Annotated in this window: 43 protein-coding genes and 2 pseudogenes (2 of these 45 cut by a window edge); 35 read left to right on the top strand and 10 right to left on the bottom strand. The window is 40.8% G+C overall.

Annotation, left to right across the window (positions count from 1 at the left end; all coding sequences use genetic code 11):
- The 25 genes and pseudogenes from HPS55_RS04470 to HPS55_RS04350 all read left to right on the top strand — a co-directional run.
- Positions 1 to 1,086 carry the final stretch of a hypothetical protein gene (locus HPS55_RS04470; protein ID WP_172176165.1) on the top strand. The gene continues 1,497 nt to the left of window position 1, outside the view, so 1,086 of the gene's 2,583 nt are visible here — the last part of the coding sequence; the start codon falls outside the window, past its left edge; its stop codon occupies positions 1,084 to 1,086.
- Between the two features lie 428 nt (positions 1,087 to 1,514).
- Entirely contained in the window at positions 1,515 to 3,416 is a 1,902-nt protein-coding gene (gene glmS / locus HPS55_RS04465; protein ID WP_172324714.1) for a glutamine--fructose-6-phosphate transaminase (isomerizing), read from the top strand.
- Between the two features lie 124 nt (positions 3,417 to 3,540).
- Positions 3,541 to 4,467 (top strand): DUF2971 domain-containing protein, encoded by a 927-nt coding sequence (locus HPS55_RS04460; protein WP_172176161.1) that lies wholly within the window; start codon positions 3,541 to 3,543, stop codon positions 4,465 to 4,467.
- Positions 4,468 to 4,873: 406 nt separating this feature from the next.
- Positions 4,874 to 5,917, top strand: coding sequence for a hypothetical protein (locus HPS55_RS04455; RefSeq protein ID WP_172176159.1), 1,044 nt, complete (start codon positions 4,874 to 4,876; stop codon positions 5,915 to 5,917).
- Positions 5,841 to 6,149, top strand: coding sequence for a hypothetical protein (locus HPS55_RS04450; protein ID WP_172176157.1), 309 nt, complete (start codon positions 5,841 to 5,843; stop codon positions 6,147 to 6,149). Before HPS55_RS04455 ends, HPS55_RS04450 begins: the two co-directional genes overlap by 77 nt.
- Before the next feature lie 129 nt (positions 6,150 to 6,278).
- Positions 6,279 to 7,826: an MATE family efflux transporter gene (locus HPS55_RS04445; RefSeq protein ID WP_172176155.1), complete on the top strand. Its 1,548-nt coding sequence runs from the start codon at positions 6,279 to 6,281 to the stop codon at positions 7,824 to 7,826.
- A gap of 330 nt (positions 7,827 to 8,156) precedes the next feature.
- Positions 8,157 to 9,038 (top strand): glycosyltransferase family 2 protein, encoded by an 882-nt coding sequence (locus HPS55_RS04440; RefSeq protein WP_172176153.1) that lies wholly within the window; start codon positions 8,157 to 8,159, stop codon positions 9,036 to 9,038.
- Between the two features lie 1,110 nt (positions 9,039 to 10,148).
- A complete protein-coding gene (locus HPS55_RS04435) occupies positions 10,149 to 10,430 on the top strand; it encodes an acyltransferase (RefSeq protein WP_172324712.1) in 282 nt (93 codons plus the stop codon).
- Positions 10,431 to 10,543: 113 nt separating this feature from the next.
- A pseudogene (locus tag HPS55_RS04430) lies at positions 10,544 to 11,335 on the top strand (IS5 family transposase); the annotation flags it as partial.
- 52 nt (positions 11,336 to 11,387) lie between these two features.
- Positions 11,388 to 12,260: a hypothetical protein gene (locus tag HPS55_RS04425; protein WP_172176151.1), complete on the top strand. Its 873-nt coding sequence runs from the start codon at positions 11,388 to 11,390 to the stop codon at positions 12,258 to 12,260.
- A gap of 7 nt (positions 12,261 to 12,267) precedes the next feature.
- Positions 12,268 to 13,473: a glycosyltransferase gene (locus tag HPS55_RS04420; RefSeq protein WP_172176150.1), complete on the top strand. Its 1,206-nt coding sequence runs from the start codon at positions 12,268 to 12,270 to the stop codon at positions 13,471 to 13,473.
- 2 nt (positions 13,474 to 13,475) lie between these two features.
- On the top strand, positions 13,476 to 14,438 hold the full coding sequence (locus HPS55_RS04415; protein WP_172176149.1) for a glycosyltransferase family 2 protein: 963 nt from the start codon (positions 13,476 to 13,478) through the stop codon (positions 14,436 to 14,438).
- A gap of 3 nt (positions 14,439 to 14,441) precedes the next feature.
- Positions 14,442 to 15,245: a glycosyltransferase family 2 protein gene (locus tag HPS55_RS04410; protein WP_172323477.1), complete on the top strand. Its 804-nt coding sequence runs from the start codon at positions 14,442 to 14,444 to the stop codon at positions 15,243 to 15,245.
- Between the two features lie 30 nt (positions 15,246 to 15,275).
- A pseudogene (locus tag HPS55_RS14360) lies at positions 15,276 to 15,642 on the top strand (glycosyltransferase family A protein).
- 238 nt (positions 15,643 to 15,880) lie between these two features.
- Positions 15,881 to 17,029: a Coenzyme F420 hydrogenase/dehydrogenase, beta subunit C-terminal domain gene (locus tag HPS55_RS04400; RefSeq protein WP_172176146.1), complete on the top strand. Its 1,149-nt coding sequence runs from the start codon at positions 15,881 to 15,883 to the stop codon at positions 17,027 to 17,029.
- A complete protein-coding gene (locus tag HPS55_RS04395; protein WP_172176145.1) occupies positions 17,029 to 17,673 on the top strand; it encodes a polysaccharide pyruvyl transferase family protein in 645 nt (214 codons plus the stop codon). Before HPS55_RS04400 ends, HPS55_RS04395 begins: the two co-directional genes overlap by 1 nt.
- The gene (locus HPS55_RS04390; RefSeq protein ID WP_172176143.1) at positions 17,627 to 18,085 is read left to right on the top strand and encodes a polysaccharide pyruvyl transferase family protein; all 459 of its coding nucleotides are present in this window, start codon (positions 17,627 to 17,629) and stop codon (positions 18,083 to 18,085) included. Before HPS55_RS04395 ends, HPS55_RS04390 begins: the two co-directional genes overlap by 47 nt.
- A 115-nt stretch (positions 18,086 to 18,200) precedes the next feature.
- Positions 18,201 to 19,289, top strand: a complete 1,089-nt coding sequence (locus HPS55_RS04385) for an O-antigen ligase family protein (protein ID WP_172176141.1) — start codon at positions 18,201 to 18,203, stop codon at positions 19,287 to 19,289.
- Positions 19,286 to 20,461 carry a glycosyltransferase family 4 protein gene (locus HPS55_RS04380; RefSeq protein WP_172176140.1) on the top strand — a complete coding sequence of 392 codons (1,176 nt, stop codon included), beginning with the start codon at positions 19,286 to 19,288 and terminating at the stop codon, positions 20,459 to 20,461. The genes HPS55_RS04385 and HPS55_RS04380 overlap by 4 nt, the downstream gene beginning before the upstream one ends.
- Positions 20,461 to 21,474: an acyltransferase family protein gene (locus HPS55_RS04375; protein WP_172176138.1), complete on the top strand. Its 1,014-nt coding sequence runs from the start codon at positions 20,461 to 20,463 to the stop codon at positions 21,472 to 21,474. Before HPS55_RS04380 ends, HPS55_RS04375 begins: the two co-directional genes overlap by 1 nt.
- Before the next feature lie 11 nt (positions 21,475 to 21,485).
- Positions 21,486 to 22,295, top strand: coding sequence for a glycosyltransferase (locus HPS55_RS04370; RefSeq protein WP_172176136.1), 810 nt, complete (start codon positions 21,486 to 21,488; stop codon positions 22,293 to 22,295).
- A complete protein-coding gene (locus HPS55_RS04365; RefSeq protein ID WP_172324710.1) occupies positions 22,277 to 23,317 on the top strand; it encodes an acyltransferase family protein in 1,041 nt (346 codons plus the stop codon). Before HPS55_RS04370 ends, HPS55_RS04365 begins: the two co-directional genes overlap by 19 nt.
- Positions 23,318 to 23,323: 6 nt before the next feature.
- The gene (locus tag HPS55_RS04360; protein ID WP_172176134.1) at positions 23,324 to 24,340 is read left to right on the top strand and encodes a glycosyltransferase family 2 protein; all 1,017 of its coding nucleotides are present in this window, start codon (positions 23,324 to 23,326) and stop codon (positions 24,338 to 24,340) included.
- Between the two features lie 231 nt (positions 24,341 to 24,571).
- A complete protein-coding gene (locus tag HPS55_RS04355) occupies positions 24,572 to 25,747 on the top strand; it encodes a glycosyltransferase family 4 protein (RefSeq protein ID WP_253947649.1) in 1,176 nt (391 codons plus the stop codon).
- Between the two features lie 93 nt (positions 25,748 to 25,840).
- On the top strand, positions 25,841 to 26,617 hold the full coding sequence (locus tag HPS55_RS04350) for a WecB/TagA/CpsF family glycosyltransferase (protein ID WP_172176132.1): 777 nt from the start codon (positions 25,841 to 25,843) through the stop codon (positions 26,615 to 26,617).
- A gap of 251 nt (positions 26,618 to 26,868) precedes the next feature.
- On the opposite strand, the gene HPS55_RS04345 is transcribed toward HPS55_RS04350, so the two are convergent.
- Together HPS55_RS04345 and HPS55_RS04340 are read right to left on the bottom strand one after the other, a co-directional pair.
- Complete coding sequence (locus tag HPS55_RS04345) at positions 26,869 to 27,714, bottom strand: response regulator (protein ID WP_172176130.1); 846 nt, start codon at positions 27,712 to 27,714, stop codon at positions 26,869 to 26,871.
- Between the two features lie 194 nt (positions 27,715 to 27,908).
- Complete coding sequence (locus tag HPS55_RS04340; RefSeq protein ID WP_172176129.1) at positions 27,909 to 29,204, bottom strand: hypothetical protein; 1,296 nt, start codon at positions 29,202 to 29,204, stop codon at positions 27,909 to 27,911.
- Between the two features lie 214 nt (positions 29,205 to 29,418).
- On the opposite strand from HPS55_RS04340, the gene dnaK reads away from it, so the two are divergent.
- Positions 29,419 to 31,335 (top strand): molecular chaperone DnaK, encoded by a 1,917-nt coding sequence (gene dnaK / locus HPS55_RS04335; protein WP_172176128.1) that lies wholly within the window; start codon positions 29,419 to 29,421, stop codon positions 31,333 to 31,335.
- 97 nt (positions 31,336 to 31,432) lie between these two features.
- Here dnaK and HPS55_RS04330 read toward each other — a convergent pair whose 3' ends face one another.
- From HPS55_RS04330 to HPS55_RS04300, 8 genes are all read right to left on the bottom strand, one after another.
- A complete protein-coding gene (locus HPS55_RS04330) occupies positions 31,433 to 32,293 on the bottom strand; it encodes a DUF7281 domain-containing protein (RefSeq protein ID WP_172176127.1) in 861 nt (286 codons plus the stop codon).
- A gap of 26 nt (positions 32,294 to 32,319) precedes the next feature.
- Positions 32,320 to 35,967 (bottom strand): ATP-binding protein, encoded by a 3,648-nt coding sequence (locus HPS55_RS04325; protein WP_172323469.1) that lies wholly within the window; start codon positions 35,965 to 35,967, stop codon positions 32,320 to 32,322.
- Positions 35,964 to 36,506 (bottom strand): condensin complex protein MksE, encoded by a 543-nt coding sequence (locus tag HPS55_RS04320; RefSeq protein WP_172176125.1) that lies wholly within the window; start codon positions 36,504 to 36,506, stop codon positions 35,964 to 35,966. Before HPS55_RS04320 ends, HPS55_RS04325 begins: the two co-directional genes overlap by 4 nt.
- 2 nt (positions 36,507 to 36,508) lie before the next feature.
- Positions 36,509 to 37,723, bottom strand: coding sequence for a hypothetical protein (locus HPS55_RS04315; RefSeq protein ID WP_172176124.1), 1,215 nt, complete (start codon positions 37,721 to 37,723; stop codon positions 36,509 to 36,511).
- Positions 37,724 to 37,763: 40 nt separating this feature from the next.
- Positions 37,764 to 40,775: a type III restriction-modification system endonuclease gene (locus HPS55_RS04310; RefSeq protein WP_172176123.1), complete on the bottom strand. Its 3,012-nt coding sequence runs from the start codon at positions 40,773 to 40,775 to the stop codon at positions 37,764 to 37,766.
- Between the two features lie 135 nt (positions 40,776 to 40,910).
- Positions 40,911 to 41,525 carry a hypothetical protein gene (locus tag HPS55_RS14320; protein WP_336525469.1) on the bottom strand — a complete coding sequence of 205 codons (615 nt, stop codon included), beginning with the start codon at positions 41,523 to 41,525 and terminating at the stop codon, positions 40,911 to 40,913.
- Positions 41,526 to 41,566: 41 nt separating this feature from the next.
- Entirely contained in the window at positions 41,567 to 42,817 is a 1,251-nt protein-coding gene (locus HPS55_RS14190; RefSeq protein WP_285816171.1) for a site-specific DNA-methyltransferase, read from the bottom strand.
- Between the two features lie 695 nt (positions 42,818 to 43,512).
- A complete protein-coding gene (locus HPS55_RS04300) occupies positions 43,513 to 48,387 on the bottom strand; it encodes a RecQ family ATP-dependent DNA helicase (RefSeq protein ID WP_172176122.1) in 4,875 nt (1,624 codons plus the stop codon).
- Positions 48,388 to 49,211: 824 nt separating this feature from the next.
- Here HPS55_RS04300 and HPS55_RS04295 point away from each other — a divergent pair.
- From HPS55_RS04295 to HPS55_RS04255, 9 genes are all read left to right on the top strand, one after another.
- Positions 49,212 to 50,645, top strand: coding sequence for a sialate O-acetylesterase (locus tag HPS55_RS04295; RefSeq protein ID WP_253945815.1), 1,434 nt, complete (start codon positions 49,212 to 49,214; stop codon positions 50,643 to 50,645).
- Positions 50,646 to 50,779: 134 nt separating this feature from the next.
- Positions 50,780 to 51,952, top strand: coding sequence for an SEL1-like repeat protein (locus HPS55_RS04290; protein ID WP_172176121.1), 1,173 nt, complete (start codon positions 50,780 to 50,782; stop codon positions 51,950 to 51,952).
- Complete coding sequence (locus HPS55_RS04285; RefSeq protein ID WP_172176119.1) at positions 51,949 to 52,701, top strand: hypothetical protein; 753 nt, start codon at positions 51,949 to 51,951, stop codon at positions 52,699 to 52,701. Before HPS55_RS04290 ends, HPS55_RS04285 begins: the two co-directional genes overlap by 4 nt.
- 4 nt (positions 52,702 to 52,705) lie before the next feature.
- Positions 52,706 to 53,791: an SEL1-like repeat protein gene (locus HPS55_RS04280; protein WP_172176117.1), complete on the top strand. Its 1,086-nt coding sequence runs from the start codon at positions 52,706 to 52,708 to the stop codon at positions 53,789 to 53,791.
- A gap of 85 nt (positions 53,792 to 53,876) precedes the next feature.
- Positions 53,877 to 54,665: a helix-turn-helix transcriptional regulator gene (locus HPS55_RS04275; protein WP_172176115.1), complete on the top strand. Its 789-nt coding sequence runs from the start codon at positions 53,877 to 53,879 to the stop codon at positions 54,663 to 54,665.
- A 54-nt stretch (positions 54,666 to 54,719) separates the two neighbouring features.
- Complete coding sequence (locus tag HPS55_RS04270; RefSeq protein ID WP_172176113.1) at positions 54,720 to 55,337, top strand: CatA-like O-acetyltransferase, family 2; 618 nt, start codon at positions 54,720 to 54,722, stop codon at positions 55,335 to 55,337.
- A 501-nt stretch (positions 55,338 to 55,838) separates the two neighbouring features.
- A complete protein-coding gene (locus HPS55_RS04265; protein WP_172176111.1) occupies positions 55,839 to 56,720 on the top strand; it encodes a hypothetical protein in 882 nt (293 codons plus the stop codon).
- Entirely contained in the window at positions 56,720 to 57,421 is a 702-nt protein-coding gene (locus HPS55_RS04260) for an HAD family hydrolase (protein ID WP_253947648.1), read from the top strand. The genes HPS55_RS04265 and HPS55_RS04260 overlap by 1 nt, the downstream gene beginning before the upstream one ends.
- A gap of 50 nt (positions 57,422 to 57,471) precedes the next feature.
- On the top strand, positions 57,472 to 57,671 hold the start of the coding sequence (locus HPS55_RS04255) for an inositol-3-phosphate synthase (RefSeq protein WP_172176109.1). It continues 1,129 nt past the right edge of the window; the window shows 200 of its 1,329 coding nt (coding positions 1-200); its start codon is at positions 57,472 to 57,474; its stop codon lies off the right edge, out of view.

Genomic DNA, 57,671 nt, shown 5'->3' with positions numbered 1-57,671 from the left:
AAATCACCTTTAGATGAGAATTGTTATCATACGGATGATAGGAAAATGCACGCCTTAGGAAGTTCTTCCAGATGGCGGGAATATAAGTCGGTGACGGCATTAATAGGAAATCCAAACAGTTTCAAGCGCTTTCTTGCCATAGCCCGTACTTTCAGAGCTTCAAAGCATAAAGAGCATACGTTGGTGATTCTTTTTGACAAGGAAGAAGACGAAATGCGTCGACAATTCATTTGTCCGGGATTCAATACATATGAGGCGGATTTTCTGCCGTGCTTGGAACTTATGGACTTGAGTGAGCAGGATAAGCTTGATGAATTGAATTCTAATAATAAAGACAAACGTGAAAATGTATACCCAAAATATCCAATCAATAACCGGCGTTGTTCTACTTGTTCTTACAAATGTAAATTGAAAGAATGTTGTCTTCGATGCTACAAATATATACATTTTCTTAATGTAAGGATGGGGTGTATATCGGCAGATGAGTTATATTCAGTGTTGAAACAGCAAATAAACGTTCCTTATTTTGATGGTATAAATCAAAAGAAAGTAAGCAGGATTGTTATAGATGATTTACAAAAGATAGATTATAGTTTCCCGCTTTTGAAAGATGAACATCTTTTTTTGACAGCTTTAGTAACGTTGTGTCGAGAGAATGATGTGGAGTTGCAAATATTATGTGATAAGAAAGCCGGATTGACAAAAGAACTTTGTTCATTGGCAGACAATGTTGTCTGTATAAATAGGGATAAGGCAGATACAAATAGTATAGTATTGTATTTGGAACGTTTTGCTGAGCATATCTCTCCAAGTGAGATAATACAATATAATATTGACAACATCTCAGAACTATTTAAGTGCGATGGTGCCGATATACGATTGGATGCTATTGTAAGGGAAGAAAAAGATGAAATAAAAGAAATAGAAACAAATATTTCTAATACACCCGGACAAGGGGATACAAAAGCCGATTCTATGAGTAATGAAACAGAATGTTTTAAAGCTTGTATAAAATTTAAATGTATTGGCTCTATGAAAGACTATTGGCGTATGAAAATAGATATTGGCAATACAAGGCAAGTATAGAGAAAGGTGAATATGTTATATAATAGTAAGTCTTAATTGTGGTGCTTGCTGTTGGGTTATGTATTGTTCTTTGTAGATATTTTAGAAATGTTTTTTATACAAAGATTGTAAGAAGTTGGAGACCGTAGATAGTAAAATAACAGAGATGTTGTATGCCGTGTACTAAAGAAGAAAGTTTTATTGTCATGGGCGATAATGCGGCATGCCGCATTCCTTGTATGGAGTCGCAAATCAATACTCCGCACATGAAAGTCTACTATACAGTAACAAAATAAATATCAGATTATCAACTTTTTTAAGACTTCCTTATCCCGAACTGATATTTTTTCATGTCGTTTTCACTTTTGAGAAATGGGATGTACGTTGATAATATAGTCTGATATTTTTATTCATATTTTATTAAGTTAGGATATACGTAATAAAAAGTTATGTGTGGAATAGTAGGATATATCGGCATTCGTGAGGCCTATCCGATATTGATGGATGGCCTTCACCGCCTTGAGTACCGAGGTTACGACAGTGCCGGTGTTGCCCTTGTTTCGGATAGTGGCAACCTTAATGTATACAAATCCAAGGGTAATGTTTCTGATTTGGAGTCAGTCGTGTCAGACAAGGACTGTGTCGGAACCGTCGGTATCGCACATACCCGTTGGGCTACTCACGGAGTACCGTCGGAAGCCAACAGTCATCCCCATATCAGTGGGTCTGGCGACATAACGCTTGTTCATAACGGTATAATCGAGAATTATGCCACGCTAAAAGAACAACTCATAGAGAAAGGATATACATTTAAGAGCGAAACGGATACGGAGGTTCTGGTTCAACTTATTCAGTACACAAAAGATTCTGTTCCGGATTGTAATCTTGCAATGGCAGTGCGGCTTGCCTTGAAAAAGATCATCGGGGCATACGCCATCTCCGTCATCGACCGTAGAGAACCGGACCGTCTTGTGTGTGCCCGCAAGTCGTCTCCGCTTGCCATCGGTGTTACTGAGGGTAACAAGGAGATATTCATCGCCAGCGATGCCTCTCCGATAGCAGCATATACCAAGCATATAATATATCTCAACGACGGTGAGATAGCCGTTTGTGAGCGTGGCATGGACGTACAGGTATTCAACCTTGACAATGAGAAGATAAGTCCTGAGGTCAAGGAAGTTGATATTGACCTGAACATGCTTAGCAAGGACAGTTTCGAGCATTTCATGCTCAAGGAGATATTCGACCAGCCCAATGTATTGAGGGACTGCATGCGCGGCCGCATTGTCAATGCGCCTTATTCCCGTCCGTGGTCACCGCATTGGCATGGTGACAAATGCGACAGTCTGAGCGTTATCCTTAGCGCTGTCACACTCCATAGGCGCGAGCTTCTGCGTGCCCGACGAATCATCATCGTAAGCTGCGGCACATCGTGGCATGCTGGTTTGATCGGCAAGCAGCTGATAGAGCATTTCTGCAAGGTTCCTGTCGAGGTGGCTTATGCGAGCGAGTTCCGCTATTCGGACTCAGTAATCGAACCCGACGATGTTGTCATGGCGATATCGCAGAGCGGTGAGACAGCCGACACGATGGCAGCCATGGAGATGGCCAAGGCTAATAAGGCACTTGTCTTCGGTATCGTCAATACCGTTGGTTCCAGCATATCGCGTATCAGTGACACAGGAATCTATATCCATGTCGGTCCCGAGATAGGTGTGGCCTCCACTAAGGCATTCACGGGTCAGGTGACAGTCTTGGTGATGCTCGCCCTCGCTCTCGGCATGGCCAAAGGCACGGTGTCGCAGGAAGAATACAGCGAGGTGTTGCATGAGCTAGTCATGATACCAGATAAGATTCAGAAAGTGCTGGAACAGAATGACAAGATAAAGAACATCGCGCGCAGATATACTTATTCTAAGAATTTCCTGTATCTCGGTCGAGGTTATAATTATCCCGTAGCTTTGGAAGGAGCATTGAAACTGAAGGAGATTTCATACATACATGCTGAGGGCTATCCAGCCGCTGAAATGAAGCACGGGCCTATAGCCCTGATAGACAGCGAAATGCCTGTGGTGTTCCTTGCCACACATCATCAGCTTTATCAGAAAATCGTTTCCAATATGCAGGAAGTGATAAGTCGTAAAGGCAGAATTTTGGCAATTGTGACCGAAGGTGACGAACAGGTAAAGGCAATGGTTGATGAAACCATTGAGGTACCGCCAACACTGGCATGTCTTGCCCCGTTGCTAAGTGTCATTCCGCTTCAGCTTCTGAGCTATCATGTTGCTGTTGCGAAGGGTCTGAATGTTGACCAGCCGAGGAATCTTGCGAAGAGCGTGACGGTGGAGTAGGTTTATTTTAGTAAATCTTTATCATCCATATTTTTATAGAAAATGGTAGATAAATAATGTATTAGAATTATAAACTGATTTTTTGAGAATCAAAAGTATAAACATTACCTATAAAAATTTATTTATGAGTACAAGATATCAATACATGTCTTTTGATAAAGCGCGATATATTTTACGTAACAAATGTTTGCCGTTAAGTCATTTTTCACGTTATAATGATCCTTATGAATGCTCAATAGAAGGTGTATATTATGAAGAATTGAAAAATATAGTTACATCTGGTGATTATGGGAAAATTCAAAATATAGTAACAAAAGTGATTGAGGATAAATCTTGTGGAAAAGTAAACATAAATAATGCAGCGATTGGGGCTATTGCAACATCTGTAGTTAATTCAGGTTTAGCTTTGACATCTCCTATTTCCCTCATTGGTGCATTGGTTTTATTAGGGGGGTCAATGAAATTAACTTCAAAATTTTTGAATAAAGCAGATAGTCAGACTGTCAATAAGATCGAGAAATATATGAAAAAGTTTCTTCTTTTGTCTGCGGAAACGTATACATCTTGCTTTTCGACTACTAATGATAATCTCCTTATGTGGAGTCACTATGCAGATTCACACAAAGGTGTTGTAATTGGTTTTAGAATTAATCAAAAGCCGTTTAAAGACAATCCTCCTTTGCGTATGAAATATAGTCAACAAAGGTTTATACTGGACGAACAAAGAATATGTGACAATGATATATGGGAAGATATTAAGTCTACATTATTAACTAAAAGTGATAAGTGGAAATATGAAAATGAATGCCGTTTTATTTTTGATGGGCAGAAAAATAAGGATTTAATCATTTGGTATGACCATAATGACAATCCTGTTATCAAATTATCAAATGAAGCTATAGATTGTGTATATATTGGAGCACGTGTTTCATCTGGAAATGAAAAGATGATAAAAAATATAATTGAAACACAATATTCTAATGAAATAATTACCAAGAAAGCTAAACTTTGCCATACAGGTTTTGGAATAGAGTTTTTGGAAAGTTGTTAAGTGTCCCAAAGATTTTTTGTAGATCATATATCTTATTTCGGCCATTTCTGTAAAATTACATGCCAAAATAGAACGCTTTTGTAAATCTATTGTATAGTGATATAGTGTTTTATCTATTCATACGTTTGGAAGACTTATATGTATAAATCTTAATTTATTATAATGTATTTGTAAGAATCGGCTTACCATCAATGTGTAGCAGTTATGCGACAGCTGTACGTTTTCTATTGGATGTTGCATCGGGCATCGTATTAAAAGCACATATTAAAGGATTATCTGTCTTTTGACTAGTAATTACAGAATGAGCTCATTCTGCGCCTTAATTTCATAGGTTAAATTTGGATGTTAATTTAAAGAATTTCACTCCATAAAAGAGAACAATTTTAAAGCATATTAAGTACGTTCCATGAGGAAAGTATTACACATATTATTAGGGATTTATGGTTTTATTGCAAACCTCATTACCTACATAACAGGCATTGACAATGTTTTGAATATATTGAATAAATATTTGCCTTTCTTTTCACCCTATTTAATCATTGTAATAAATATATTGCTACTTATTTTGTTAATATTTTATTGTCCTATTTTGTTGACAATTTATGTAACTCTATCGCGCAGAAAAAAAATAGGAACACACAATATAGAATGTAGTCCGTTAAATTTCTTTGTTTATAGATTGCTTAATAAAAATGGTAAGCTATTGAAATTGGTGCATTGCAAACTATATCACCACTCCTATAAATTGAAAAATGAAATAAGAAAAGGGCTTATTCTTAATAGGGAACAATTACAAGAGAGAATTGGAGATCTTCTAAACTTAACAGGTCCATCGTTAAAAGACGTTTTCAATTTGACATTATCCATAAATATAAAGCTTTTATCATATTCATCGGACAATAAATCATTTCTTACCCCCTATGTTCAAGTTCAACGAGAAAGTATTAAGAGGGATGTGAGCAAAGAACGAAATCTTAACCATAAATATATTGTTTTGCCTGACAAAGATGCTGATCAAAAAAGGGCTTTTTTAGATGCAAAGCATTATCATGAGCATAACGAGGAAAGAATATACCAGGTAAATAGCATTTTTAATTATTTATTTAATTCGAATACTCGGTATTGGATGTCAAACGACTTATCCAAGGATGAAGCAGATGAAATATTCTTTACATCGAGTGAGAACTATCCAAGACATTACAAATCAATGGCTGTTTTCAAAATTGTACCACCTTTTAAAAAAGAGGCTATACCGGAAGGACTTCTTATATTCGATACAGAAAACACTGGATGTTTTGTAGAAGAAGAATGTGCTCAACTGATGGGATTGATAGCCCATCTATTATATGAAATATTTTTAGAATATAAAATATATGAACAAAAAGAGGAAACAGAAAGAGAAAAAAACATCTATTACAAAAGAAAGAAAAAAACTCTTAGACATTTATAAAGAAAAAGTGCCGTTAGTAATTTCGGGAGTGGCCTTATCTCAAAGAAATCAGTCAATATTTCATGAAGCATTGTCTTCAGGAATAAAGTCCTATAATACATATTACAAAGAAGGTTTCTTTAAAATATCCATGGGAAAAGGTCTCACTTTCGTGAGTAATCTTCTATTAAAGTCTGGATTCTCTCAACTTCATGATTTAGGAGAAGATATTAAAAGATCTGGAAAGTTATAAATGAAAACATATGAATAGATGTCTTTTGAGGATGCCTACAGCATATTCAATATTTGTTATAAATTGTTTTTGTGATAAATAATTTAGTAGAATAGGTTATCTCACACTATCATTATCATAAAATAGAAGATGTCGGAAGAATCACAGAAGACCCAACGAATAGCAAAAAACACCTTTATCCTATATGTAAGAATGCTGTTTACGGTTTTTATAAGCCTCTATACAGCAAGATTAGTGTTAGATAAGTTAGGTGCAGAAGACTATGGTATTTACAATGTTGTTGGTGGAGTAGTTGCGATGATGTGGATGCTTAATGGAGCCTTACAATCCTCTACCACCCGTAATATAACAATTGAATTGGGTTGTGAAAATTTTGAAAAATTAAATAAGGTATTTGGGAATGCTCTCTCTATCCACGGTCTGTTGTCATTTGTCATTTTGTTGATTGGAGAGACAATAGGTTTGTGGTTTGTATGTAATCAGTTGAATATACCGTCTGATAGAATAATTGCTGCTCAATGGATTTATCAAACATCAATATTAAGTATGGTGATATCAGTAATGAGCGTACCTTTTAATGCTGCCATTGTAGCTTATGAGAAGATGTCTGTCTATTCATACATTTCTATATTGGATGTTGTTTTAAAATTGGTGGTAGTTTTTGCCTTAGATTTGGGATCAACAGACAGACTTGTTATGTATTCCGTTTTGATGTTTGCAACGCAGTTTGTTGTTCAAGGGTGTTACATTATATACGGCTTGGTCAAATTGCCCGAGATAACATTTCACTTCTTGTATGACAAAAAGATATTTACGAGTATGTTTGCTTTTGCCGGTTGGAATTTGATAGGGTCAGGATCTGCTCTTGTAATGACGACCGGACATAGTATTATTTTGAACCAATTCTTTGGTCCTCTTGTAAATGCTGCAAAAGGTATTGCTAATACAGTGCTTAGCAAAGTAGGTTCTTTGAGTAATAGTTTTCAGATGGCTTTGAATCCCCAGATATATAAGTCTTATGCAACCGGGAACATGGAATATATGCATAAACTTATCTTTGCAAGTTCGAAGTTTTCATATTTCTTGATCTTTATAATATCCTTGCCAATCATAATTGAGGCAGATAATATACTTGGCTTTTGGTTAAAAGAGGTGCCAAAGTATACTATTGGTTTTGTGAGATTACTATTATTGACAACAGCTGTTAATGCGTTGTGCAACCCACAGGTGATTGCAGCCCAAGCTACAGGCAACATCAAGAAGTTTCAAATGGTAGAGTCTTTTACCTTATTGTCAATACTTCCTTTTACTTGGATGGTATTGAAGTTTGGCTTGGAACCTTTGTCTGCGTTTTATATTTATTTAGTTATACATATAGTGGCAGTGCTGGCTCGGGCAATTATGCTTCGCAAAATGATTAATCTGTCTTTGAAAACATATTTAAGGTATGTTATATTTCCAATAATTATAGTTACTGTTGGGACAACTCTTGTCGGTTTTGTATTGCATGAGTTGGTGAAGCCGGCATATTTTATAACTTCACTACTTGTTTGTTCTGTTTTATCTATTATTACTGTTCTTTCTGTATTCTTTATTGGCTTACAGAAAAATGAGCAAAATTTGGTAAAAGAAAAAATAGCATTCGTGATAGCCAAGATGTTAAATATAAGCAAATAGAAAAAATGAATGTATTGTCGTATTGAATTATTAAAACATAAACTGAAAATAATGAAAACTATAAGAATGAAAACATGGTAATCAGATGTTCCAATATGCTTTTGCAAGAGCACTCCAATTGAAATTAGGTGGATAAAATGATATTTGATTTTACTTGTATGTGTATAAATTCTTCAAATGGTTCTATTAGAGCAGACAATGACATTAAGTAAGTCATAAAGATTAATTTATACGGCTTACTTATGAAGACAAAATGGTAATGACACCAAGGGTATGGCGCAACGAAAAACAGCTAGTGAGAGATATTTATAAACAAAATTGGATTTTAATATGACAAATGAACTAATTTCTATTATAATTCCTCTGTACAATAAGGAAAAAGCGATAAGTCAGACCTTGATGTCTGTACTCAACCAAACATATAATAACCTTGAAATTATAATAGCAGATGATGGTTCAACAGACAATAGTGCTTCTATAGTAAAAAAGATCGCTTCGGAATATGGACGAATCAAATATTTTCATAAAAAGAATGGAGGTGTGAGTTCTGCACGAAATTTTGGTCTTTCAAAAGCGTCTGGAGAATGGATTGTATTTTTGGATGCAGACGATGAAATGATGCCAAATAACTTAGAAGTTCTCATTGGATTAACCGAAAAATACAATGTCAATATAGCATCTTCAAATATTTGTGTCAAGGAAGAAGATGGTAATATTCGTAATATAGATTTACGAATAACTCATGAGATGCTTTTTCATAATTTTATAAAGGCTCTTATTGGGAATAAGGCAATTTTTGCAAGTGGAGCTTGCATATATAAAAGAAGTCTATTGGGTACGAAGCCATACAACGAGAATTTGTCTAGATATGAGGATGCAGATTTTGAACTAAAGTTGTTTGTCAAAAGTGCTGTTGCCATGACACCTAAGGTTTCTTTTATACACCATGGAGAGTTTGCGGAATTGAGTAAAATACCTAATAATAAAAAAGAGAAAGATTTTATTTTTAATATAGATTTCGCTCATAAAACATTTTGGCAGAAAATCAAGATGGGACAATATATAAATGAGGGAAGTCGCACATATACAGATGGGGTGAATTCTATGAAAGCGAGATATGGATTATCATATTATTGGAAATATGCTTATCTCATAATAAGAAAATGGCTTGGGGTTGAATATAAATTAAAACAACTATTAGGATTTGTATGATGTCTAATTCAATACTTAGAATAAGAGTTCTTGCAACTTTGATTATTGTGGCATATCATTGTGCTTGCCCATATTTATATGTGGCAATGGACAGGATATGTTGGTGATGCTAAAGAGGCTAAAGTTGTAGTGGATTTGGTATTCTTACAAATATTAAGTAATACGATGCTTCTTACATTCTTTATGATTTCAGTATGTTGTTTTACACCTACAAGGAACATTATTCTGATAGACAAAGACAAAAGACTTTTTGTAAGAAGTTTGACCTGCTATTAGGTAAAAGAAAGTTGGTTATTGCTAATTGGTATATTAGCATATATGTTATATATCGTAAGTGGAAAGTTTGGGACTGAAACAAATGAAATAGTGGAATATTTACTTGATTATTACACTTTCTTTATTGGGGGTGTAAATTATATTGCTTGTTGCGCAAAAGACCGATTGTTATATCCTTGGCATGTTTATGGCTGTTTACAGTAATTGCAGGCATTCAATCCTTCTACATATTTTTCTTTAATCTCATGTTAATATCATTAATGAATCAGAAGTCAAGAGTGGCATATTATTAAGTATCAACAGATGTTTGTTTACAATATACCTTTTGCTTCATTATGTTGTCATTTTTTCATTGTTTTATGTAGCCCAATACATAGTCTTTATGTGAATCATGCCGTATTGGCTTGTTTTTCAATGTTCATCATGTCATTGGGAATATCATGAATTGTTACATAAAACAGGATATCAGATATATCTAACAAAATTTATGTTAAAAATGAGGACAAGAAAAGAAACCGAGTTTTATATCAAGGCGGATGCCATAATGAACAAGGTTGCTTGGCATCGTTCGTGGTTTGGTCGGATCTTCTACCCTTCCAAACTTCGACAATATATGATTACACTTAGAAAGTTAGAGTTTTATGCTACCCCCCCTATAAGAAAAGTCCTTTTTGGTATTTTGCATATTTGTTTTACAAGATACGCTATGACCGTTTAGGATATAAGTTAGGATTTGAAATACCTCTATATACTCTTGGGTATGGATGTCGTATACCTCATCATGGCAGTATCGTTTTGAATGGAGCTACTAAAATTGGAAATTATTGCTGCCTTATGAATCTGACAACATTTGCGGATGGTGATTTTAAAGAAGTAGGTAATAATGTATATATTGCGACAAATGTTGTAGTGGCACATCGCGTAAGGATATCGGATGGTTGTAAAATATCTGCATGTAGTTTCGTAAATAAAAGCTTTGATACAAAAAATATGCTTATAGGAGGTGTTCCGGCTAAAACTTTGAAAGCATGCGAACCATGGACGGAAGAATGTAAAGAAGATGTTGAATTGTGTGAGAATTTAAGAATAAAAATGGGATTAGAATATCTCATATAAATATGAAGTTGTTTAAACTTATTTTGAGATGTTAATGATTCATTAAAATACAGCGCATTCCTCAAAGGACGCACTTATATTATAGTTACCACACAGTATAATATATTGTACCAATGACGGAATACGCTGTACTCGACAAAGATACAATAAAATCTGAAATTATGCCACATCTTTCTGTTGCAAAGAAGGGATTTATCCCCAAATTCGATCTTGTGGAGATTGTCAACGCCATTCTCTACAAGTTGAAAAGCGGTTGCCAGTGGCGGCTTCTTCCAATGGGCCATCTCTTCAGCGGTGAAATTCCGAGCTGGAACACAGTATTCCATCATTACCGCAAATGGAGTGCTAAGGATGAATGGCAGGCTGTATATTCCTGGATTCTCAACAAGGGGAAGATATGCCTTGATCTGTCGCTTTCCCATATTGACGGGTCCCATACTCCTGCATATCGTGGCGGTGAGAAGGTTGAGTATCAGGGCAGGAAGAAGAGAAGCACGACAAATGCCCTCTTCTTTACCGACAATCAGGGAATACCGTTGGCGATGTCCGAACCTCAGTCCGGCAATCATGCCGACCTCTATGATATAGAGAACAGAATAGATGAGATAGTCGGGCAGCTCAAGGCCTCCGACATTCCGGTGGATGGTCTTTTCTGCGATCTCGATGCCGGCTTCGATGGCAAGGAACTCAGACGAGCCCTTGATTATCATGGAATCATATCCAATGTCTGCCCGAATCCGAGAAACGGAAGGGAAAAGACAGAGGAAAGGCTTTTCGATGAGAAAATGTATAGGGAAAGATGGAAAATAGAAAGAACCAATGCATGGATGGATGGTTTCAAAGCGGTTCTGACCCGCTTCGACACCACCGTTTCCAGCTGGAAAGGATGGAATTTCCTTGCCTTTATTGATAAAAAATTCACAAATCAACTTAGTTTAAACAATTTCAATAGAAAATATGGATGTAGTTATTTGTTTGTCAGCAAAAGACCATCATATTGTAAAGACGAATATAAAATGTATTCGCAAATATCTTCAATCTGATGAAGAATATATATATATAATTAGTAATGTAAAGAATAAAATTTTCTTCTCAAAGAAATGGCTGACAAGGCATCACGTTATTTTCATAGACGAAGACCGTATGGTTGAAGGGCTCTCTATGCAAGCCGTGCGTTCCGTCATGGAAAAGCATTTCACTTGTCAAAAATATCCCAGTTGGTATTTGCAGCAATTCTTGAAAATGGGATTTGCATTGAGCAGATATGCAACTATGCAATATTTGATTTGGGACTCGGACACAATACCCTTGCATCAGCTTTCTTATTACGAAAACGGGAGGTATCTTTTTACAGTTAAAGATGAAAACCATACACCATATTTTGATACGACTGAACGGCTTCTTGGTTTTCGTCGTTTGGCTGGATTTTCGTTTATAGCCGAACATATGCCGATAGACGTGGATGTGATGAAAGAACTTATACATGCAATAGCTTGTTCGGATGTTGATGGAGATCTTTGGTTTGAGAAAATTATAAACGCCACCAGTGGAAAAGATCAGCAGGCATTCAGTGAATTTGAGACATACGGAAATTACTGTATGGCACATCATCCGGTCATATTTAAGTCACGGTGTTTGAGAACATTACGTGAAGCTGGCTTACTTTTTGGTCGTGCTGTAAGGAAAGGTGACTTGAAAAGACTTGCCATGATGAATTTTGACACAGCGTCATTTGAAATTCGTCATAAGCCACGTTTTCCGCAAATAATATTCTATTGGTTGGATAGGATACAACTTGCATTAATGCGCAGGCTAAAATTTGTAAATTAAAACAATAATGAATATCGTATATATACACTCTTCATATAAACCCAATGATCTTATCGGTCAATGGTTCGTTGCAACAAAGGAAATGGTTGAAAGGCATGGCGGAAAGGCTTATTTTGCTATTAAATATGTAAAGGGAAAAGCACTTCAAGAGCATGACATTGTTGTCGGTGACACTATTTCCTGTGGTATTCATAGCCGCATGTTCGACTATTTTGGATTGCAGGATATGTTTTCATGGTTTGCGACCAAACGATTTTTAAGTAAACTGGATGAGATACATCCAGATGTCATTCATTTACATGTTACTAATGACTGGTTCCTTAATATGGGATTGCTATGCAAGTATATCAACAAGCACAATATAAAGGCAGTTTGGACATTTCACGATGCTCGTGTAATGACGGGGAATTGTCCTTATCCTAACTACATTGGGTGTAAAGAATGGCAGAAAGAGTGTAGCGGAAAAAACTGTAAGAATACTTTTATAGTACCTTCATGTAGATATCTTTACCTTGTCGGTTTAACGCATAAGTACCGGAAAAGTACAATAGGAAGCCTTAAGGACCTCACTATAGCGACTCCCTCAAAATGGATGAGTTCGTTAGTTGCAAAGTCGTATCTTAAGGATAAGCCATGTGTTGTCATAAACAATGGCATCAATTTGGATATGTTTCATCCTGTTAAGCAGGATGTGAGACAGAAATATGGTATTGCTAAAGATAAAATCATACTTCTTTCTGTAGGAAATCCTATTTGGGAGCTTAAAGGTCGTGCATATCTTCATCGTTTGTTTAATGAACTTCCTGACAAATACTATTTTATTTGGATAGGATGCATAGACCGTGATGTGGAAAAGTATAAAGACAATAAGCGGATCTTGGCTTTTCCAAGAGTAGACAGAGAGGAGTTGTTGCAATTTTATACTGCTGCGGATTTGTTCGTTAATCCGACATTAGCTGATAATTTTCCTACGGTAAATTTGGAATGTCAGGCTTGTGGAACACCTGTTGTGGCTTTTGATTCGGATGGAACAAAAGAGACTGTTGCTCCAAATGCCGGTATGGTTGTTCCGAGAAAAGACTACGAAGCTTTGCGTGATGCCATATTAAATTTTTTATTTGTTGATGCAGGGACAAAAAGCAGGATTTTCGCTTTGCAGTTTGACCAAAAGGATGTTATGCCAAAGTATTTCGAGCTATATAAATCTAAATAGTTATGGATGTTTCTTTTATCATACCATGTTACAATGCAGCTAAGACATTGCAGTCAACAGTGGCAAGTATAGAGAAAACATGTTCGGTTCCATATGAGATTATTATCGTGGACGATGGTAGTACGGATGAAACAGAGTATGTGACTATGGAAATAATCAGGCTGAATAATGCAGTGAGACTTTATAGCCAATGCAACAAAGGAGTCAATGCGGCCCGCAAGCTTGGCTGGAGTAAGTCAAGCGGAGAGTATGTCTGTTTTGTTGATGCTGATGATGAATTGGTGTTAAATGATAATGTTTTAGGTTGGCTTTCAGGGAAATATGACATTATAAAAGCAGGAGGATGGTATTCGAAGAACTGTCAACGTGTTGATTACGGTAATGGTTACATAGGCGAAGTGTCAGATGTTGTCTCTGCATACACGTTGGTATTAGAGGGTAAATTGCTCCCTTATATACATAGTGCTTTTTTCCGAAAAAGGGCTATTACGGAAGAATGCTTTGACATCAATCCTCGTTTTAAGATAGGCGAAGACTTGCTTTTTAACATCAAGGTAATGAGCTCATGTCGTAAGTTTGTAAGTATTGCAGAAAGGTTTTATGTCTATTCAATGAATGAAGAGTCTGCTATGCATACAAAAATATGGGGATTTAACTATATCAGGGATTTCAATGATGAAATGGAAAATTTGATACTTCCATATTGTCCAGAACTGAAAGACAAGCTAACTCTACATCGTTTTATTGATTATACGTCAACATTGTTGTTTCCAGAAGTAAAAATGAAACAACAATATTACATGGAGATAATACTTCTATTGAAAGAAAATCTTTGGCTGAAAGGGCTATCACCAAAGAAAAATGTTATATTCATTGAGAATTGGAGTTTTTACGGCGTGTATGTGAGGTTGTTCCATTTGCTGCAAAGATTGCGTGGAAGAAAAATACGAATGGTAATAGATTAGTGCGTGAAGACAATATCAATTATAACAGTAAACTACAATAATTGTCAAGGGTTAGAGCGAACGGTTAATAGCGTTGCCCGACAAACTTATACAGACGTGGAATATATTGTTGTTGATGGTGGGTCAACAGACAAGAGTGTAGATATAATCAAACAGAATGAAAACATCATATCATTTTGGGTTAGTGAGAAAGATAATGGCATCTATAATGCTATGAACAAAGGTGTATCCTTTTCGCATGGTGAATATCTGTTGTTTCTAAATTCCGGTGATTATTTTGCAGATAAAGATGTTTTATCAAATATCTTTGAAAACGGATTGGATTTAAATGAAGAATTGCTGATAGGCAGGCAGCGGTTTATCGACATTAAAAATAAAACAAAAGGAATTTCTCCAAAACTACATATTAGCGAGATTAATATGGAATTTTTTCTCAGTTCCACACTTCCGCATCAAGCTACATTCATAAAACGCAACTTGTTTGACAGATGTGGCGGATACAATGAACATTATATAGTCTGTGCAGATTGGGTGTTTTGGATAAAATCTGTGATTGAGAAAAAATGCTCTATTAGAATATTGCCTTTAACCGTGTCATATATGGAAAATGGTGGTGTGTCTTCGGATATGGATAAATGTCATAAAGACATGTCAAGATTCTTGGAAACGTGTTTAAATAATGGAACTTTAAAATGGAGTGACATTTTCAATAGTGCAATGAAATCTCGTTCATTAGATTTTTGTAATCGATTTTTTGTGTCGAGACTATGTAATAAGTTATTCATAAAGATCGGGAAAAGATTATGAAGTTGTCTATTATAATACCAATTTATAATCGTGAAAAGACATTTGCAAGATTGTTTGGATAGCATTTTGGCCATGCAAATGAAAGACTATGAGGTACTATTGATTGATGATGGTAGTTCTGACGGTTCTTGTGATATATGTAAGGCATATGAACAATTGGATTCTCGTTTTCATTACTACTATTAAGGATAATGGAGGTGTCAGTAGTGCTCGGAATATGGGAATTTTTAAGAGTGTCGGTATTTGGGTTACATTTGTTGATTCGGATGATTATGTAATGCCAGGCTATTGGAGTTGTTTGTGTGATTCCGTAACATATCAGTACGATTTACTGATTACAGGAGTAACAACCGGTAAAGTATTTATGGGGATACACAGGAGGGGGTATAGGAAATAGACGAATAGTAAATGAATATTTTAGTGAAAGTTTTATAGGCAACCCTGTGTATTTGGTAACTAATAAGTGCTTTCTTCGTAAAGTACTCAAAGACGAAAACATCTGGTTTGAAAACGGAATAAGTTTAGGAGAAGACCAAATGTTTGTGTGTCAATACTTGCAATATGTAAGTTGTTAAAGCGAAGCTGGACTCGTTTTGTAAAGCGTTCATTAAAAATGTTGATAAAAAGATCTTAAAATGCCAATAATCATAAAAGATAAAAAAATGTGTTGTGGTTGCACTGCTTGCCAACAGATTTGTCCGAAAAATTGCATAGAAATGGTTCGTGACAATGAAGGTTTCCTTTATCCTAAAATAAATAGAAACAACTGTATATATTGTGGATTGTGCGAAAGGGCTTGTCCGGAAATAAGTCCTTTTGATATAGTTTCCCCCATTGATTGCTACGCTGCTAAAAGTAGTGATGAGACAATAAGGAAAGAAAGTTCCTCGGGGGGGATGTTCACTCTCATTGCAGAATATGTCCTATCTCAAAATGGCGTTGTTTTTGGTGCAAGGTTTGATGAGAATTGGCAGGTTGTAATGGATTATACGGAGAATAAGGATGGACTCAAAAAGTTTCGTGGTTCTAAATATGTGCAATGTAGCATAGGAGATTCTTATGCTCAAGCGAGAGATTTTCTTAAATCCGGCAGAAAAGTGTTATATACAGGCTCGTCATGTCAGATAGCAGGCTTAAGAAGGTATTTGGGGCACAATTATGACAATTTATTGTTGGTTGACTATTTATGTCATGGTGCACCCAGTCCGTTCTTATGGGAGAAGTATTTGGAAGAAATTTCGCAACATAATGTTTCTTCCTTGACTAATATATCTTTTCGCAGCAAAAAGAGAGGTTGGAAGAATTTCGGCATTGTCATAGAAGTTGGAAAACATATAATAGTGGATTCCGCTTTTTTTAATAATATCTACATGAAGGCTTTCCTTTCCGATATGTCTTTAAGACCATCCTGTTACCATTGTCTGGCAAGAAACGGACGTTCAGGTTCAGATTTAACAATAGGAGATCATTGGGCTATAAGGAATATAAATACCTTATTTGATGATGATGATGGAGTCAGTCTAGTATTGTTAAATACAGACAAGGGGTATAAAACTTTCAAGAGGATAAACACAGAATCTATACAAACTGACTTTGAAAAATCAAAAAAATATAATGGGGCTTTCTATAAAGCGACGGAGGAACATCTGCATAGAAAGCGATTTTTCAGAAAATTGCAATATAGGGATGATGTCTGTTCTTTAATAAATGAAGAATTGGAAATAACTATGTTTGACCACATACAAAAGAATGTCAAAAAGTTGTTGGATTTAATCGTAAAATAATGAATATCGGAATACTTACATTGCCATTGCATACAAATTATGGTGGTGTTTTGCAGGCTTTTGCCTTGTATTATACTTTACAAAGTTATGGGCATAATGTGTCTCTGATAGATGGAAAAATGTATGAAGTGACATCTTGTAGGGAAAAAATATCGGTAGCCAGATGGCAATTTTTTAAGATGTTGGGCTTATACAAGGAAAACCATCCTCAATTGCAGTTGAGAGAAAAAATGAAGATAATCATACCTTTTATACAAAAACTCATACCTCAACAAGTTCCTTTGCAGAATGTGCATCAGGACACTTTTGATGCTATTGTCGTAGGAAGTGACCAAGTATGGAGAGGACTTTATAGTGATCAACTTGTGTTTTTTCTTGATTTTGCAAAGGGATGGAATATAAAAAGAATAGCATATGCGGCATCTTTTGGCGTGGATGACTGGAAACCTTCTTGTAATGTTGCAGAATATTGTAAGTCTTTGTTAAAAGATTTTGATTATGTTTCAACGAGAGAAAAAAATGGCATTAAAATATGTAAGGACATCTTGGAGTGTAAGGCGGAATGGGTTATAGACCCGACAATGCTTTTAGAATCTCATGTATATAGGGATATTGCTTGTAGGGGGGGGAGTCGATGTAAATGAAAAGGAACCGTATTTGCTCGCCTATTTGCTTGACAATGATACGGAAAAGCATTATCAAGTAGAAGAAATAGCTTGCAAATACAACCTGAAAATTATAAATATTGGGATCTCAGAAACTGGTCAAAAGGTTTTGTCCATAGAAAATTGGTTGAAATTGATAGAAAAAAGTAGTTATGTGACAACGGATAGTTTTCACGGAACTGTATTTTCCATACTTTTCAACAAACCTTTTTATGTCTTAGGTAATAATAGTAGAGGAAACTCTAGGTTTAATAGTCTTTTGGAATTTACCGGTCTAATGGATAGAGTTAAAGACAATTCTATAGATACCATAGATTGGCAAATTGTGAATGAGAAAGTTAGTGTGGAAAGAAAACGTTGTTGTGGAATTTTAAAAGAAAAGATACAATAAAGTTATGTTGTCTTATATAAAGAGTGAGCTAAGACCGCTAAAAAAACAGAAACTGTTTTTGGCATTGGTCATTGTCTGTATCTTACGCAAGACTCTTTTTAATAGAGCGAGAGATATGGATGCATATTCATCAGTAGATGCCAATGCCTCTGTCGCTATCCTTATGACCATGATTTTGGGAGCCTTAATGCTTACAAAAATGGGAAAGATTAAGCAAGAGATTAAAAGATGCTCTCCTTTTCTTTTTTATTACTATTTTGCAGCAATAAGTGTTTTATGGGCTGGAATGCAGTCTCTTGCTATTGCCGGATATAAAGCTGTAGAAGTGATTGTCGGTTTTTTTTCAGTTATGTATATAATGCATTGTCTAAAAACAACAAGGGAGCGTTTTACTTTTATCTTGGTCAGCCTTACATTCTGCAATGTGATATATCTCATCATGTTTTTAAGATCAGGTTTGGGGCATGACAATGCGTTTCCTTTATTGGCAATTACAGAAATGCTTTTATTATTGGGATGTGTACGGTATAATATCCTTCAATTAAAACAAGTGAAGCACCATTTTGTGGTTTCAGCCTTGACAATTGTATTTGGAACATCGACTGCCAGTTGGATGTCACTTATTATCGGGCTTTTCTTTTTCTTTAGTACAAGCCGGAAAGGAATTAATTTAGGGTTGGCATTGATAGTTGCTGTGTTGTTTTATGGGGCTTATCAATTATGGGGTGATGTCATTTACAGTATAGTATTTGGTAATAAGAGTAAGGAAATGATAGAGTCTGGTTCAGGGAGGCGTGAACTTTGGACAGCTTATATCAAAGGTTGGTTGGAAAGTCCGGTTATTGGTCATGGTTTTATTGTTGGTGAGAAAGGTGCTATAGCTGCAAAGTATATTGCTTTTGCGACAAATACAGCCCACAACATGATGATTTCTGTTTTGGTGAACACAGGATTGGTTGGATTGTTTATATGGCTGTATTTTCTTTGGAAACAGTGTCTGATTTGTTGGAGTTATTCTTTGAAAAAGAATTCTTATGCTTTGACATGTTTTCCTGCTATAATTGCGATGTTTGTCAATGCAAATAGTTTTCCAGTCATAGGGTCTGAATGGTCTCCGGTGTCTCCGCCAATATATGCTTTGATTATTTTCATCTTTGTTTATATCAAGCAAGATGTTATCACAAATAAAAGTTTAGCTAGATGAAAGTATTATATTGTAATCCTGTTTTTTTTGAATATCGTTTGCCTTTTTATAAGGAACTTGTGCGGTTGTTTGAAGGTGATTTTTATGTGATGTACTCTCCTGTGCGTTATAGGATATGTAAGAAAGAGAATTTTTGCAAACAGATAAAGGTAGAACTTGGAGATAATGCCATAGAGTTGGCGACAGATCATGTGTTTGATACGAATTCTAAGAAATGGGATGTGATGCCTGACATAGAAAAAGGAAAACGCATACCATTTACTTATGGTCTATTTAGGGCTGTCAACAAAATAAAGCCCGACGTGCTGATTACTGAGGGATATTTCCAATGGACTCCATTGGTGCTTCTTTATGGATTGATTCATCATATTCCTGTATATCTTGGATATGAGCGTACACTACATACCGAACGTAATACCGGAAAAATTAAGACTTGGCAGAGAAAACTTTTTAATAGTTTTTTTGCCGGCTTCTTGGCAAATGGTTCAGAGACCCGTAAGTATCTTGAATCTATCGGTGTACCATCTGATAGAATTCATATCGGAGGCATGAGTGCGGATGCGGGATTCCTGCGCAAAGGTATAGATTCAATGATGGAAAACGAGAAGCGATCATTAAAGAGTAAGTATGTACCTGATGGTAAAGGATTGCTTTATTTGTTTGTCGGACAAATTGCAGAACGTAAGGGTATAAGATATCTGTTGGAAGCATGGCAAAAGCATATTATAACCAATCCTTTGGATGTCTTGCTATTGGTAGGATATGGTAATCAATTTAAAGAGTTCAGAAATAACTTTGGTTCTAATAACACTATTATTTTCACGGGGCGGGTAGGCTATGATGATATATATAAATACTATGCCATTGCCGACGTTTTTGTTCTGCCGACCATAGAAGACAACTGGAGTCTAGTGATACCGGAGGCTATGGCATGTGGGTTGCCGGTTGCGACTTCTATTTATAACGGCTGTCATCCGGAATTAGTAAAGAAAGGTGTGAATGGCATAACTTTCGATACATTCAAGGAAGAAAGCATAGTGGAGGCTTTAGACTATTTTCATCACCAAGACCTAAAAAGAATGGGGCAGAAATCAGTAGAAATAGAGCGAATTTATAATACAGAGCATTGTGCGTATCGTGTTTACGAGACAATAATTGTAGGAAACCACTAATGCAAGAAAGATTACTCTTTATAGACTGGATGAAAGCATTGGGTATGCTCTTTATCATAATAGGTCATTTCTCCCCCCCCTATTTACAAATTATAACATATTCATTCAGTGTACAATTTTTTTTCTTTATATCGGGCTTTCTCTTCCGTAGAGAAGAAAACTTAAACCAATTTGCATGTAAATGCTTTCGAACTTTGCTCATTCCATTCTATATATGGGGTGGATTAATGCTTGTTTTCTACAATCTGCAACAGAGAAGCATGGATATCTTTTTCTACTCATTGGAAGGATTGTTTTTGGGATGCAATAATTTTATGGGTGTAAGAGGGTGTGGTGAACTCTGGTTTATAGTAACACTTTTATGGCTGAAAATAATTATGCAGTTTAATAAGAGAGACTATATGACATGGATACTCGTTTTATTATCAATCTTATGTGCTGTAGCATACAAATATTTAATATCAAATACACAAATCGCTTATTGGGGAGTTGGTGTTTTCAATAGTTTTGTAGCCTATCCGTTTTTTGCCATAGGTCAATCTTTGTCTAAATATAAGGATGGTATTAAAAAAATTGCTTCAAGAATTGATAAATATCCGTTTGTAATTTTTATATCTATATTGGCATTTATTGCAATAACAGTTGTTTTGATTGCTCCAATGAATGGTATTGTTCACATGGTATATGGAGGATACGGAAATAATATTCTACTTTATTTGATAATAGGTATAATAGGAATCATTTATATGTTTTTTATCGCCATCTTCTTATCAAAAATCAAAAGTTGGTATAAGTGTGTACGATATGTAAATACTGGAAGCATTATGGTTTTAGGCATTCATATAGGTTTTGTAAATAAGATTCGTCCGTATTTGGTTTCCATATTCGGGAACGAGGGATTTGGCTTTGAACTAAGTATTATTTCAGCCTCAGTGTTACTGTTATTGATTTTCATACCGATGATAAAATTTTTTACGACCTATTTCCCCATAACTTTAGGATATAGAAATTAAGTGCAGAATTTATGATTTCAATTATTACGATATCTTTTAATGCCGAGACATATATAGAGCATACTGTTAGGTCTATATTGTCCCAATCCGATGGTAAGTTTGAGTTCATTCTTGTTGATGGGGCGTCAAAAGACGGGACGGTGGCTTTGGTACAGCGAATTGTAAGCGAGATAAAATTTCCGGAAGAGCGTTTTATCTGCATATCGGAAAAGGATAATGGCGTATATGATGCCATGAATAAAGGTGTTTTAGCAGCACATGGTGATTTCGTTTTATTCATGAATGGAGGAGATAGTTTCTATGCCCATGACGTAATCAGCACATTTAAAAGAATCATCCCTCTACGGGAAGCCGATGCCTATTACGGGAATACCATGATGGAATTTTATGAGGGCAGAGGTATACGTCATGAGAATGAGGAATGGCATCAAGACTGGATAATGCCTTTCATTCATCAGTCTGTTATCGTGAAAAGGAAGTTGCTGATGGAGCATCCTTTCAATTTGTCCTATCGGATACTGGCGGACAGGGAGTTTTTTTATTGGATGAGAAAGAACGGGTGCGCTTTCCATTACGAAAATTTCATCGTGTCTAATTATGATGCACGAGAGGGGATGAGCGAGAACAATCCTTACCTGATAGCAATAGAGGGAGACCGGATTTTGGGATTGGACAAGAAACCTTTTTATTGGTTGAGGAAACTTAGATGGCGTTGCACAAAAGCTCCTATACAATTTATCAAGGACCATGCACCGAGAAAATGGCTTAATTGGTATTTTTTGAAAAAGCGGAAGAATATTATATGGCAAGAGAAATATTAGACAAAAGAAAAGCAAATTATCGTCAGCTGAATATTGAACTACTGAGAATCTTCTCGATGTTGATGGTGTTGGTGATACATTACAATGTGGGCACCAACGGACAGACTACGCATGAGATGGTGGTGACAGAACCAATTAAAGCTATAGGTATTGCAAGTTTGAAGAGTCTTAGTTTTATCTGTGTGAACTGTTTTATCATAATTTCCGGATATTTTGGAATAAAATGGAAATGTAAGGGATTTTGCAATTACTTGTTCCAGATAAGTTTCTGGGGGGGTATGATTCATGTTATTGCGGTAGTGTTGAATTGTTCGGATTTTTCCATTCTACACATGCTTGGCAATATGTTCATGTTCCTGATTAATGGAAACTGGTTCTTTGTGGCCTATCTCGGATTGTATATGTTTGCTCCTATATTGAATGCCTATATAGAGAAGGTTGACACCAGACATTTGGGCCGGATGGTATTAGTGTTCTATTTGTTCCAGACGGTGTTTGGATGGATATTTAAGACTTGCGTGGAGTTTACACAGGGGCTGACATTCGTGTCTTTCTTTGGGTTATATCTTTTGGGTGCTTATCTAAGAAAAAGCTCCATGAAATGTTTCCTCTTTCCGGCAAAGGTTGACATGATGATGTATCTCGGTGTGGGAGTAATCTGTGTCATTGGAAGCATGTTGACCAATTATATCGGGATTCAAAAGGATGTGTATAGCTATATTTCGCCTTTGCAAATCATACAGACTATATATCTGTTCTTGTTTTTCAAAAAGATTCATGTATCTGAGCGGTATCATAAATTGGTTTTATTCTTTTCGTCCTCAGCCTTTTCTGCTTTGTTGATGCATTCGTGGGATGGTGTCAGATTATATGGCAATGGACTTAGGTGGATTGATGATTCGCTGCCTGTTCCGTTCTGCTTTACTGTGATTTATATCGTGTTGTTCTTCTGTACAGCATGTTGCTTGGACAAGATAAGAATATTTGCGTGGAATCATTCTTTGGCAAAGGTTTTCAAATAGAATATAATGGTTGGTATTTCGGTGGTAATCCCGGTATATAATGCTGGGGCATTTATAAACAAATGTCTGGATGCGATTATAGCCCAAGAGGGTGGGACTTCGTATGAGATTATCTTAGTGGATGACGGCAGTACGGACAATTCGGTGGAGGTGATTCGTCAGTATCAAGAGTCGAAGGAATTAAAAGAGTCCGGAGGACGGATTTTGTTGATGCAACAAATGAATGCCGGACCGTCGAAAGCGCGTAATCGCGCTATTATGGCGGCAGAAGGCAGGTATTTGGCTTTTATTGATGCCGATGACTATTGGAAGCCTGCGTTCTTTCGTAGGACGGTGGATTTTATGGAATGCCACGAGGATTGTATCGGGGTGAGTGTTCAGCAGAAGGTTGATACGGTTTCGGGTGTTTATGTATCTCCGGAAATACCGGAAAATGGATTTCGAGATAATAGAATTACTACTGTTGCTGGTGGATATATGATAAATGATTTCTACTCTTTTTGGGGAGAACGGATGCATATTTGTCCGGGAGGGGCGATGATGAGAACGTCTGTTGTAAAGTCTATGGGAGGAATGCGTGAGGATTTACGTATTACAGAAGACTTAGAATTTTGGGGATTCTCTGCTTTATATGGGAGGTGGGGATTAATCCCTGAAGTGCTTTTTGTGGGATGCGGTGCTCAGACTGTTACAAACCGCGAGGACTGGATAAAACGAATGAAATGTAGATGGGACAATGCCCCAACAGTAGAGGATTGGGAACGACGATTGATAATGAGAAATCCATCTTTAGGAGAAAATGATAGCTATCGTATAGCGCAGGGTTCAGTTTCACGCAATCTCACTTATTGTCAGCTCTTGTCAGGACGATATTCTTTGTCGCGAAATGAAGCCAAGAAATATGGAATATATTTCAAGCTAGATGCCATTGGCAAAATGATGAAAATTGCCCGACATTCTGTGGTGTTATGGTGGATGCTTGGCAAATTTTTGCAGTATCGTGAAGGGCACAGATTCAGATGAAATGTTGATTTATATCTGCTTTTGTTAATAATGATAGGCATTCAAGTCCTTATTGTTACTAATATGCCTGTTTGACATATTTATAATACGACTTTCAGTCTGTCATGATATTCTAATATTGTTAATCTTATTCATTAATCTATTCATCGGACAAACATTAAAAACTTTATTTTAGGTTTGATTTGGTTGTTATATGGAGAATGTATTTTTGAGTTTTCATAATAAAAACAAATGAACAATCGTATTATTTTTATAATGCACATGCCTCCGCCTGTGCACGGTGCTTCCATGGTGGGAAAATATATCCATGACTCCAAGCTCGTTAATGAGGCTTTTGATTGTCATTATATAAATCTTACAACGGCCGATACTCTTGCAGATATAGGCAAAATAGGACTGAGAAAAGTAAAGTCGTTTGTAAAGCTTCTGAACAGTATAGAAAAGGAAATAAAACGGTTGCGCCCTAATACAGTATATATCACACCTAATTCGGCGGGAGCTGCGTTTTATAAGGATTTTGTAGTGGTGGAAACCGTAAAACGAGCTATGAGGAAGTGCGGACGCAAAGACGTGAATGTAATTTTACATTTTCATAATAAGGGTGTCAGTACAAGGCAAGAACGATGGCTTGACGACAAACTTTACACAAGATTTTTCAAAGGTGTAGATGTTATGCTGTTGGCAGAATCTCTTTATGGGGATATTTCCAAATACGTGGAACGGAATAATGTTGTTATTTGTGGTAATGGTATTCCGGATTATTCTACAGAGGATATTGTTCCCATAAAAGAATCATATGAAAAGGAATTGCCACATTTACTTTTCCTGAGTAATATGATGACAACAAAAGGTGTGTGGGAGTTGCTCGATGCATTATATATCCTTAAACGGAAAGGACAGAATTTCGTATGCGACTTTGTCGGGGGCTGGAAAGATATACATGAAGAGGAATTTTGTGCACGTGTGAGTGAATATGGACTGTCTGATTGTGTATATGCACATGGAGCCAAATATGGAATGGATAAGGATGTTTTTTTAAAAAGAGCGGATATTTTTGTCCTTCCATCATATACGGAAGCTTTTCCGCTTACAGTGTTGGAAGCTATGCAATACGGATTGGCTGTCGTTGCATCAAATGTTGGGGGAGTTTGCGGACAAGTATCTGATGGGTTGACCGGATATTTAATAGGAGGTACTGAGGCCGTTTTGACTTTGGATTATAAGCCGGATATCCAGGAATTGTCATTAGCTATAGAGGCTCTTTTGAATGATATGGACAAATGCAGAACCATGGGGCAAGAGGGACTGAAACGATACAAGCAGGAGTTTACATTGCAACGGTTTGAGGAAAGATTTTGCAAATGTCTACAAACGTTTATCAGATCGATTTGTTCTTCCATTTCCTAAATTTTGTCTATGTTTATGCTAAAATATTCATTCATGTCAATTTGATGTTTTGTATTCAAGTACAAGAAGCAAAAAATTGAAATATGTATTAATATGATAAAACTTAAAGATTTAAATATTATTGAAAGTCTCGATGCTTTGTCACGCATCCCTCCCGGCAAAATTCTTATAAACACTATAAACGCCCATTCCTATAATACGGCACAGAAAGACGCTCTTTTTGCCGAGGCGTTGCAGAATGGCGACTATCTTATTCCCGACGGTGCGAGCATAGTTAAAGCCTGCCGTTGGCTTAAGGCGAAGTCGCGGCCGACGGAACGCGTTGCCGGTTGGGACCTGTTTGAGTTTGAGATGGGAGTCCCCGCTGGCTTCCCCAAGGTGGAGGGAACTGTATGTGAACCTGGGGGCGAGTCTGATGGTATGAAAAATAGAAGGCGTCGAGTTATGTTCATGGGATCTTCGGAAAAGGTTCTCTCGCTCATCCGCAAACGCATGTCCGAGGTATATCCCCAGTGGGAAGTGGTGACCTATTCGCCTCCCTACAAGCCTGAGTTCAGTGACGAGGACAACGAAGCCATCATCAGTGCCATCAATGATGCCGACCCCGATTTGCTTTGGATAGGGATGACGGCGCCGAAGCAGGAGAAGTGGGCATATGCCAATTGGGACAGGTTGAATATCCGCTGCCATGTGGGCACTATTGGTGCTGTATTCGATTTCTTTGCCGGCACGTACAAGCGCGCACCTTTGTGGTGGCAGGATCATTCTTTGGAATGGCTGTATCGTCTGTTGAAAGAGCCGCGGCGGATGTGGCGACGGTATTTGATTGGCAATGCGCTGTTTCTTTGGAATATTTTGGTTAATGAGTAATGTCAAGTGTTTTTGATATGCAAGCGGTCTGGCTAAATGTTGGATATGAATTCACTTTTGATATATATATATTTGTCATTAAGTGTTTACGGAGGTAAGTAGTAAAATACAAAGTAACGATTCGGGCAGGTTTCCTTATAGGAGCTCTGTCCGAATTGTTACTTTGACAAATGGCTGAATCCACTATACTTTGGTGTTCCTCCATCTATATTTTGCGTTTTTTCCATCATTTACATTCTTTTCGATGGTCATTATCCAATTATTGTTTGGATATATCCCAAAAGTTCTGTAACCTTATTGGTCACCAAATTGGCACCTTCTGATTCTGCAGTGTGGGCATATCCTACTAGAGACCTTGATGAGGAAAATATGGCGATTGGTGTATTGCTGTATTTTTTGTTCCTCAACTTGAGTAACTGTATTCCCGCATCTGGAGACTCGGCCCTTTTCATGTCGGAGATTATCAATGTATAATTATTTTTTGCCAATTTTTTGATTGCTTCGTCAGTAGACTTTACAATATCAAAAACAATTTCGTTTTCAGTAAACATACTAACAATGCTCTTGTTGTTTTCGGGATTGTCGTCAACCCATAAAATTCGCTTGATTTCGGTTCCTGCATAACGTGTGTGCTGCACATCTCGTTCGTTTACAGTTTCTTTATCACTTTGAGGCGAAGTTTTGGAAAGGCGGCTGGATAATTCTCGAATCAGTTTATCGGCAGTCTCAATCTTCTTCTCCCATTCTTTACTTTGAATTTCCAGATTATGTCGAAGTTCATTAATTCTTGTTTCCAGCAAGTTGTCGATTTTTTCATCGAATTTTTTATTTATAGCAACTTTAATTTCAGTCTTCGTTCTATAGTTCAGCCATGCCAAGACTGACCCGAACAGAAAGGTGCCTCCTGAAATAAGCATTAGCAATTTATTGAATGAATTCTCAAGGAACAATCTATGCTCTTTTGCATCATCCCGGATAAACTGCTGATACTGTAACAAAGCATCTTCCTCCACTCGATTGTTAGTTGGAATTTCCGTTGTCGCAACTGTATACGGTGTCCCCCAAAGGCTAAATATAAAAAACAATATTGAAATCATTGTAAAATTTTCTATAAGAGAGTTTAACTTGGTTATAAAAGTTCAAAAAATTATTATCGTCTAAAAAATAGACGAATAAAGCTGTATTCAATCCATCGCGCAGTTTTTTAATACATATATATCTTAAGATATTCAGAAATTTATATTAATTGTGGATAACATTCTGTGGTACTGGTGCACGGGTGGGGCGTGCATCAGTGTTTCTCTACAGCCATCACCTTGCCTTCTTTTGAGAATTTCACTATAAGTCCGCTTTCGTATATCCAATCGGTCCGTCCGTTGCTTGCCGAAGCAGTACGGTATGGTTCGCCTTTGGCAAGACGTACTTCCTGTTTGGTGAATCCTTTTTCCACTTTTCCCATTTGTATCTTTTTGCGTCGTTCGGCCGGTATCTTCGACAGGTTGGCAGTACCGGCATTAAACAGATAGTTGTAGTAGTCTTCCTTGTATCCGTCGATATCGCCGGTTACGTTGTCGTTGACAAAAGTAACCTGTTTGGTATATTCGTTGCCGCTGCTGAGGCTTTTTAGTGTCATTTTGACATAGTTCGTATTGCTTTGCGGCTGTATTCTCACTATCGTGAACGATGACAGACGCGCAATTCGAACCTGCTCACCATCAGTGTTTTCCATATCTGTAGCGTAGCGCGTGTGAACCTGCTTTCCTATGTATTGGGCATATTCTCCTGTTGCTGCCACATTGGCATCTATGAGTTCGAACGAGCCTTTGAATGTAAATTTTGTGTTGTCCATGATGAATTCGTCATCGCGCATGCCGCTGTTGGTCTTGCTCATGGCTACGTTCTGATAGAACTGTTTTCCGTTTTTGTCTTCCACGATTATTTTCACAGGGAAACTTCGTGTGCCCACACCTATGGCTTTTACCGTCACCTCTTCGTTTTTCGGTACGGTAATCTCTTCATATCCATCACCGTCCATTTGGGTGTCAACGCGGTAGAGTGTGGTCTTGGTGTATAGTTTTACTCCCATCAGTTTGGTACGTGCTATGTCTACATCGCCCAAATATGCCAATGTGGGCACTCCGAGTTTGCCGTAGCAATAGTCTTCGAATGAGCCGTTGGGCACTTCATAATAGTATGCCGTGCTATCGTCTTGACATATAAAATCCACACGTGCACGTCCGTCCAGTCCTTCGCTGTGCCCCTTGTATATCATAATCTTGTAGCGCAGGCGTCCGCTACTCACTTCCTTGCCTGTTGCGGCATTACAGAAAGTATTGACAATGAGATCGTATTTTTCCGGCAGAACCATGAATTTCATTCCTTCGTTCCAGTCGCACATACTATGATACCTGAAGTTGTCGTCCACGAAGTCTCGTGCCTTTTTCTCCTTGGAATCTTCTTTGGTTTCGGTACCGGTCTTTGCCGTAATGGTTTTCTTGGCTCCCTTTGTCTTTACTATATATGAGTTCTGGCCTGTTGCTGTGATAACGGCGAGGGTCATTCCTGCAAAAAAAGCAATTCTCTTCATTTGAATAGCAGTTATTAACGATTTGTTGTTTTACAATCGCAAAGGTAAGATATTTTTTTTATACTTGTGACAAAATGACGTAATAATCGGTCTGTGTTACTCAAAAAAATCTTTTGGCACATGCTTTGCTATATTGTCAGCGAAACGGCAGATGCCGAATCAGATAAACCAAATTAAATAACAGAATAATTAAAAAGTAAAAAATATAACGATTATGGGAAAGATTATTGGAATCGACTTAGGTACTACAAACTCATGCGTTGCCGTGTTTGAAGGCAACGAGCCGGTAGTAATAGCAAACAGTGAGGGTAAGCGTACCACACCTTCTGTGGTAGGCTTCGTTGAGGGCGGTGAGCGTAAAGTGGGTGACCCTGCAAAGCGTCAGGCCATTACCAATCCTCGCAAAACCGTATACAGCATCAAGCGTTTCATGGGTGAGACATGGGCGCAGACGGAGAAAGAAATAGGACGTGTGCCGTTTTCGGTTGTAAATGAGGGTGGTTTCCCCCGTGTAGACATCGATGGCCGTAAATACACTCCGCAGGAGATTTCGGCCATGGTGCTTCAGAAGATGAAGAAGACTGCTGAGGACTATCTCGGACAGGAAGTTACGGACGCTGTTATTACAGTGCCGGCATATTTCTCAGATTCACAGCGTCAGGCAACGAAAGAAGCCGGACAGATTGCCGGACTTAACGTTCGTCGTATCGTAAACGAGCCTACAGCCGCTGCATTGGCATATGGTGTGGATAAGGCCAATAAAGATATGAAGATTGCTGTGTTCGACCTTGGTGGCGGTACATTCGATATCTCGATTCTCGAGTTTGGCGGTGGTGTGTTCGAGGTGCTTTCTACCAATGGTGACACACATCTTGGCGGTGACGACTTCGATCAGGTAATTATCGACTGGCTCGTACAGGAGTTCAAAAATGATGAGGGGGCTGACCTTACACAGGACCCAATGGCTATGCAGCGTCTTAAGGAAGCTGCCGAGAAGGCTAAGATTGAGTTGTCAAGCTCTACATCGACAGAGATAAATCTGCCTTACATCATGCCTGTTGGCGGTGTGCCGAGGCATTTGGTGAAGAGTCTTACACGTGCCAAGTTTGAGCAGTTGGCCCATGACCTTATTCAGGCTTGTCTTGTGCCTTGCCAGAACGCTATACGTGATGCAAAGATTTCAACGGCCGATATTGATGAAGTGATTCTTGTTGGCGGTTCGAGCCGTATACCGGCAGTACAGACCCTTGTGAAAAACTATTTTGGCAAAGAGCCTTCAAAGGGTGTTAATCCCGATGAGGTAGTGGCTGTCGGAGCTTCTATTCAGGGTGCTATACTCAATAAGGAAGGTGGAGTGGGCGATATTGTGTTGCTCGACGTTACTCCGCTTACATTGGGTATCGAGACTATGGGCGGGGTTATGACCAAGCTTATCGAGAGCAACACCACCATTCCTTGCAAGAAGAGTGAGGTGTTCTCTACCGCAGCCGACAATCAGACAGAGGTGACCATCCATGTATTGCAGGGCGAACGCCCCATGGCTGCACAAAACAAGAGTATTGGTCAGTTCAACCTTACCGGTATAGCTCCTGCACGCCGCGGCATACCTCAGATTGAAGTAACATTTGATATAGATGCCAACGGTATTCTTAAGGTGTCTGCCAAGGATAAAGCTACGGGTAAGGAGCAGGCCATACGCATTGAGGCTTCGTCTGGTTTGAGCAAGGAGGAAATAGACCGCATGAAGGCTGAGGCTGAGCAAAACGCAGAAAACGACAAGAAGGAGCGTGAGCGTATTGATAAGATGAATCAGGCTGACTCTATGATTTTCACTACTGAGAACTTCTTGAAAGACAATGGTGACAAGATTCCCGCAGATCAGAAGCCGGCTATCGAAACAGCTCTCCAGACTCTGAAGGATGCTCATAAGAATGGTGACACAGCGGCTATAGACAGTGCTATCAACAACCTCAATCAGGTGATGCAGGCTGCCAGTGCGCAGATGTATCAGGGCGCACAGGGAGCGCAGCCCGGTGCTGATCAGGGTTTCAACGGAGGCCAGCAATCACAGAACAGTGGTGCAAAGACTGATGAAACTATTCAGGATGCCGACTTTGAGGAAGTGAAGTAAGAAAGATAACTATCCGAGAGGAATAAATAGTAACGACAGCGTGCAGAATATATAACTGCACGCTGTTGTTTGTATATGTATTATTGCTGTCCGTAAATTATTTAGTTTCAATATATCCCTCTTGATCGTAACAACGATGATAAAAGTTAATCAGGTCGACAAGTTTTTGGAGAGAAGAACTTTCGGTAGTCAGATTTTTGAATTTCTGATATTGAGCATTGTACCTTTCCGAAGAGCCATGTTGTAATCTTTCTTCTATATCATAAGGAATCAAGTATTTGGATTTTTCTCCCAAATACTTATAAAATTCTGTGAGGAAGATGTGGATGCCGGCAAGATCGAAATCCCCAAAATGGATATACTCGTTGGGGATGGTCTGCAACCATAATCGTAAGTCGGTTGATTGAGGATAACGAGACACGAATAGCAAACGCTTGCCAGGCAATGATGATGAGAACAGATATTTCTGCTGGCGAATTAATCTAAAATTTTCCATATTCTCTATTCCCACAACCACCACATCTTCAGGAATAAGGAATTGCTGCCAATTTGCCACAAACAAAAAACATCCGTCCTGTGGATGGACTGTAAATTCATGACCGTTCAATTGACATGAAATTTGTTCGTATGAGTTGATAAGGAATCCAGGACAAGAGCGGATGGTTACAAGTTTTGAGTTACCAGAGTTAGAAGCTTGGTCTGCACGAGAAATCTCTTTAGTCATGAGTGTGCGCATTTGCTCGAGATTTCCTAATCGTTCGTCAATGTGTTTCAAAGCCTGTTCAAGATGTTGAGGGGATGGAGCAATTATGGTACATCGACTACCATGTGAATGGCTTATCAGTACCCCGTCGTATATAAGTTCATCCACCCATTCGCCACGAAGAGTGCTGGCAGGAAGCGACTCTCCGTTACGTAATTGGAGTAATTTATCAATGAGAGCTGTGGTTATCTTCATTTTGTAGTGTAATTATAAGAATGAACTTATTTTTGTGAAATCAACGGATGTACCACCGTTTGAGATTTTTCATCTTTATTTAGCAGGTAGGTGTAGCGATAGTTTGAAACATTGTAGGTGGTTGGTGACGAGTTGATGAGCAGAATATTACGGGCATTGGCAAAATCGAGTATGCCTTTCACATTCTGTGGATGTAGTTTGCCTATCTCGTCCATCATGCAATGTATACGGAAATCTCCGAAACGCTTGCTTACTTTCTCTTTGAACACATTGATGAGCATGATGTTGATAATGGCCTTTACCAACGTGTCTGTTCCTTCGCTACCAACATGTGAGAGTTTGTCGGCCCAGCCGGTATCGTTGTCATTTTCAACGATACGGAATTGTAGCTGAAACAAATCAGATAAGGTAAGATACTGACGTTGAGGATTATCTAAGAGTGATTTCATGAAGTCAAGCAAATGCCCTACAGCCTTTTGGTTTACTTCATCGCGATTGACTGTTGAAAATAGGTTTAAGTCACCCATGGCAAACAGATTTTCGTCATTGAAATCCTTGATGCGTTTCATCAGTTGGACCATTTTATCTGCTGATGGAACCGACTGAAGGGCAATGAGTTTGATTACACCGGCAAAGTTACGTTTATGAAAATCGTTGTTAATGTCGCGAATAATCTTATCTACATCTGACTCATGTCGGGTGAGTTCGCCTATTTCCTTGGAAATACGTGCCAATATATCTACATAGCGCTCGCTGGTACGCCTACGGTACTCCTCTATCTTGTTGTTGATGAGGAAATCATCTAGATTGTTGGCAAAGTCAAGATAATCCTCGTCTATGGTCAGTTCGGTGCGGAAACAGAACGTGTTCTTGGCAGAGAAATTCCCCTTGAACACATCGATGCTCTGCTTGAACTGATTATGCTTCGACTGACGCGACACGATGATACCTGTAAGTTCATCAACTGCCTGTTCCGGAGTGCGAAGTGTCTGTCGCTCCTTTGCCTCAGCAAGCATTGGTGGACAAAGATTCTCGTCATTTGCAAAGCGTTCTGCCTTCTGCAGTTCATCCTCAAGACGTTTCTTCTCTTCCTTGCGTTCGCCAAGTTCCTTACCAAGGGAAGCAATCTGCTGCTCATGTTTCTGTTTGCGCTGGTTATACTTCTCGTCCAACTGCAAAATTCTGTCAGCGAGGTTCTTCTTCTGATTCTTTAGGTTATCCTCCTGATCAAAAAGTTCTTCCTTATCACGCTGATAGTCATAGACAAGTTTGCGATGTTGCTCAATGTACCTCAGTTTTTCTTCAGCTTTGCCAATCTTCGTTTTGCACTCTTCCACCAAAGTCGTATCAGCACCACGTCCCTTAAGTTCGTCATGCTCTTGCTGCTTCAGCTTTTGCAATTCAGTATCAGCCTCTTGTTCACGAATCTTCGTTTCTGCATTGATTGACGCAACACGTTCGGCATGGAGTCTCACATTCTCAGCCTTGGCATCATCATATTTCTTCTCAGCAGATTTCTGCTGTTTTTGCTTGTCAGCATTAACCTTGTCCAGAACATTTTGAGCAGACGTAAGGTCATGAGCCAACTTCTGCTGACGGTTCATCAGCTCCTGCCGGCTTGCTTCGATTATCTGCTTAGCTTGGGCTTCAAAATCTTCAATCTTTACAATGATACCCTTACGCTTCTGCGGAATCATATTGAACTCAGTTTCAGCAAGTGACTTCTGCTGACGAAGTTCTTTAATCTTTGGCGTAAACTGACGTTTCAATTCTTCGATAGACTTATCCTGCTGATTAAGAATCTCTGCATACTCTGCCTTTGCCAGCTTCTGTTCCTTCTCCAATGCAGCCTTTTCTTCTTGCAACTGCTTTGGCTTACGCACATTGAGCGGAATGTCCACGAGGTCAAGTTTTACGCCAAACAAAGAGGCACCATCAGTCTTCTGCGGATGAAGTCCTGTCTGATAGAGTACCTTCTCCTCATTTATGACCTTACCTATGTTCTGTTCCCAATCAGGCTTATTCTCTTCAAGCCATTCGTACAGTGAACCTTTCGTACGGTCGAGGAGCACATCTATGGCACGAATCTGTTCAGCAATAGTGTCTATTCGCTTTTGCTTTTCATCCAACTGATGATTGTAATCTGCCTTGATTTCAGTCTCCTTTTTATTATATTCTGCCTGAACACGGTTAATCTCAGACGCAAGCGAACCAATCCTTCCTTCAAGTTCCTTCTCCTTGAGTTGCAGTTCGTTGAGCTGCTGACTCAACGCATCCCGTTCTTCCTTGAAAGGTGTGAGATACTTCAGTTTCAGAAGTTCCTTATCGCAATCATTCTGTTCTGTCTTCACTGAATCAATTGCACTAGTTGCAGAAGCAATCTTCTCAGCAAAAGCATGCTCAATCTCAGTTCTGGCTGCATTATACTCCTTCAGCAGTCGTTCATCAGTATTCTGTTTCTCCTGCCCAACGGCAAGAATACGTTGCTGCTGAGCCTGACGGAACGTCTCAAGCTGATTGGTAATGTTCTGACAAAGAGCCTTGTATTTGGTTGTAACGTCATTGAAACGAGCTGTAAGATCAGCCAGTTTCTCTCTGAGAGCCTCAAGTTCTGCTTTTACACCTTGTTCTTTGGCACAACGATTCATCACAACCTCTATTTGCTGAACTTCATAATGTTTCTTGCGCTCCTTCAAGCGTTTCAGTTTATCATTGACAACGCCTTGTTCCTGATTCAGCGTTGCCTTCTCAGCATCATGCTTTTGTTGGATTTCTGAGAGTAATCGCTTCTGTCTGTCTTGCTCCTGCTGGAGTTCTGTAATCTTTTCGTTTATAAGTGGTAGTCGCTCGTGCGAAATGCGTATGGCGTAGTTCAGCTCGCCGCACAATTCGGTTATCTGCTGTTTCATATACAACAGTTCGTGGTAGGAGCTGATTACAGTATCTGCCTGTTTGCGGACTATCGATTCGCCTTTCTGATTGAGCCTGTACCAACATGAAATATCCTTGTATTCCTGTTCAAAATCGGCTACTTGCCTGCGAAAATATCCCAAATCGATATAAGCCTCCTCTTCGCTCATCGAGCGTATTATGATGTCTTTGATAAAATTGGCATCCAGTCGGGAATTAAGAAATACGTTCTGGATACTTCTTGGGATATTTTGGTAGCGGTTGGATTCCATCAGCTGAAAACGGGCGTACTCCTTACCCACCGCTTGACGGTTGCCGTACAGAATGTCGCGATAGAGTTCGTAGCGGTCGATTATCTTGCTCATGTATGCACCTCCAATCCGCTCACGTATCACCTTGCCCTCTGCCGTCACTTCACCATGTGCATCCACCAGCCACTCATTGTTGTATCCGGCATCTACAAAGCGATAGCAGGCTCTGCCAGAAGAGCGGAAAGTGATGATGCAGAATGGACCATGCTCGTGCTCCACCTCATATATTATATACGAGTTGGCATAGGGCAGATAAAACTCATCAAAGCTCTTCATCTCCTTCGGAATGCCAAGATGTAGCTTGTCGGCATTGTAGAAGAAAAGTATGGCGCGAAGCAATGTACTCTTGCCGACACCCTGAGTACCTATAAAATGCACGTTGCCATCCAGCTTAACCTCAGCATAACGTATGTGTGCGCTATTTATAAAGATAATTTTGCGTAATGCTCTCATACTTGTTCTGTCTCGATAATGGTTAGACAATCAATGAGTTCCTCGATATAGTGAAATGCGGCTGTCACCTTGTAGGTTTCGTCCAGTTCATTCTCCAGTTCTATAAATCCCTGACGCTCCAAGTCGTTGATGAGTCGGTTCATTTTCTCGTCGTGAGTCTTGAATTCGGTATATAGATTCCGAGCCTTTTCTTTTAGTTCTATGTCACTTGAAAACTTCTCCAAAATGTTCGACTTGCGGAAAGTGAATCCGGAGCCGAACGCCTGATTGAATGTTTTGAGAAAATCCACACGGTCAATCCATAATGCCAGCCTTTGCACTTTTTCGGACAGTTCCACCTTGTTTTCTGTTCGCGAGAAATAATAATATCCATTGCCTCCCTCGAGAAGAAAGCCGATGCCTTGATAGTATTCCTGATATTTCTGAAAATCATCCTCAATGGCATCATAGAGGTGTGTACGTTGCTGAGAGATGGAATTCTGTGAGATAAATCCACCTTTACTCAGTATATCGAATATTTCTTTTGTATAGCGTACCATGATTATGCTGTTTTGGGGTAAATCAACGGGTATTCAATGCCTTCGTACAAGCGGTAATCGTCACTTATGGCAAGTTCGTCAAGATACTGGGCTGTCAGCTGACAGAAGAGCACCAGTTTCTCCTCATGAGTCATTGGTTTGTGATAGCTGGAATAATTCATCACAAAGTGGAAAAGATTGTCACCCGATGCCATAAAGGCATTCTTTACTTCGTCTATATCAACCATTGGCAACACATGTTGCTGTTCTTTAAGTTCATCCTCGGTAAGCGGTTCTGCCATACTTCCTTTACTCAGACGGGCATTACCCTTTCCCGTGGCTACATCTTGCAGTATTTTTAGGCCTTCATCCGAATTGCGGAGCATCGAGAGTGACACTTTTAGAGTGTATTTCGGGCGCGGTTCCATCCATACAGGATTCTTAGAGGCCATCTTGGCCCTTATGTCGGTATTTGTGTCGAGTAACATCTGGTCGCGCAGGTATTTCAGTTTCTGTACCTTGGCAAACAGGCGGTTCTGATACTCTATGAGGTTGAGATAGTTGATAATCTGACGGTCAAGTTCCAGCAGGTTGTGGTACACCTCGCGCAATTGTAGTTTAACGTCGGTCACCGTATCTTTGAGTTGCACGTCCATAGCCACCATGAAGAAGGTTGACTGTTTCTCGTCTATCACCTTTTCACATTCGCTGATAAGAACAGCTATATCCTTGCGCTTTTCGTCCAAATGAACCAGTTTTTTCTTTTTTATGGCGAATGTGGGTTCATTCTTGTATGTGTTGTCAATGTTGCGTTTCAGGTCGATGACATTTCGCAAAGAGGTGAGTGCAATGTTGCGGAGAATACGCTTCACATCTTTCATATAGCCGTACTTACGATTTGGCTCGTTTTCGCTCTTATAGTAATCTATGGCTGCGTTCAGATTGCTGATGCTCTCTTTCACGCTTGCTACATTGATTTCCTCATTTACTTCCAATACTTCTTCGAAGAAACGCAGATAGACATCCTCCAGTTCCACGAAATCGCCGTTTTCGTGAATTACTCCAAACTTACGTAGAAAGTCTAAACTTTCATCCTTTTTGGCAGCCAGTTCACGTGCCAGGTCATAGCGGAATGACAGTCGCTTACGATCTTGGAACAGTCCATGAAGCAACTTGCGCTCTCGGTCAAGAGCGCGAATTAACTCTTCGAGTGAATGAAAATGCGACGTTGCATCCATATCTTGTTCAGTTATATAAATATCCTTTGTAAATTAACGATTATCCGGTTACTAAATCATCAATAATGTTTTTGACACCTGTACTATTAATTTGTTTGCGGAAATGAACGTTATATCCATTTGCAGCCATGGCTTTGAAAAACTCATCGGCACAGGAAATTTTTGTATTCTCATCAGGTGATATGTTCGACTCTTTGTCGTATGCCTTTGTTTCAATTACGATGTTCAGTTCCTTTGTGCCATCAGTTTTCTTAACCACGTATATGAAGTCTGGACTATAGTTACTTGATGCCACAGTTGGAATGCAGATGCTATGTGATGGAATCTTTCCATACACGATCACTTCGTCAATCTCCGTCTTGATATTTTGAAGTTCCAGCTCGGAATCGTGAGCATAAGCATTATAGAGATATTTCAAAGGAGGATTGCCGGGTGCACATTTGTTGCCGATGTAGGCCTGGACAACTTCGTCTTTCACTGTGCCATCTGCATTGGTGAGTTTGGTCTCTTTTACCTTGTAATTGGCTTGCTTATAGCGCACAAAACCCACCAGTTGATTACATTTCCAGTCATCTACAGCACCGATTAGTCTGGTCAACGAACTCTCATTGAACATTTCGTTTGTGAGCTGACAGCCACTATTGGCCGCTTCACATATTGCTTTGTGCATTGTATGAACAGGAATATTGGTGTATCTTGAAGCATGCTTCAGAAATGTATAATATCCATAATGGCGGTTGTGTAAAGTAAGTTCTGCATGAGAGCCTTCGTTGGCAACGGCCACGTTACCCTCGAATTCAAGAACCTTTCGAGAAGATTCGATACTCTGAAGAGAGAATACATGCTTATCTTTAATTAAGAATGGTAGCTCGGCCTCAATCTTTTGGTCTATCTCCTTGTCAAAATAGAGAACGTACTTTTTATTCAGTTGTGCCCATAGTTCTCGCAATTCCTCAAATTTGGCTTTACGGATATGTATTTTGTCACTGCGGTTGCTGTTACGGTTGATAATGCGATTGGTATTCACACCATCTGTCACATCTTTGAACTCAGGATAGTTAACCAACATGTCATCGAACTTCTCAGATACAACCTTCTTGTCAAAGTCAACATAGCCTTTCGTCATGAGTTCAATAAAGAATTTGTTGACATTGATGTTGCGTTTTTCGGCAACCTTGATAATATCTTCTGCCGTGATTGAAAGAGGACTCTTCTGTTCTAATTCAAGTTCTCCGTTGATTTCTGCAACAAGTTTATTGGCAAAGTCCTTCTCTGTGAAGTCTACAATATAGTTGAGCATGAAAGAAGAATCGCTGATACGGTTTCCTGCGCTATCAACAGGCAAACGCAATCCACGACCCACCTCCTGCAACTTGCTGATCTCCGAACCGCTCGAACGGAGTTTGCAGATGGTAAATACATTAGGATTGTCCCAACCTTCCTTCAAAGTCCACTTCGAGAAGAGGAAACGCAGCACATTAGGTTTCCCTTTATCGTCAGTAAAACTCAATAAGTCTTTCTTGCCATGAAGGATTACCTTTACCTCGTTGGCAATATTCTCGTCAGAGTCATTATTGTCTTGGGAAAAATATCCGGCACACGAATTTTCAATATTATCGAGAGTCGCTTTAAGATAATCCCTATATTCGGGTGTGTTATCGCGTGCAAGTTCCTTGTTTACCCTCGCAGTTAATATTTCAATGAACTTCTTTCGCAGCCACCCGTCGTTTTTACTTTCCGGACCTCGGAAACTGTCAATGCTGTCTATAAAGAACAATGCAAGTGTCTTGATGGGCAGACCTTCACGACAGAAATTCTCACGCTCCGTTTCGAAATGCCGCATCAGGGCAAGTTCAATCATTCCTTCTTGATAAGACACTCCGTATTGGTCGGGAAAGAAGTCCTCACCAGTCTGTTTTTCTTGACCGTTGCTCAAAGTAATGGTATTCTTGCTTACGGCCTCAAGCATAACACCATCAAGATCACTGTCAATAAATCCCAAACTATCTCCTACATGAAGAGTGAAAGTCTTTCCTGTATTGTCATGGCTTGTATACTTCAGATTTGCACTATCGCCTTTTGTGACAGAAAGAACCTTAACCTTTTTCTCCGCTTTCTTTCCGCCGGGCAACTCAAGGTGTTCTTTTGCCACCCCTTTTATAAGTCCTTGGTTAAAGGAGTCAGCCGCATTCAGGTCATAGATCAGTTCTTGATAGTCTTTCACCAAATGTTTGTTCTTGCCTTTGCCAACTGTAAGTTCTGGGAAAGTAGCGCCATAGCGCAACACTAGTTGAGGTCGGAAATTTTCAACGAGTGCTGCATACGACTTGCTGCCACGTTCCATACGATGTGGCTCATCAATGATAAGCACAGGCTTTGTATCGGCAATGGCATCAACAGGCCGATGGAACTCACCAAGCATCTGGTCATAGTCTTCACGTGTCAACAGTTTACCATTGGTAACCAACTGAGTGTTGAGTAGCAGTACGTATATCTTGTGCTTGGCATGATGTGTACCATAGAAGAAATGGCCTACCGAAGATGGCATATTCTGTCGTCCTTTCTTTTTCTGTTTCTGAGGTTCAAGCAGACATAGTTCTATTTCTGTATCATAACCACATACGGAATTGAAATGACGTTTCACCTCTGGTTCGCTGATAAAAGATGCAGTACCGGCCTTGATAGGCAAGGTTGGAACAGCAATGATAAACTTGTTGAAACCGCAACGCTTGTGTAGTTCAAAGATGGTTCGGGTATAGACGTATGTCTTACCTGTACCCGTTTCCATCTTGATGTCAAGAATCCGATGGTGAGGTAAAGCCTTTATCTTGTCCGGCAACATATAGTGTGTTATTCGATGTTTGGTGACCTTGTCCAAAATGTTCACTTTCTGGCGTACCGCATGCAGTGCTTCACCGCTGAGTTGATTCTTCAGCAGTGGATTCTGATGGCTGGCTTTTGCCGGCTCCTGTATAGATGCCTCCACGATGGCAGCAACGCCTTCTACTGGAGCAGTCTGGTGAGGGAGGTTGTTTTCGAGTTTTAATTCCATGATTATGCTGCATTCCAATTGAAGTTGTTTAAACTTATTTTGAGATGTTGATTATTTTACTGAATCATTAACATCTCAAAATAAGTTTAAACAACTTCGATATGTAGTTTCTTGGGATACATAGTATTTCGTTTTTTAATATCTAACGTCAATGTTTACTGTCAAAGTCTTGTTGCCATCTTTCAGTGTACGGAGGTTCTTTTGCAATTCCTCACGATGAGTGAAACCGAAGCTATAGCCGAATATGACTATGTTGTGCGGTGAGAAAGGTTCGCCGTTATACTTGTCCATTAGGGCGACAATGCTTGTGGCATCAAAGTCGTGGTCAGGGTGAATCATGTAGAGATGATCATTTTTCCAATAAGCCTTGTATTTGCCGAGCATTATCTTTTCTGCGTCCTCTGTCAAGCCATAACCATCAGCCACAAGCCATGTGCGAAGAACAGTTTCCAGCCCAAAGTCATCCACAGTAATTCTACTGATGAGGTTTGAGGTAGGGTCAAACTTCTCCATCTGTAGCAGCGCGTCTTTTTGAGGCTCTTCCAATGTGTAGTGCTTGAAGCCGAGGTCACCAGCAAATAGAGGATTCTCTGCCTTTATCTTTTTTGCGGCACGTTTGATTCGCTCCATGCCGATTTCATCAATGGTCTTGTAGCCGGCCTTGGCAGCTTCGCTATCAGGCTTACATTCTTCTGGAAGTTGGATGAGGATGAATTTACGATAGCCTCCATCTTCAGAGTTTTTTTGCATTACTGCATGAGCAGTTGTAGAGCTACCACCGAAAAAGTCAATTATAATAGAGTCTTTTTCACAAGCAATTTGAATACACGAAGTAACAAATCTACAGGTTTGGGAAAGTCAAAGACTTTTTTCCCATTAAATAAGTTTCGCACTTCTCGTGCAGCTTTTTTGTTGCCTTCTAAACCAGTCCACAATGGTGAAGGACGTTTGGTTCTTCCGTCCAAATAATATTTAACGTATGGCCACCATATTTCCCCATTGTCGCGTTTGGTTTTCTTCCAAAGAATCATATCTTCTTTTACAAGATTATCATATGTCTTTCGTTCAACTCGCCAACAACTATCATATCCGGCAGCTGCTATTGGATATAGTATCTCACCGTCTGGATTCTCTATACCGTAATACATATTTGGACGATCTTCACGCTTATCATTAGAACCTGTTTTACGCAATTGATCATAAGCATAAAAGCCAACATCATCTTGGTTTTGGAATCTTAATTTATCTTTCTCTGTGAGCTCTAGACCATTCAACTCCAGCTCCTCATTTTTTGAATACACAAGAATATAATCAAATGAACTACCAAGCCCACCACTATCCTGACCTGTTGTCTGACCTGTTGGTCGAACTATATTGCCAATAAAGTTCTCCTCACCAAACACCTCATCACACAATCTCTTCAGATTCGCCTGTTCGTTGTCATCAATGGATATAAAAATTACTCCATCGTCTGTCAGAAGATCTCTGGCAAACGACAAACGAGGCAGCATAAAGGTTAGCCAAGCCGCATGGCTGGCACTGCCACGGCGGGTCATAGAGAGAATACGCTCGGCACGCTCCGGACTGATATCAAGCCGCTTGGCCAGTTCTTCGGTGGTGAAGTTGAATTTGTCGTTATATACGAATCCGTCAGACCCCGTATTGTATGGTGGGTCTATATAGATAACCTTTACTTTCCCGCTATACGACTTCACCAGATGTTGCAGGGCATCCAGATTGTCGCCACTGATATATACATTCCGGCTGTTACGATTCTCCGGCTTTTCATTATGTTCCTCATCCGGACGAATCAAGGTTGTGGTGTCCATATTGGTGAGCATACGGGCATAGTTCTTTCCAAGCCAGTTGAAACCACTGGTCTCATCTGTAATAGTTGTTCCTTTTGGCAACGCTGCCTTAAAAGCCTCAATGTCGAACTCAGCATTAGCATTGAAACATTGTGGGAAGAAGGCTCTCAGAACTTTCATCTCACGGTCGCCGGCCTGTGCTGTTTCGTTTTTCTTATTTATGTCGAGAATCATGTGATAAGTATTTGCTATATGATTAATTCTTGTATTTCTTTTCACGCAGAGTGTCACTCTCTTTATCTAAGTACCAATCTGTTCGCCAGGGTTGCATTTATGATACCACCTTAACAGCTTTCTTTGTACGTTTTAAAATGGTTGTGTAGCAACCTTAGGCTACAAAGTTACATAATTTGACCCAAAAAAGCATATATTCTTATATATTTTCGAACATTAGTGTCCACTAAAAACTTATAAGAGTTCTTTGATATTATTGATATTCAATTTGTTATAAACGATTTTAAAGTCAACGGATTTGAATTTATCTTTGCGGTCATAATCAGACCGTTATGCATAGAGACCCATTCGTTTTCGCCCAATTAGTCCAGTTTATGGACAGGAATTGTTTCAACTGTCTTGTACGCACCACTAAGTTGCTAAAAAATCAATGAGATGTACAACTTTCTAAGCATAAATATTTTACGAATTTAATTCAACTAACATGTGATTTATAAATTAAAAACGGGACAAAATGGAAGAAAATTATATGGCAACCGAACGAGCAGCGAGCGGGGAGCCGAACTTATTCGGACTATCCCGAGTCGTGAGTGAGGAAGATCAAAGGGCAACCACGCGGAATGTACATGAACTGAAGGATATGTATAATCCAAGAACAAACACGCTGGATATATGATAATTTCAAACGTCTTGGCTTATAAAGAAAGCATCAGGTCTGCCAAAAGAACAGCTGTTTCCGGTTCATTCTTTGGCGCATCTTTTGGTTTCCATGCCACAACGAAGCGTACAGATGCTGATTTCACCTTATAGCCTCTTTGTTCCCATTCGGACAATGTACCCTGCATTCTTGATGATAGCTTTGCCACAGGTCTGCCGGTCAATGAATTATATAAAAGGAAATTACTGTAAGTCAAAGAGTCTCCTCCTTGCAATGCCAGGACCTCTTGTTTCCGTTCCTTGAAGAATCCCAAATAGACATCTTTATGAGACAGTTGCAGTACTATTTCCTCAGGCATATCATATTGTTGCCGGTCGATAAAATATCGGTCTGCACTTAAACTGTTGAAGCAATCACCGTTTGTATGTATGAACAGCCGGTTTTTCGCACGGGTTATTCCTACATAATACCGACGCATCAGACTGGCATCCTTCACATAATTGTCGGATATGAGCATATATACATTGTCAAACTCTCTGCCCTTGGCCTTGTGGATGGTCGATACCACAACGTCTGTCCCTGATATATCGCAGAAGTCTTCCACTGACGACTCAAATACAAAATCCTTGAAGTCGCTGAAATATTTCGCCTTGTTGGTTTGTTCAAATAGGTCTGCACAACGCTTTACATACACCAAGCTTAGGCTCCTTTCATAAGTAGAATAGGTTGCGTGTTTGGCTTCTTCCCATAGCTCTTCAGTGATTATCGGTGTTTTTATCCGTTTGTCTATATACTTCAAGAGATACCTCATCTCGGCCATATTCCAAAAGCGCAGGCCGTCCATTGATTGTATCAGTTTGCTGTTTATACCGCGTTTTCGTAGAAGAGCCATAAGGATAACGGCCTCTTCATTTGTCTGGGTCAGCACACACGAGGTCCCGTTATCCCTATGTTGAAGCAAGTTTTCAACGAGCGGCTGATACATATATCTTGATTGATGGCGTGTCACTTCCACCCGGCCATCCTCTTTCCTCATGGAGATGATAGGCGTGCTTTTTATCCTTTTGTCGATGTTTTTCAAGAAGTCGTTGGCAAATTCAACCGGGTGGTGCGCGCTACGGTAGTTTTCGGTCATTTCAATAAATGCGCTTCCGCTTTCTTGTGCCAGCCGGTACATATATCCGGAGTCGGAACCTCGGAATTCATAGATGTTCTGGTCATCGTCTCCCACAGCTATCACACGCATATCTTCGTTGTTGTTCATTAGTGCCTTTACGAGTGCATGTTCTTCAGCTCCCATATCCTGGGCCTCATCAACGACCAACACAGTCTTGCCTATTTTGTTTGGTTCCACTTCCCCTTGGCATATCATTTCGGCTGCTTTTGCAACAACATTTCTTGAGTCTTCAAGATTACCTATACGCCCCAATAGGTCGAAGCAATAGGAGTGGAATGTTTTTATTTCGACAAAATGGGCAGCGTTGCCTATCAGCTCCATGAGTCTTTGTTTGAATTCGGTAGCGGCAGCCCTTGAGAATGTCAGCATCAGTAGTTGTTCGTGTTTAACATCTTCAAGCAGAAGCAGCGAGGCCAGTTTGTGAACCAACACACGTGTTTTTCCGCTACCCGGACCGGCTGCAACTACAATGCAGCGCGAAACCTTGTCGGAGATGATATCCATTTGCCGTCCGGACAGTTGTCCGAACAATTGTTTGTATTTCTGCGGTGTCAAGTTACGTTGTATCTCGCCTGCTCTGTCTCCTTTGAAATATTTTGTTACGAATTTCCTGTAATCCATTTGGAAATAGTCCCGGACATATTGCAGTGCTGCATGATAGTCTCTCACCATCAGGTTGGCATATTCGCCTACAATGTGCACTTGTTGGATTTTCAGTTTGTAGAATTCGTTCAGCATCCGGTAGTCGTCTTGTTTGTATCTCGACTTATTGTCCTTTATTCTTTGGATATTCATGGCGTTGTAAAGCACCAGAAAGCCACCTTCAAGTTTTAGCGCACCGATTTTCGACAAGTATAGAAGTGCCTCTTCCACATCTTCCAGCTGAATGTCGTCAAGTCCTCCGAAAATGGATTGCGAGCTTGATTTTATCCGGTTCAGAAGTTCCACTACGGAGAACCGGATGGCTTTGCCGGGTGTATTCTCCTTTTCTGCATCAGAAGCCAGCTGGTACAGCCATTCCACGGTAAAGCGACTTATTTCCAATCGTTTCTCAAAGCGTCTGACGGTCGATTCCAAGTCTGCCAGGCGGCTTATCTCCATATTATGAGCCGCGTCCTCTTTCTTGCGTGTATATCCCTTGACGGTGAGGAAATAGAGCAGCGTCCGGATATCTTTTTCTTTGGATGTATTGATTCCGTCGTTCACAGCGTTCTCATTCAGTTGCTTGCATGATATCCGTAAAGATCCATCGGGAATATGATTGAGGATGTATTGTTCAAGTCTTGCAAAGCGTTCGAGGAGAGTTTGTGACTTTCGTTCCGAGTCACCTGCATCCCGCAGATATGCGGATATATCCTTGCTGTCTGCCAAGATGCCTTCCTGCCGCATACGTTCCACTACGGATATTACCTCTCTTTTGCTTAATCCCAATGTGTCTGCCAGATAGTCTATACGCGACTCGGCTTCGGCGTCCTGCGCCTTGGCAATGTTCTTTCGGGATATCAATGACTTGATGATGCGGACTGACTTCTCTATTTCATCACTGCCAAAGAGCATCGATGCCGATATGCGTTTTCTGGCTTCGTCCATGTTCTTTACCGTGATTCCTGTGGCATATACATGAGGCACATTGTTGCCTCTTGTCAAGTATCCGCTTTGTTCCAAAGCCGCCAATGCTGTCCGCACACGGGTCTCAATGTCGGATACCGAATCGTCCCATCCTGCTTGCCGGGCTATTTCCAATGCCGAACAATTTACTGTCATGCGCTGTCTGGTAAGGGCTTTGACAGACTTCCATACCTGTTGTATTTCATTGATGCTGAGCTTCGTCTGGTTGAGCAGTATAAAATGCTTGTCCAGGTCATTGTCACCATAAAGCACATAACAACGTGCGTTGAGGCTTGGGTCACGACCGGCCCTGCCGGCTTCTTGAACGTAGTTTTCCAAAGAGTCGGAAATGTCGTAATGCACCACGAGACCTACGTCTTTCTTGTCGACTCCCATGCCGAATGCAGAGGTAGCCACGATGATGTGTACCTTGTCGTTCATGAAAGCATCCTGGTTGGCGATTTTTTCATCGGCCTCCATCTTGCCGTTGAATGGGAGCGCCTTGTATCCGTCGCGGGTCAGTTTCCCGGCCAGCTCTTCGGTCCGTTTGGTGCGTGATACGTAAACGATTGTCGGACAGTCGGATTCCGCGACAAGCTCTCTCAGCTTTAAATACTTGTCATTGTCACTCTCTGCATGTATGACGGAATAGTGCAGATTTGTTCTTGAGGCCGTTGAGGCGAACAGCTCTAAGTTCAGGTTCAAAGTCTGCTTGAAATAGTCGCAGATGTCTTGTATCACTTTCTGTTTTGCCGTGGCCGTAAAACAGGATACAGGTATCGGGCTTTTGCATTTTTTCTTTTGCTGGTATTCTTGAATGAATTTGCCGATGTAGAGATAATCGACCCTGAAATCCTGTCCCCATGAAGAAAAGCAATGAGCCTCGTCTATCACGAACCTGACAACATGCCGCGCCATCAATATTTTCTCGATTGTTTTTGAACGGAGCATTTCGGGGGATATATACAACAGCGAGGCATCTCCGTCTTGCACTCTTTGTATGGACAGCGATCTGGTGATGGGATCTAACATTCCGTTTATGGTTACGGCATCCGTGATGCCTCTGTCTGCAAGGTTGTCCACCTGGTCTTTCATCAGGGACTGCAAGGGTGAGATGACAACCGTAAGCCCGTGGACGGAGTGCCCGGCCATGAGCGCGGGCAATTGGAAGGTTAGTGATTTGCCGCCGCCGGTAGGAAATATCGCCAGCAACGATTGGTCTTCCACCGCAGCTCGGGCTGCCCGTTCCTGCAACGGTTCGCCTTCGTATGTACGGAAGCGTTCGTATCCGAAAAATGTTTTCAGGTTATGCCGCACGTCCAATTGCTTACGGCAGTATTCGCAACCTTCGTGACAATTGGTGTGGCGCAGGAGTTTTACAATGAATTCCACTTCGGGATAGTTGTGAAGCACCCATCCGGGAGTGACGGAACGGTAATCGGTGGTATCAATCAGTGCCAGAGCGTATGCCAATCCGCATGGATATCGTTCGATAAGCATGTCAAGGTCGGCATGTTGGCAAATCTTTCCGGCATAAAGTTCTTTAATAAGTTCCGGCACTCCTTGGTGAATATACTCCGCACCTACCATGCAGAGAAATCCCTCAAATTCCTTCTTGCCTTTCAGCAATGACGCGAATAGCATACGCTTCTCTTTCGGCAATGATTTCCAGCATGCTATTTCATCCAACAGCAGGTCTTTTGCTTTCCTGCAATCGTTTACCGGATTGTTCATTTGTTCGCTCATCAGTTTGTCATCTTTCACAAGCCTGTGGTAAGGACGTTCAGGGAACAATAAAGGCGAGACATAAAGCGTATCAACCAGAATCCGACTGCATGTATTGTCTGCAAACAGATACTTGGCGTCATGATGAATGATATTATGACCGCAGATGTAGTCTACATCGTTTAAGAAAACAAAGAGTTCTTCTTTCGAGGTTTTATGGAATGCAGTGTTATCGTGCTTGAGTGCTCCTATATCATGGATCTTATGGTCTTTCAAGCCCACTTCAACATCTACTATCGCATAATTGTGGTCGCCGCATGGTGCGGAGATGGTTTTGCTGCCAATGATATTGTCTTTATCCTCGGTTTTCTTGATTCCTATGAGTTTGCTCCATATCGACATACTCTCAATGTAATAAATAGTTTTAGCGGTTTGATTTGTTATGTATCAGCATGGTTTCGTTATGTTCGGGTATAACCCGATAACAGTTACAAAGATACGACAAAATCGCGAGATTATACATTGACAGGATAAAGAAAATGATTTTTCTTCAGAGTGAAGGCAAAGTAATAATTCTGCGGGCGGGGGACGCGTACGATGTTCTGCGACTGTCACAACAGGAAACTATCCTGTACCTAACTCACATGATATTAAAACCGGCTTATGGCATATGTACGTTTTATTCTGAAAAAAACGCATTTTGTTTTTTGCGAAATAGAAAAGCCGTGAGGCCATTCCTGCTACTTTTATACATGTTTTTCGGTATGCTGATCCGCCGTAAGGGCCTCCCGACACTCCCGTAACGGCCTTTTGACCTTGCAATAAGGCCGTTGTTGCATTGCAACGGAGGCCTTATTGCAAGGTCAAAAGGCCCTCTCTGCTTTCTTTACAACGCCATACTGTTATAACGTATTGATAATCAGCGTCTCCCATTTGAAGCAAAAATCGCGATTTTCGGAACGTTATGCGAAAATTGCGTCTCTGATGTCGCTTAACATACGTTAAAGTAAATATTTTTAAGAGTAGGAGAGTTAAGGCTGGTCACTTCAATCAACATATGATAAAACCTTTATGGCATAAACTTCTTAAAAACCACATTTCATTAAGCAGAAAAGTTAATTTTTTACGATTTACTTATATAATATAAATATGATGACTGCGTTATAATATTATTATAATTGGTGAAATATAAGACAATCAATGAATAACAATAAAATATGAAAACAATGATGAGAAAATTATTCTTTTCGACGTTGGCATTGCTGGCTGTTATGTCGGATGCGGATGCCAAGGTGAGACTGCCGCATCTGATAAGCGATGGAATGGTGATTCAGCAAAATAGTGACGTGAGGCTGTGGGGATGGGCCGAACCGGGCCGGAATGTGAATGTGACGGTGTCGTGGACGGATGCCGTGAGCAAGGCGAAAGCCGGCAAAGACGGCCGTTGGGAAACGACGGTGAAGAGCCCTAAGTCAGGATTTACACCGCTGTCGATAACATTTGACGACGGTGAGCCCGTCACTGTGAGCGATGTGCTTGCGGGCGAAGTGTGGGTGTGTGCCGGGCAGAGCAATATGGAGATGCCTCTGCGTGGTTTCGGCGCATGTCCCGTAGAGGGCTACAATGAGACGGTGGCCGAAGCGCCCAATCATCCCGGTATACGTTTTGTGAAGATTCCGTCGGTGATGAGTATGACACCGCTTGACGACGCGCAGTGTGAATGGAAGCATGGTGACGACATGAATGCGGTGGCGGAGTGCAGTGCCGTGGGTTATTATTTTGCAAGGACGGTTACGTCTGCGGTCAATGTGCCTGTGGGACTGATAATGGCGAATAAGGGCGGCTCGCGTGTTGAAAGCTGGCTTGACCGTGACAATCTGAGCCGTCATACCGACGAGTCTCTCGATTCCATGGCCATGGTCAAAGGATTTGCCTGGGACTTTCTACGTCCGTTGGTATGGGGCAACGGCACGTTCCATCCTATACTCAACTACAGTGTTGCGGGCATACTTTACTATCAGGGATGTTCAAACGTTGGCGATCCCGGCAACAGATATTCAGAGCGTCTGAAGATGCTTGTGGAGCAGTGGCGTAGGGATTTCCGTCAGGGCGAGCTGCCGTTCCTGTTTGTACAGATTTCACCTTATATATATGGTGGTGCCGACGGTGATGGTGGTGCGCGTCTGCGCGAACAGCAGTTCAGGGCATCGCGTATCATACCCAATAGCGGACTTGTGTGCACCAACGACCTGGCATATCCGTATGAGCTTAAGCAGATTCATCCGTGCCGCAAGCGGCAGGTGGGTGAGCGGCTTGCATACATGGCTCTCAGCCGTTATTATGGCTGTGGCGGTCTGATATGTGAGAGCCCGTCGTATGCAAGCATGAGGGTGAGCAACGACACGTGCTATGTCAAGCTCGACAATCTGTACGACGGTTTGAGCCGTCTGCAGGATATCGAAGGCTTCGAGGTGGCAGGGGAGGACAGGGTGTTCTATCCCGCCCGGGCCGAATATGAGTGGCATAAGGGTGTGATGGTGAGCAGTGACAGGGTGAAACATCCCGTTGCAGTGCGCTATTGTTTCCGGAATTTCGCACTTGGCAATGCTGCCAATCTCGGCGGGCTTCCGCTTTTTCCGTTCAGAACGGATGAGTGGTGAGATATTTGTGACGGTCGTTGTGCAGCCCGTTATTTCAAATTAGCTGGGAAGAAAGGCTGTCTTGATGCAGAGAACGCGCTCAAAGGGGAGATATTCAAGGATTTCATAAGATAATCATAAAAAGCAACGGGTATATGAGCCAACTGTCAGAACAATATAAAATCATACAACACTTCACGCGCCAATATGCGGGCGAAGGCGATTTGGAACAAGCAAGGGCAGCGGTAGCCGCGATTACGCCTGTTGCCGAGAAAGGAAACGCCAAAGCTCAATACATGCTCGGCAAATATTATTCGTGGGGCTACGGCGAGGAATGCGACAATCAAAAGGCTGTCTATTGGTTTGAGAAAGCAGCCGACAAAGGAAATGAAAAGGCAGCGGAAGCATTGGTAAATCTCTATCGCTACGATTTTCCTGACGATGAGATAGATGCAGACCGGAAAAGGGCGTTTGTTCATAAATGGCATTATAAGTGGATAGAAATCCTGGAGGAGAAAGCAGCCAAAGGCGTGGCGGGTGCGGCACAGGCATTGATGAACCTTTATGCCGATGACAGCCCTGAAGACATAGACCCCGAAGATGGCTTGGCTATAGCTTGTAAGTGGTATGACCGCTGGATTGAGATACTGAAGGCTAAAGCGGGTAAAGGGGGTATGTCGGTCAAGAAGAAGTTGGCTGACATTCTTTATTATGGAACCGGTGTCCCTGATGAAGTCTTGGAACTTATTGAAGATGATGATACCGACACATCCGAAGATGAGGCTGCAACGCTGTATTCCGAAGTAGCTGTCGGGGAAAATGATGCGGAAGGATGGTGCAATCTCGGACAGATTTATAGCCAATCAGCAAAGGATTGGCAGAAGTCTTTGGACTGCTACATGAAAGCCGCTGCGTTGGGCCATAGAGAGGCTTATCGCTGTGTCGGAGGCGCATATTTCGAGGGACGCGGCGTGGAGAAGGATTTGTCAAAAGCCCGCGAATGGTATCGCTGCGGAGCGGATGCCGGTGATGTGTCGGCGCAGTTGATGCTTGCCGATTGTTACAAGCGCGGACTCGGTGGAGAGAAAGACTTCACCGCTGCAATGGATATGTATCGGCAGATTGCTTCCCGGAGCGATCTCCGAAAGAAGTATATACATGAGCTTGGGACGGCACAATACGAAATAGGCAATATGTATATGAAAGGATTGGGCGTGGATGTTGATTTACGTCAGGCATACGACTGGCTCAAACTCGCCGCCGGGAATTGCAACCTTGCCGCTGAAAATGCCCTCAACAGCAAGAAATTCAGAGATTTTAGAAAATGAAACTGCAAACATTGTGTTTCGAGGGCGATTATACTCTTGAAAAAAGAGAAAAGGAGAAATCCAACTATTGCTATGTCAATCTGTATGCCGTCACATTCGGCATCGCCCAGTATATCCTGACAGAACTGATGCCCATTGACCTTGACGGATGCGGCAAACTGACTGTCTGTGCTAACATTGAGCCACAAAATGAGGCATATGAAGTCGGCTATCATACCGTTCCCGGAATGGGCGTGTCGTGGTATAATCTTGACATAGAGACCTCCCGCAGACTTTATAACCTTAAACGGTTCTGCAAGGCGTTCAGTGAAGAACTCAGTAATGAGTTTGAAGACTGTGTTGCTAACATTATCATGGACATTCTTGTGGAGATTGACCGGATGCAAGGCGGCAAAAATCGCCTTGCAGAGCGACGTAATGACATTTTAGAGCGGATGAAGGAGTGCGGGTGCGAGAAGGAAATCCTGCTCGAAAAATACTCGAAGCTCAGCCGCGACAGGAAGTATCGGGCTATGGTGTACCGGTGTATCGGTCATGGTATAGGCGACGCGATAAGAGTTGATTTGGTCAACTGCGCTACGAGAGAAGTTGTTGTGTCGAAGTGGCTGCATGATGAACTGCCCAACACCATTGATATGGCAGGGGCTGTCACCAAAACCGCTTGGGATGGAGATGCTTTTAATGTAACATTTTACAGAAGAAGTCCAAGTTGGACAGAAACAGTGGAACTGCCTGAAAACGAATCATAGAATCATGATAAAATACGAAAAGAAATATACAGACAAGTCATTTGACATTGATAAGTGTCGGGAATCGGCGCTGTCGGGCTATGCCTCGGCGCAATACCAGATCGGACAATGTTATGAGGAAGGTATAGACGTAGAGCGCAATCTGGCTAAGGCTTTCAAATTGTATTGGCTCGCATCAGATAATTGCCGCCCGGCAAAAGAGAGACTTGACAAGGACAGTTATCAGGGACAGCTTGTCAAATGGCTGAAAAAGGCGGTGAACGGCAAGCTGTTGGCCGGTGTTGACCTTGCGGAAGCGATGTGTATGCTCGGATGCTGTTATCAGCACGGCTGGGGCGTGGACTGCGACCTGGCTTCTGCTGTAGAATGGTGGCAGCAAGCCGCCGACATGGGCGATGCTTATGCCAATGACCGTTTGGGATATTGCTATAGTCATGGGCAAGGCGGCCTGCCAAAAGATGCGGTGCAGGCTTTCTTACACTATCTGAAAGCAGCCGAAGGCGGATATTTCAAGGATTATTTCTCCGTTGGATTGTGCTATAAAGATGGTGACGGAGTGGAGCGTGATGATGAAAAAGCCTTTGGCTGGTTCAAGAAAGCTGCGGAGCATGACAACCCTATGGCGTGGGTGGAGCTTGGCAATTGTTACGCCACAGGAAGTGGCATGGCACTGGATTGTGGGAAAGCTGTCGTTTGGTATCGCAAGGCAGTGGATTTGGGCGGGAATGCTTTCCCCGATGCTCTGCGCGGTCTCGGAAACTGCTATGCAGCAGGGCATGGCGTGGAACAGGACTGGAACAAGGCAGTTGAGTTATACAGTCGGGCGGCAAGAGCGGATGACCCTGAATCGCAATACCTCCTTGCCCGCTGCTATGCCGAGGGGCATGGTGTTAAACAGGATATGGAAGAGGCTGTGCGCCTTTACAAAAAGGCCGCGACCAATATCAACGAGAACAAGAGGTATTACGGACATCCGGAAGCCATGCGCAGTCTCGGGGATTGCTATGCCAACGGCATAGGTGTAAGAAAAAATGCGAAGCAGGCAGCCGCATGGTATGCCAAGGCAGCGGAACAGGAAAATGAAGAGTAAGCGGGATAAAACATATCATTTACAGTAATATGACAATAATTGCGAATACGACAAAGGTTTGGTTATTGTTACATCATAGCAGCATATGAATCTGAGAGTGATTAAACCATGTGCTGATTTGCAGTCTTATGTGCGTTATTATTGGGTGCTGAAAAGTCCGGAGCAATTTAATATCCTGACCTTTCCAATCGGTTGCCCGCAAATGATATTTCATAGGCTGACACCGCTGTTTATTCCAGAATTGTCATCCTTGCAAGATAGATTCACCATTAGTGGACAGGTGAATTTTCCTGCTCATATAACATCTGATGGTGATACGGAGATGATTGTCGCAGTTTTCTATCCTCATACTATCGGTATGTTTATAGACATTCCGCCATCGGAATTCTATAACTCTGAAATATCGGGATTTGACATTGGCAATAAGAATCTAAATGTTCTTGCCAGGCAGATTTTTGATTGCGAAACCACTGTTGGATGTATCAAAGTAATAGAGAACTGGCTATTGTCAAGACTGAATCAGTGCCAAGACTTGCTCAATATGAAAAGGTCGGGAAATGCTGTCAACATCCTTATGGCAACCCCGTCCGTATCTGTTAATGAATTGGCTGATATCTCTTGTTTAAGTCCCAAACAGTTCGGGCGTGTATTCAACAGCCATTTAGGTATGATGCCAAAGGAGTATGCACGAGTTGTCCGCTTTCAGAAATCCATGTGGATGTTGCAGAACGGTAAATGCGATTATGCCGCCATCGCTTATTTGTGCGGATACTCAGACCAGTCACATTTTATCCGTGATTTCCGACAGTACAGCAGTGTTACCCCTGCTCGGATAGTCAATCCTTATTCCGACCTGTTCACAACCCCGACATAATGTCTGTTTTCTTCTATCCGGCTGATATTATAGATCGTAACTTTGCAGCAAAAAATGATAGAATTAAATCCTCAAGAAACCACCCGTGCATATGCATTTGATATGTGGATGAAAGCACCTATGCCAATGGTGACATTTTTCAAGACGCTTGATGTTTCGCATCTTGTAAAAATCAGCCGAAAGAAACATCTGAAATTCAATATGCTGATGTGCTGGTGCATCGGTAGAGCAGCAAGTCAGGTTAAAGAGTTCTATATGCTTCCAGTTGCCGATAAGCTGATTCGATATGATTCAATAGCGGTAAATACAATCGTTGCCAATGAAAATGGCGAGGTCAGTTCGTGCGACATACCGTTTTCAGATAGCTTGGCGACATTCAATACAGATTATCTTCGGCTTACGAGGCAGGTCGGTAGAACGTGCGAAAATCACGACCTTACAGATTGTATGGTAATCGGCACTTCGGCCCTGGCTCAGTTTGACATCGACGGTGCAGTCGGAATGTATAGCGGTGTCTTCAATAATCCGTTTATGATTTGGGGGCGATACCGAAAAAGTTTGTTCAAGACCATTCTTACCGTATCATTCCAATTTCACCATACTCAGATGGATGGAGCACATGCCGCTCGTTTTCTCAGCTTACTACAAGAAGAAATCTTAATGTTGATGTAAGTCTGACAGTCTGTTCTTACTGTTTCGGATAAAAAATATATAGGATTTAATCCCGCGTTTTCTCGCCATGGCAGAGTTGAAACAAGTTTCACTCTGCTTATTTGGCTTGACGAAAACGTTCTTATACAGTTGTTGACAAGAAAGTATTTCGTGACAGATGATCAGGCATTTTTTTTGTCATGATTATTCGGAGTGATTTGCCAATATCCGCAATAGTTTGGTCATCCGGTTGGTTCAGTACTTCAAATAATATGTGGCAACATATATTCAAATATAGGAATGTACTTTACCGGAACAGTAATTATCTGTGATTGATTTGAGTATGTTTTTGATTATTTCGTTATTTTAAAGGATTTAATATGCTTTTTTGCACGTTTTAGTCCGATATGTGCAAAGAATTGTTTAAGAAAAAATAAAATTAGCCACAAAGTTTTCTTATATTATAATAATATGTTACCTTTGCCGTGAGTTGATTTAGCATAATCAAAAAGAAGCATGCATTTGCGTAAGATATTTGCAGTGTACAGGGCAGAGCGTTTTTCGCCGAATTCAATAGAAAAAGACGCGGCTGTTCTGCGTTGTGTGTGCGACGAGCTCACGCAGCGTGGCTATAGTGTAGAGGCCGTGAGCGAGGGGGAGCTTGGTCGCATGACTGTTGCTGGAATATCCGACGATGTGTCATGTTGTATCTCTATGGGACGTGAAAAATCAACGTTGTTTTTGCTCGGTAAGTGGGCATACAATACCGGCAAAGCAGTAGTCAATGCCTCTGCCGGTGTAGCTTTGTGCTGCAATCGCCGCAAGGTTACCGAAACACTCAGTAGAGCGGGAATCCCCTTGCCGGCAGAACATGGCAGTCACGGATATTGGGCCAAACGGGCTGATGGGGTGGCAGAGGGTGCATGTGATGTACAGTTTGCCGCTAACTTATCCGAACTTGATGCTGTTATTCATGGCATGCGTGGGCGTGGTGTGGATGATATTATCGTAAGTGCCCATGTTCCAGGCGATTTGGTGAAGTTCTACGGCGTGCGTAGCACTGGTTTTTTTCATATCTGCTATCCCGGTGACGACGGACAGTGGAAGTTTGACGATGAGCGCCGTAACGGCCGTCCGCATCATTATGCGTTCAGTATGGACGGTTTGCGTTCAGCGGCAGAGCGTGCATCGGCGGCTGTCGGTGTCGACGTTTATGGAGGTGACTGCATAGTTAGAGCTGACGGCAGTTTCTGTATAATCGACTTTAACGATTGGCCTAGTTTCTCACGCTGTCGTGAAGATGCGGCGGTGGCTATTGCTGATATCGTGGAAATGCGTATGGCTGAGCGTGTAATGTATTTTAAAACTAATCTCGAAACCAGTAAATTGATGGTTAACACGTAATGGAAATGTGCATAAAAGGATATATTTTCGACTATGGCGGGACGCTTGATACAGGAGGCTGTCATTGGGGGAGAAGGATATGGCACGCCTATGAGCACGAGAACGTGCCCGTGGACGAGGTCTTGTTTCGTGAAGCTTATGTTTATGCCGAACGTGAATTGGGGCGCAATCCCATCATACAGCCTGACTATACGTTTCGTAAGACGTTATCGGTGAAGTTGCGCATTGAGATGGAATATATTTCCGAACATATAGGTGGCGGTTTTGATGCTTCTCAGTGGCATGACGCCGTTTTGGAGCGGCTTTATGAGCAGACCGTCGGTGAGACATCCCGTAGCCGCGAGGTGCTTTCGGTGTTGAAAGACCGCTGTCCGATGGTGCTTGTAAGCAATTTTTATGGAAATATCGCCACTGTTTTGGGCGAGTTTGGGCTTGAAAGGTTGTTCGGCGGTATAGTGGAGAGTGCCGTAGTAGGTGTGCGCAAACCCGATCACCGCATATTCACTCTCGGGGTGGAGGCACTGAATCTGGATGCTGCCAATGTAATGGTGGTGGGCGACAGCTATGACAAGGATATTGTACCGGCTCGAAAGGCCGGATGCCGGACGGTATGGATGCGGGGAGAGGGCTGGACGGACGAACCGGTTGCCGACGAGTCGGCAGCCGACAGGATAATAACCGACTTGAGAGAGTTGCTGTAAGACATGAGAAAATTATAACATATAATATATTTCAATTTTAAAAAGAAGTAATGAAACAGACTAATGTTAAGCCGGCTGACGGCAGATTAGGAATTCTCGTTGTGGGTAACGGTGCCGTTGCCACAACATTCATGACAGGTGTGCTAATGGCGCGCCGCGGACTCACAAAGCCTGTAGGTTCTATGACTCAGTATGACAAGATTCGTATCGGCAAGGGTGACGACAAGAAGTATCTGTCATACAGTGAAGT

The sequence above is a fragment of the Xylanibacter rodentium genome, from assembly GCF_013166575.1.
Classification (GTDB): Bacteria; Bacteroidota; Bacteroidia; order Bacteroidales; family Bacteroidaceae; genus Prevotella; species Prevotella rodentium.
The sequence above is the reverse complement of the archived record's forward strand: the minus strand, read 5'-3'. Positions and strand labels throughout refer to the sequence as shown.

Excerpts from the sequence above, each read along its gene's own strand:
- HPS55_RS04390 (WP_172176143.1), top strand. The coding sequence starts at position 17,627 with ATGTATATAGGGATATTGCTTGTAGGGGGGGGAGTCGATGTAAATGAA.
- HPS55_RS04395 (WP_172176145.1), top strand. The coding sequence starts at position 17,029 with ATGAATATCGGAATACTTACATTGCCATTGCATACAAATTATGGTGGT.
- HPS55_RS04365 (WP_172324710.1), top strand. The coding sequence starts at position 22,277 with ATGGCAAGAGAAATATTAGACAAAAGAAAAGCAAATTATCGTCAGCTG.
- HPS55_RS04385 (WP_172176141.1), top strand. The coding sequence starts at position 18,201 with ATGGATGCATATTCATCAGTAGATGCCAATGCCTCTGTCGCTATCCTT.
- HPS55_RS04275 (WP_172176115.1), top strand. The coding sequence starts at position 53,877 with ATGAATCTGAGAGTGATTAAACCATGTGCTGATTTGCAGTCTTATGTG.
- HPS55_RS04310 (WP_172176123.1), bottom strand. The coding sequence starts at position 40,775 with ATGGAATTAAAACTCGAAAACAACCTCCCTCACCAGACTGCTCCAGTA.
- HPS55_RS04440 (WP_172176153.1), top strand. The coding sequence starts at position 8,157 with ATGACAAATGAACTAATTTCTATTATAATTCCTCTGTACAATAAGGAA.
- HPS55_RS04435 (WP_172324712.1), top strand. The coding sequence starts at position 10,149 with ATGAATCTGACAACATTTGCGGATGGTGATTTTAAAGAAGTAGGTAAT.
- HPS55_RS04280 (WP_172176117.1), top strand. The coding sequence starts at position 52,706 with ATGATAAAATACGAAAAGAAATATACAGACAAGTCATTTGACATTGAT.
- HPS55_RS04420 (WP_172176150.1), top strand. The coding sequence starts at position 12,268 with ATGAATATCGTATATATACACTCTTCATATAAACCCAATGATCTTATC.
- HPS55_RS04455 (WP_172176159.1), top strand. The coding sequence starts at position 4,874 with ATGAGGAAAGTATTACACATATTATTAGGGATTTATGGTTTTATTGCA.
- HPS55_RS04375 (WP_172176138.1), top strand. The coding sequence starts at position 20,461 with ATGCAAGAAAGATTACTCTTTATAGACTGGATGAAAGCATTGGGTATG.
- HPS55_RS04290 (WP_172176121.1), top strand. The coding sequence starts at position 50,780 with ATGAGCCAACTGTCAGAACAATATAAAATCATACAACACTTCACGCGC.
- HPS55_RS04400 (WP_172176146.1), top strand. The coding sequence starts at position 15,881 with ATGCCAATAATCATAAAAGATAAAAAAATGTGTTGTGGTTGCACTGCT.
- HPS55_RS04445 (WP_172176155.1), top strand. The coding sequence starts at position 6,279 with ATGTCGGAAGAATCACAGAAGACCCAACGAATAGCAAAAAACACCTTT.
- HPS55_RS04340 (WP_172176129.1), bottom strand. The coding sequence starts at position 29,204 with ATGAAGAGAATTGCTTTTTTTGCAGGAATGACCCTCGCCGTTATCACA.
- HPS55_RS04300 (WP_172176122.1), bottom strand. The coding sequence starts at position 48,387 with ATGTCGATATGGAGCAAACTCATAGGAATCAAGAAAACCGAGGATAAA.
- HPS55_RS04360 (WP_172176134.1), top strand. The coding sequence starts at position 23,324 with ATGGTTGGTATTTCGGTGGTAATCCCGGTATATAATGCTGGGGCATTT.
- HPS55_RS04345 (WP_172176130.1), bottom strand. The coding sequence starts at position 27,714 with ATGATTTCAATATTGTTTTTTATATTTAGCCTTTGGGGGACACCGTAT.
- HPS55_RS04295 (WP_253945815.1), top strand. The coding sequence starts at position 49,212 with ATGATGAGAAAATTATTCTTTTCGACGTTGGCATTGCTGGCTGTTATG.
- HPS55_RS14190 (WP_285816171.1), bottom strand. The coding sequence starts at position 42,817 with ATGATTCTCGACATAAATAAGAAAAACGAAACAGCACAGGCCGGCGAC.
- HPS55_RS04370 (WP_172176136.1), top strand. The coding sequence starts at position 21,486 with ATGATTTCAATTATTACGATATCTTTTAATGCCGAGACATATATAGAG.
- HPS55_RS04260 (WP_253947648.1), top strand. The coding sequence starts at position 56,720 with ATGGAAATGTGCATAAAAGGATATATTTTCGACTATGGCGGGACGCTT.
- HPS55_RS04350 (WP_172176132.1), top strand. The coding sequence starts at position 25,841 with ATGATAAAACTTAAAGATTTAAATATTATTGAAAGTCTCGATGCTTTG.
- HPS55_RS04325 (WP_172323469.1), bottom strand. The coding sequence starts at position 35,967 with ATGAGAGCATTACGCAAAATTATCTTTATAAATAGCGCACACATACGT.
- glmS (WP_172324714.1), top strand. The coding sequence starts at position 1,515 with ATGTGTGGAATAGTAGGATATATCGGCATTCGTGAGGCCTATCCGATA.
- dnaK (WP_172176128.1), top strand. The coding sequence starts at position 29,419 with ATGGGAAAGATTATTGGAATCGACTTAGGTACTACAAACTCATGCGTT.
- HPS55_RS04450 (WP_172176157.1), top strand. The coding sequence starts at position 5,841 with ATGAACAAAAAGAGGAAACAGAAAGAGAAAAAAACATCTATTACAAAA.
- HPS55_RS14320 (WP_336525469.1), bottom strand. The coding sequence starts at position 41,525 with ATGCAAAAAAACTCTGAAGATGGAGGCTATCGTAAATTCATCCTCATC.
- HPS55_RS04285 (WP_172176119.1), top strand. The coding sequence starts at position 51,949 with ATGAAACTGCAAACATTGTGTTTCGAGGGCGATTATACTCTTGAAAAA.
- HPS55_RS04460 (WP_172176161.1), top strand. The coding sequence starts at position 3,541 with ATGAGTACAAGATATCAATACATGTCTTTTGATAAAGCGCGATATATT.
- HPS55_RS04415 (WP_172176149.1), top strand. The coding sequence starts at position 13,476 with ATGGATGTTTCTTTTATCATACCATGTTACAATGCAGCTAAGACATTG.
- HPS55_RS04320 (WP_172176125.1), bottom strand. The coding sequence starts at position 36,506 with ATGGTACGCTATACAAAAGAAATATTCGATATACTGAGTAAAGGTGGA.
- HPS55_RS04355 (WP_253947649.1), top strand. The coding sequence starts at position 24,572 with ATGAACAATCGTATTATTTTTATAATGCACATGCCTCCGCCTGTGCAC.
- HPS55_RS04330 (WP_172176127.1), bottom strand. The coding sequence starts at position 32,293 with ATGAAGATAACCACAGCTCTCATTGATAAATTACTCCAATTACGTAAC.
- HPS55_RS04270 (WP_172176113.1), top strand. The coding sequence starts at position 54,720 with ATGATAGAATTAAATCCTCAAGAAACCACCCGTGCATATGCATTTGAT.
- HPS55_RS04315 (WP_172176124.1), bottom strand. The coding sequence starts at position 37,723 with ATGGATGCAACGTCGCATTTTCATTCACTCGAAGAGTTAATTCGCGCT.
- HPS55_RS04380 (WP_172176140.1), top strand. The coding sequence starts at position 19,286 with ATGAAAGTATTATATTGTAATCCTGTTTTTTTTGAATATCGTTTGCCT.
- HPS55_RS04425 (WP_172176151.1), top strand. The coding sequence starts at position 11,388 with ATGGATGTAGTTATTTGTTTGTCAGCAAAAGACCATCATATTGTAAAG.